Below are 57,438 nucleotides of genomic sequence, written 5' to 3' on the forward strand. Positions count from 1 at the left end.
ACGACGGCTACTACACCCTGTCGGGCACCGACGTTGTACTGACTCAGAAAGGTGCCGATTGGGTTAACGCCGGCCACCAACTGCCGAAAATCGACCTGACCGTTACCGACGCTGATAACGCCAGCTCGACCGCTAATGGCCAGCCGAGCGTGACCCTGGTCGATGACGCCCCGACCGCCACCGACGGTTTCATCCAGAGCAACGAAGACACCTCGGTCGAACTGACCTGGGCGACCTTCGGCGTCAAGGATGAGGACTCCACGGACCCGAAAGTGGTGTTCACCAGCCTCCCTGCCGGTTCCATCGAGTACAACGTCAACGGTACGTGGGTCAAACTGACCGTGGCCGATCTGAAGACCGATACCTCGGCGGGCAAGGCGTTCAGCCAGACTGACTTCGATAGTCACAACGTACGTTACACCCCGGCAGCCAACGAATCAGGCGACAACAGCTTCGGCGGCACCGGTGTGGGTAACATGCAAAGCGATTACACCCAACTGAAGTTCCAGGCAACCGACGGCAACTCCTACAGCGACACCAAAACCATCACGGTGGATATCCACCCGGTGACGGACGTTCCTGTTGTGACGGTCGGTGCATTCAGCGCTGTGCCGACTGGCCTGACCATTCAGACTTGGAGCGGCGGTAACCTGCGCACTGACTTGGGGACCAACGGTAACGGTGTGGTCAACTCCAGCGATCTGATCAAAGTGATCGACGCCAAGACCGCTGCCAGCGCCGTCTCCACGGGTGTGACCAGCGACGTCAGCAACACCAATGTGGCGGACGGCACCGCGACTAAGGTCTCCGGCCTGATCTATCTGGAAGCGGGTAAGAGCTACACCTTCACCGGTACGGCCGACGACAGCCTGGCAATCACCGTGGGCGGCAAGCTGGTCGCGACCGAAACCTGGAGCAAGGGCAGCGCGATCACCGGAACGGCCTACACGCCGAGTGAGTCGGGCTATTACACCCTCGATATCTACCACTACAACCAGGCCGGCGCGGGCAACTACGACGTCAATGTGTCGATCAACAATGGCCCGTCGATGTCGCTGGGCAACAGCGGCGTGCAGACCTACACCAGCGTGGACGCCTTGAAAGCGGCCGGCGCGGTGCTGGGCGACAGCCATGTGGTCAATGGCGAAGGCTATTACACCGGCTATGTCTACAACCATGGGTTGGAAGACACCGCCATCAAGGTGGCACCGATCACTACCACGTTTGTCGACAACGATGGCTCGGAAACCCACAAGGTGGAAATCAGCGGCCTGCCCAAAGGCACCGTGATTACCGACACTAGCACTGGCGCCAGCTATACCTCGACGGGTGCCAGCGCGCTCTATGATGTCAGCACCTGGAACCTGAAGACCCTGACGGTTACGCCGTTCAAGGATTCGACCGCCAGCTTCGATATCACCGTAAAAGCGACGGCCAAAGAGTCGAGCACCGGTGTGGAAGCGGTGACCACCGGCAAAGTGAGCATCGTGGTCACTGCGGTCAACGACGCGCCGACCCTGGACCTCAGCATCGCCGACGGTTCTGTCGCCACGGGCTTCAGCGCCTCGTACACCGAGCGCGGCACCAATGGTGTTGCGATTACCGGCAATGTGGCCATCGGTGACGTCGACAGCAACCAGATGCAAAGCGCGACCATCACCCTGAAAAACGCCAGTTCGGGTGATGTGCTCAGCTCCAACCTGGTGGCGGTGGGCGGTACCTACAAAGGTGTCACCGTGACCAGCGTCGGCACGGACGTCAGCGGCAAGATCGTACTGACCCTGTCGGGCGTGGCTGATGTCGCGACCTACAAGGCGCTGCTTGAGTCGTTCCAGTACTCCAACACCGGCAAATACCCGTCCCTTGGTGATCGCACCATCGACATTTCGGTGATGGACAACGAAGGCAGCAACAGCCTGAGTTCGTCGGTGGCAACGACCACCATCACGGTCAAGCCTCAGGTCTACACCCCGGTCACTGAAGGCGGTGCGGCGGCGGATACCATCGACCTGGGCTCCAGCTCGGCCAACAACATCGTGGTCGGCGACAAGGGCGGCATCACCACGCCGGGCAGCAACTACAACATCGCGTTTATCGTTGACACCTCGGGCAGTATCGGGTCGAGCGCGATGACGTCGATCAAAACCCAGCTTTCCGGCATTTTCGATACCTTGATCGCGAACGCGAAGATGACAGGGTCGGGCGTGGTGAAAGTATTGTTGGTCGACTTCGATACCAAGGTTGAATCGCAGGTATCGGTCAACCTGGCCGACCAGGCTGCCGCCAAGGCCGCCCTGCAGGCGGTGTTGAACAACATGGCGTCCAACCCAAGCGATGTAACCAACTACCAGGATGCCTTTAACGCGGCTACCAACTGGTTCAAGAGCAGCGACGCCACCAGCAACGCTGGTGCAAAAAACCTGACGTATTTCATTACCGACGGTGAGCCGAACGTCTACAACGCGACGTACGACAACATTAGCCTGGGGTATACCAGTTCCTGGTGGGGCTCCAACGTGACCTTCGATAGCAAGGTCAACGGCTCCACCTACACCCTGGGTCAAAGCACTCCGGTCACCGCTACGATCTACGGTCAGACACAGGTCATCGTCGACAAGGACGGTAAGGTGTACTCGTACAACTCGTCCGGCACCAAGACCTTTGAAGGCTATGTCGTGTCCGATGGCCACGGTGGTTTCAACGTGGCGGGGGCTGCCAGCAGTTCGGGCTGGACCGATTATGCGTTGGAATACGCCAAAGACGCTTACACGGCGCTGACGACTTCCGTCGCGGGCGGGGTCGAGGTACAAGCCATTGGTCTGGGCAATAACGTCGATAAAGACATGCTCCAGAAGTACTTCGATACCGACAAGACGGTCAGCACCATCGACACCGCGAAACTGGCGGATACCATTACCGGCCACACGGCCGATACCGGTGCCGACAGCGTTTCCGGCGGTTCGGGCAACGACATCATCTTCGGTGACCTGATCAGCTACAACGGTCAGGAAGGCAGTGCCGCACTCAAGGCCTTCGCCGCCGAGAAGCTGTCCACTACCGTCGACCACATCGATGACCGCACCTTGCATCAGTACATCACTGAGCATGTGCAAGACATCGGTGCCTTGGCCAGCGCGTCGAACATCTACGGTACCAAGGACGGCGGCGACACCCTGATCGGCAATGCCGGCAATGACATCCTGTTCGGCCAGGGCGGCAACGACACCCTCTCCGGCGGTGCCGGTAATGACATCCTGGTGGGCGGCAAGGGTAACGACATCCTCACCGGCGGCGCGGGTGCCGATACCTTCGTCTGGCTCAAAGGCGACACCAACACCAATGGCGGCTTTGATCGCATCACTGACTTCAAGCACAGCGAAGGCGACAAGCTGGACCTGTCCGATTTGCTGCAAGGCAATAACGACAACAACTTGTCCAAGTACTTGCAGCTGACCACCGACTCGTCGGGCAACTCGACGCTGAGCGTCAGCAGCACCGGGGCGTTCACCGCGTCGGGTGGCGGCACGGCAGATGTCACCATCAAGGTCGATGGCGCCAACTGGGGTGCTGGCAGCTCCGCGATCAACAACCTGATCGCCGGTGGCGACCTGACCGTCAAGCACCACGACTGATTACCCGGCAGCGCCAATCTTTCGGGATTGGCGCTGCGTGGGCATCAGCGTCGAGCAAATGTGTGTAATCTCTGCAGAGGCCGTGCGCGGCACCTGCAGGGATTTTTTATTGGGAGAACGTTGATGTTCTACGTGCAACGCGATCAAAACAACGCTTTGATCCGTGTCGAGGCGCAGGCCTATGCCGAGGCCACCGAGACGCTACCGGCCGACCATCATGAGATACAGGCGTGGTTTGCCGACGATGTGGTCGACAACAGCCTCAAGCAGCTCAAGCAAAGTGACTTTGAGATGATTCGGGTGCTGGACGACTTGATCCAGGTTCTGATCACCAAGAACGTCATGAGCATCACGGACTTGCCGCCCGCCGCGCAGGCCAAGTTCCTCGAACGTACCCAGGCCCGAGCAGCATTGGGCGGATTGAGCGAGTTGATCAATGACGATGAAACCGGCTTGATCTGAGCCGCGCACCTCCTTCACGGCGTGGCCGTCAAGGAGGCTTCGACAGTCTATTTCCAGGGCGCTGGTTCGCCTACCAGTTGGCCTTGCACCCCTTCAATCCCCATCTCGCGAATCACCTGTAGCTCACCCTCGGTTTCCACACGTTCGGCAATCAACGGCAAATCGATGCTGTGGGCGGCGCGCTGGATGGCTTCGATAAAAAAGCGCTTGTGGCTTTCCTGGTCGATGGCACGGATGTAGCTGCCGTCGATTTTCAGGTACGCCAGGCCCAGGTTCGCCAGGTTGCCGATCATGCTGAAACGCCCGCCGAAACGCTGCAGGCCAAGGCTGAAGCCCAGGCTGCGCAAGCGTCGGGTCAGGCGCTCCAGCTGCGACTGCTCGGGCACTTGTTCTTCACCGATTTCCAGGGTCAGGCGCGGCCCCAGGGCGGGGTTTTGAGCCAGGCGTTCGAAGACGCGCTCCAGTGCCTGCGGGTCGTTCAGGGTAGCGGCCGACAGGTTCAAGGCCACCGATGGGCTGTGCTGGGCCAGGTGCTTGATCACCAGATCAACCATCAATTGGTCAAGGCGTGCAGTCCAACCGAAGCGCTCCAGCCATGGTAGGAAGTGGCCCGCCGCGATGGTCTGGCCCTGCGGGTCGAGCAAGCGTGACAACACTTTGTAATGCAGGACCTGTTGGGTGTCGCTGCTGCTCACCACCGGCTGGAAAAACAACCGGAAGCGCCCTTGGGTCAGGGCCTCGTCGAGCAAGGTGTGCCAGCTGTGGTGATCGTCGCTGACGGTGCCTTGGGTCTGGTGTTCCAGGCACACCCAAGTCTGGCCTGTACCGGCTTCGGCCTGGGCCAGTGCCTGGTCGGCCAGCATTAGCAGGTCTGCCGAGGCATCGCCCGGTTTGTAAGGTGCCAGCCCGATGTAAGCCACGATCGGCATATCGGTGGCTCCCGTTTCGTAGAGGCTCTGCAGGGTGCTTTCCAGGGCCTGGGCCAGCTGCAGCGCTTCATCGCGCACCAGCCCCGGGGCGAGCACCGCGAACTCGCCGCCGCGGCTGCGGGTGATCAGGTTCTGGGTTTCCGGGTACTTGGCGCAGGTGCGCACCAGTTGCTGGCTGACGGCCTGTAGCAGTTGGTCAGTGCGTTGCCCGCCCAGGCGTTGGTTGAGGCCGCTCAGGTCGTTGACCCGCAACATCAGCAGGTAACCCGAACTGGCTTCCTCAAGGTTGCTGACGCGCGATTGCAGCTGCATTTCAAAATAACGACGGTTGGCCAGGCCCGTGAGGCTGTCCTGGTAGGACTCCACCCGCAGCTTCTCGCTGCGCTCGGTCTGTTCATGGAACAGCGCCTTGAGCTTCTCCACCATCTGATTCATCGCCTGCACCACCCGGCGCAGCTCAGGGGTACGGGGCAGATCGGGCAGGCTCAGGAACTCACGGCGGGCGATGGCATGGGACTGCTCGACCATATAATCCAGCGGCTTCAATTGACGCCGCAGCAACAGGGCGCCCAGTACGGCGCTCACGGCGCCGCAGAGCAGCAGCCAGCCCAGGCTGCCCAATGCGCTCTGCCACAGCTTGGCCAGGGCAAACATTGGATGGCTGACCACCTCGACCCGCGCCGCCTGCTGCCAGCCACGGCTGACGATCGCATCGCCGCCGGCCGGCGCCAGGCCGATCATCTTCACGAACCACGCCGGGACGCTGCTGGCGTCCGGCTCGGCGGCGCGCTCTACCAGCACTTGGTTGGTGCTCAGGTCCACCACGCGGATGCTGGCGTAGTAGCCGCTGTCGAAGATCGAACTGACCATCAGCTCGGTCATCGCCGGGTCATCGATGTTCGGCGTCAGCGACAGCGCCAGCGCGGTGGCCGCGTCCTGAGCGTGGGAGCGCAGTTGGTTGACGTACTGGGTACGCGAGCTTTCCAGGCTGACGAAGAAGCTACCGCTGAACGCGACCACCAGGAACACGCAGATAGCGATCAGCAATTGTTTGAACAGTGACATCGTAGCTCCTGTTAATTATCCGAACCGGTCGGAAACCCTTCAGCGGTCATTTTCTTCAACACATCCTGCCAACGCGACAGACGCTTGGTATCGCCGACTTTTTTGTTGCCCGTCGCGCCGGTCAGCCACAGCCCTTCACCGTTGAAGGCGTAAACCGGCAGCAGGTCCGGCCGTTGGCTGGCCGGCAGAATCGGGTCCATCAGGCTGTCCAGTACCAAGGGCATGGCCTCGGGGCTTGAATAGTAGGTCAGCACCATATGTGCACGATTCTGGCGCAGAGCCTTGACGTAGGTTATGCGCAGCTTCTCGGCCGGTACGCCCAAATGACGCAGGCTGAAGTATTTGGCGATGGCGTAGTCTTCGCAGTCGCCGGCGCCTTTCCACAAGGACTGAATGGGCGTCGCCCAATAGTCCACCTCGTGCCACAGGTCGATATCTTCTTCGTAATGCAGCTGACGATTGAAGAACAAGTTAACCACTTTGAGTTGTTCGCTCTCGCTGACCTGCTTTTGTGTGGCCAGTAGCTGTTGCCAGGCATCAATGCGCTGTCGACCGGGGCCGAGGGGGCCGTAGAGTGCTTCGGCTTTACGGCTGATCTGGCTGAAATCCCAATCGGCAAGTAAATCGCCCAGCAGTCCGCCACCCAGCACCACCGCGATGGCGAGGCCGTAGAGGAACCGAGGGAATTTAAAGCGTATCGCCACTGCGCTTATCCAAAACGTACAGCCTGGAAGTTGCCGCAATGGTGCGGGGATGGCGGGTAAAAAACAATGGCACGATGAAATCACCGCCTATCAAATGACGGTATTTTTCGTCAGTAAATTGGCAGTTTTCCGCTCGTCTGAAAGGGTGGTGGATTTTTGATCAAAATAATGACACTTCATCGGGGCTGACACAGAATGCAGCCAATAAACACGCCAATAAGAACATGTACGGGAAGCCTTGATGGGCCGACCTTTCACGTCTTCCGATGGCGTTGCGAAGGAGCCCGGCCATGAGCCGCACCGATGATCTATTTGCCCTGTTCGGCAACAGCGTTTCCCGCGATCCGAAGGGCAAAAACGCCCGTTTACATTTTTTCGGCAGTATTCCATTTGATGATGGCACTCGGGTAAACCGTGAGGATGGTTCGCTCGTTCATCCTCATGGGGCTCACGGCAATCAAGCCTGCGCGCATGCCGCTCCCGCCTCGCTGCGCGCCACCGTGGTGGCTGTGGTTTCGATCAACGGCGGCGTGGGCCGTAGCACGCTGGTCACGGCATTGAGCAGCGGGTTGCAACGCTTGGGCGAGTCGGTGGTGGCCGTGGATCTGGACCCGCAGAATGCGCTGCGCCAGCACTTCGGCGTCGATCCTCAGCGGCCCGGCGTGGGGCGCAGCAGTTTGCTCAACGCGCCGTGGGCCGGCGCCTTGCAAACGGGGTTCGCCGGTTCCCAGGTGATCCCATTCGGCGACACCGACAGCCGCCAGAAGGAGGGCCTGCAACGCTGGCTTACGCGCGAGCCCACTTGGTTGGCCGAGCACCTGTCGGTCATGGGGCTGAGCGAAGCTCACACGGTGATCATCGATACCCCCGCGGGTAACAACGTTTATCTGCATCAAGCCCTGAACGTGGCCGATATTGTGTTGGTCATCGCTCAACCTAACGCCGCCTGCCTCGGCACCCAGGACCAGTTGGACGCACTGCTGGCGCCCTACCTTGAGCGTGCGCGCCCGCCCCGTTGCCACTTCGTGATCAATCAAGTAGATGACCAATCGGCGTTTAACCGGGAAATGCTGGAAGCCTTTACGCTGCGTCGCCAGGCTGACGCGTTGGCGGTCGTACATGACGACGCGCTGATCAGCCAAGCCCTGGCGTTTGCCACCGACCCGCTGGATAACGTGGCGTCCAGCCAGGCAGGTGCGGATATCAATGAGCTTTGCCGGCTATTGATTGCGCGTAAGCGAACCGCGTAAAGCGCGGTTTAGAGGCTAATCGTCAGAGGCTTATGCACAATCGGATGGATGCGCCATTAAGAAACACTCTTTTTGTGGAGCGGTTCTCATCTGGGCTTAACTGCCTGTTTTACGTGCATTTTATTTTGTGAACAAAAAATGAACAGCTCGGGTTTTGGCCTGCGAGCTAGATGATTAAAGGCTTTGTAAAGAAACCATCAACAGAGTTATCCACAGGCTGCGCTGCGTCAATTTGCCTCTTAATCGCGCTCGGCAAGCACCATCAAGTTGCGCGGCGTCAGTGCGGCGTCGCAGAAGCTGCCCAGTTCAACGCGGTAGCCTTGTTCGGTCAGAAACAGCGCACGATCCAGCACCAGCCATATCTCCAGCGGTCGTCGAAACAGACCACGCACCAGTTCCAGGTTTCTCACCTCGGCCAAGCGAGCCCAGCCATAGGCCTCCAGCGCGGCCCAATCCTGCTCGCCTGTGGATAAACCTTTCAGGTTTGCCAATGCTCGGCAGTAGTCGGCGAAAGGTACGCTCAACCACGCAGTGGGCAGTGAAGGGGTGGGCAGGTACTCGTCGCAACCCCGTAGCTGCCGTTGCAGTTGATCGAAGCCCAGACGGCGGGCCATGGATGTGTCCCGCTGCTGGCGTACGCGTCTGCCGGCAGTGACGGTTTCGCTGAGCGGCAGGCCGAGGTCTTCGATCGATAACTGTAGCGTTGAAGCGCGGCCCACCTCGGACAATGGTTGGTACGCCGGTGCGCTGATGCGGTTGTAACAGCAGGGCGCCAGGGCCAGCTGTTTGCAGCCTTGTGCACTGGCCAGTTGCAGCAGGCGCACATGCAGGTCGCCGCAGGCGTGCAGGGCGACGGGGGTGTGTTCGGCGCAGAGGGTGAGGTCCGCCATGACGTCTTGCAGGCGATGGGCCGCGGCCAAGCCATGGTGGTCGCTCAGGGCCTGGCCTGCGGCGATCAGTGCAGGGTCGTATTCGAGGCAGGTCAGCTGTTGCCCGGTTTGCAGCAGCCGGCGGCCCAGGTGGCCCTTGCCGGCACACCAATCCAGCCAGTGTGTAGGGGCTTGCGCAAACGACAGGGCGGCACCGAAAGCTTCGATTTGCTGCCACTTGCGGCCCGGTACATCGACATTCAAGCGATGGCGCGCGGGCGGCAGGGGCTGCGTCGGCAGCTTATCCACAGCACTGAGTTGGCGCGCCTGTGCGGCAAGTTGTGCAAAAGGCGCGGGCGCCGGGAGATCATAGGGGGCGTTGTGGCTGGCTTCGGCGTCATCCAGCGAGCGCTGGCGCAACCAGTGTGCCAGCTCTGGATGTCGTGATTCCCAGGCCAATTGGCGGTGAGTGAAGGGCCGTGGTTTCCACAGCCCTTGGTGCTCGATCAGAAAGGCATCCAGTGCCTGGAAGTGCGCCTTAACGTCCCTGGCAGGCATCGACGCGCAGCCAGCGTTCCAGCAGTTTGAAGCCACGTACCAGGATGTAGGCCATCAACAGGTAGAACAGGCCGGCGGCGAAGAAGATCTCCACCGGCAGGTAGGTTCGGGCAATGATGGTTCGCGCCATGCCGGTCAGTTCCAGCAGGGTCACCGTACTCGCCAGGGCGCTGGCTTTGAGCATCAGGATCACTTCGTTGCTGTACGCCGGCAAGCCGATGCGCGAGGCGCGGGGCAGGACGATATAGAACAACGTCTTGGGCTTGGACATGCCCAGGGCGCGGGCGGCTTCGATTTCGCCCGGTGGGATGGCCTGGATCGCCCCGCGCAGGATCTCCGCGATATAGGCGGCGGTGTGCAGGGTCATGGTGGCGGTGGCGCACCAGAACGGATCGCGCAGGTATGGCCACATAAAGCTGCTGCGCACCGCGTCGAATTGCGCCAGGCCGTAGTAGACCAGGAACAGCTGCACCAGCAGCGGCGTACCGCGGAAGAAGAAAATATAGGCATAGGGCAGGGCGCTTACGTACCAGCGGCGCGACGAGCGGGCGATGCCCAGCGGGATTGCCAGCAGCAGCCCGGCAATGACCGCAATGGCCACCAGTTCCAGGGTGAGGATGGCGCCCTGGGCCAGTTTGGGCAGCCACTTGATGATCACGGCCCAGTTCAGGCCCAGGTCGAAATGCGCCAGCCAGCTGTAGTCGCCGCTCATTGGGTGCTCCTCGCAAAGCCGCGGGCGGCGCGTTTTTCCAGGAAGTGCATGGTGGTCATCGCCAGGACGGTGAGCCCCAGGTACATGAACGCTGCAACCATAAAGAAGGTGAACGGTTGTTTGGTCACCGTGACGCCGATCTGCGCGTGGCGCATGATTTCTTCCAGGCCGATCACCGACACCAGCGCGGTGTCTTTCATCAGGATCATAAACAGGTTGCCCAGGCCCGGCAGGGCGATGCGCCACATCTGCGGCATGATCAGGCGGGTGAAGATCCGAAACTTTGAAAGCCCCAGTGCCACGCCCGCTTCGCGGTGGCCTTTGGGAATGGCGAGGATCGCGCCGCGGAATACTTCCGTGGCGTAGGCGCCGAAGCACAGGCCCAGGGCAATGACCCCGGCGGCAAAGGCGCTGAGAGACAGGTCGGGGTTACCGAAAAACTCACCCAGGGCACGCATCATGTTGACCGTGCCGAAGTAAATCAGCAGTACCCACAGCAGTTCCGGGATACCACGGACCACGGTGGAGTAAGCACCGCCAAGCCATTGCAGCGGCTTGTACGGGGATGTTTTGGCCAGGGCGCCGGCCAGGCCGAGCAGCAGCCCCAGGCACAGGGCCGTGAGGGCCAGTTTGACGGTCATCAGCGCGCCGGCGGCGAGCGCGGGGCCGAATCCGTAAAGGTCGAAATTCATGGTTTAGTCGTTTCGCAAGGTAAAGCTCAGGACCGACGCGCTCGGGGGAGCGCGCCGGGCAGGCGTTCAGGTCATTCGATGCTGAACGGGAAGTACTTGTCGTTGATTTTCTTGTAGGTGCCGTCAGCCTTGATCTCTGCCAGGGCTTTGTTCAGGCGCTCGCGCAGTGGGTCGCCTTTGCGTACGGCGATACCGATCTTGTCGCTCTCGACAACCGGGTCACCCTTGAACTCGAAGGCCGAACCGTCTTTGCTCTTGAGCCATTCGTACTGCACGTACTTGTCGGCGAGGATCCCGTCGAGGCGGTTGGACGTCAGGTCAAGGTAGGCGTTTTCCTGGGTGTCGTAGAGCTTGGCTTCGGTATCTGGCAGCTTGTCTTCCAGGTAGGTACCGGCCAACGTCGCGCGTTGTGCGCCGATGACCTTACCCTTCAGGTAGCCGGCGTCGGTCTTGAAGTCTGTGGTGGTCTTGGGCGCGATGAACTGCAGCTTGTTGGAGTAGTACGGATCGGTGAAGTCGACGGCCTGCTTGCGTTCGTCGGTGATCGACAGCGAGGACACCAGGAAGTCGAATTTCTTGGCGTTCAGGGCCGGGATGATGCCGTCCCAGTCGGACGTCACCACTTCGCACTCGACTTTCATCTTGGCGCACAGCGCGTCGCCGATGTCTTTGTCGAAGCCGACCACTTGGCCACTGGCGTCTTTATTGTTGAACGGCGGGTAGGCCGCTTCGATCCCCATTTTCAATTTTTCGGCGGCAACGGCCGAGGCGCTGAACGCCATCGTGACGGCGGCGGCCAAAAGGAACTTTTTATAGTTCTGCATGCATGTTGCTCCGTTAGCGGTTGCTGGACATGAATTGTTTGCAGCGCGCCGAAAGCGGGTTTTCAAATACCTGCTGTGGCGATCCTTGCTCCTCGATCAGGCCTTGGTGAAGGAACACCACCTCACTGGACACCTGACGGGCAAAGCCCATTTCGTGGGTGACCAGCAGCATGGTGCGACCTTCTTCGGCCAGCGCGCGGATCACACTAAGTACTTCCTGAACCATTTCCGGGTCAAGGGCGGAAGTGGGCTCGTCGAACAGGATGACTTTGGGCTGCATCGCCAGGGTGCGGGCGATGGCGGCGCGTTGTTGCTGGCCGCCGGACAATTGTGCCGGGTAGGCGTGGCGCTTATCGGCGATGCCGACCTTGGCCAGCAGCGCTTCGGCCACTTCGATGGCTTCGGCCTTGCTCTGGCCGAGCACACGGCGGGGCGCCTCGATGATGTTGTCGAGGATGCTCATGTGCGGCCACAGATTAAAGTTTTGAAACACAAAACCGATTTCGCTGCGCAGGCGGTTGATCTGCTTGCCGTCGGCGGCCATCAGCTCGCCGTTCTTCGCGGCTTTGAGTTTGAGTTCTTCACCCGCCACCAGGATCTGGCCCTGATGAGGGTTCTCCAGCAGGTTGATGCAGCGCAGGAAAGTCGACTTGCCGGAACCGGAGGAACCCAGGATCGAGATCACATCGCCGTCGCGAGCGGTCAGCGAGATACCTTTGAGTACCTCCAGCTCACCATAACGTTTATGCAAGTTGCGGATTTCAAGCGCGGGCGTGGCCTCGGCCATGGGGGGTCCTCATTGTGTTCTGCGTGCCTGCTGTTGGGCCGCCTTCCTGGCGAGGCGCCAAGCTAGCATAGCGTCCGGATGGCAGCCAACAGCGCGGCGGGCGGTAAGCGGGCGGCATGCGGCAGGGTGTCGCATCGGCACAGCGACGTGTCGCGCCGTCAACAACCGAACAAGCGTTTGAACCCGGAAAGCCGCAGGCTTCGCGTCAAAAAGGGCGCGATGGTGCCAGCTTTGGCCAGGTGTTGGAAGGGTTAAACGGGCAAACGGTCGCTATCGGCGCTTTTATGGGGCGTTACTTATTTTGTGTGTGTGTTTTTGGTGCGCGTATCGGCGTGAATAGTGAGTCGCACGGTAACGCTATAGCGGAATGCCATTGTTCTCAATGACTTGCGTGCGCTGTGGAAAAGTCCTACAGCCCGCGTCAATCGCGGCTCTGTAACATTTTGGCGCAAATCTTGCGTAAAAAATAAAGAACGCCCTGTTGGTTTCTTTTCACGAGGAGGATCCCAGGTCGGGCGGACCGTTTTCGCAATTCCTCGCAAAGGTGTGTCAATGAGTAGTACGCAAAGCTCCAATGACCTCGAACAGGGGCTCAAACCGCGTCACGTCACCATGCTGTCGATTGCCGGTGTTATCGGCGCCGGTCTGTTTGTCGGCTCCGGCCACGCGATCGCTGCTGCCGGCCCTGCGGTGCTGCTGGCTTATGCCGCTGCGGGTACGTTGGTGGTGCTGGTGATGCGCATGCTGGCCGAAATGGCTGTGGCTTCACCGGATACCGGTTCGTTCTCCACTTACGCCGACCGTGCGATTGGCCACTGGGCCGGCTTTACCATCGGCTGGCTGTACTGGTGGTTCTGGGTGCTGGTGATTCCATTGGAAGCCAACGCGGCCGCCACTATCCTGCATGCCTGGTTCCCCGATGTGGCGATCTGGGTGTTCACGCTGGTGATCACATTGCTGCTGACCGCCACCAACCTGTTCAGTGTGAAGAACTACGGCGAGTTCGAGTTCTGGTTCGCGCTGATCAAAGTTGTGGCCATCGTTGGGTTTGTGATCCTCGGCCTGGCGGCGATTTTCGGTTTCCTGCCGACCAGTCAGGTCAGCGGCGTTTCGCACCTGTTCGACACCCAAGGCTTTATGCCGAACGGCATGGGCGCAGTGGTGGCTGCGATCCTGACCACCATGTTCTCGTTTATGGGCACCGAAATCGTCACCATCGCCGCGGCCGAGTCGAAGAACCCAGGCCAGCAAATCACCAAGGCCACCAATTCGGTGATCTGGCGTATCGGCTTGTTCTACCTGTTGTCGATTTTCATCGTCGTCTCCCTGGTGCCATGGAATGATCCGACCCTGGCGGCGGTAGGTTCCTACCAGACCGTGCTGGAACGCATGGGCATTCCGAATGCCAAGCTGATCGTCGACCTGGTGGTCCTGGTGGCCGTGACCAGCTGCTTGAACTCGGCGCTGTACACCGCGTCGCGCATGCTGTTTTCCCTCGGGCGTCGCGGCGATGCCCCGGCTGTGTCCAAGCGCACCAACAAAAGCGGCACGCCTTACTGGGCGGTGATGCTGTCCACTGGCGCAGCGTTCCTGGCGGTGTTCGCCAACTACGTGGCCCCGGCGGCAGTGTTCGAATTCCTGCTGGCCAGCTCCGGTGCAATCGCACTGCTGGTGTATCTGGTGATCGCGGTGTCGCAACTGCGCATGCGTCAGAAACGCACAGCGGCGGGCGAGAAGATTGTCTTCAAGATGTGGCTGTTCCCCGGCCTGACCTACGCGGTGATGGTGTTCATCGTGGGCACTTTGACCATCATGCTGTTCCAGGAAGCGCATCGCGTGGAGATCATCGCGACGGGCATCCTGAGCCTGCTGGTAGTGGCGGCGGGGTTGATGGTGTCGAGCCGGCGCAAGGCTCAGAGAGTAGGGGCGGCGGTGCTTAACTGACCGCCATTCCAATGTGGGAGGGGGCAAGCCCCTCCCATTTTTTGTCAGTCTTGCGAGTTGGTAAGGGCTTGGGAGGCGGCAACGTAGTCCGCTTGAAACTGCGGCGATTCGATCCACGCCAATGCGGCGGCTTCATCGTCGCTGTCCGTGGCCCACTGCCGATATTCGATCAGTGCCGCCAGGATAAAGTCGGTAGCCTCTTCTTCGCCTTCCTGCTCAAGTACCAGCGCGAGCAGCGGGTGGGCCAGGAATGCGGCGCACAGCGCTTGCTGACTGATCTCGCCGGCAACGCGCATCTCCACGAACAGCTCTATTAAATCCACCGACTCCAAATCGATACGGCTGTCATCGCCGGCGAACGCATCCGGCTTAGTCGCGACCGCGCGCTGGGTGCGGTTCTGCTTGGCCTTGGCCTTGGCCCGGTGGGCACGTTTTTGTTGCTTGTTCGGCGAGGCCATGGGCTCACGTCCTTGGGGTCAGGATCTGGGTTGGGTATTGAAGCGCAGGTTGGCGCAAATCCCAAGGGGATCGGCCATTAATTGGCTGACATGTTCTCGCCGTTCCAGCCGCTCGCCTAGTAATCACGCCAGTAGATGCTTAGGCTTGCGCTTTTGCGTTCCACCAGGGCGTTTCCATGACCCGCGACACCCTCGAACATCACCAGATCCCTATCTACTTCGTCACCGTCCTCCTGGCTATCGGCTTCGGCCTGCTTGCGCCTTCGTGGGGGCACGGCCTGGCTGTGTGGATCACTCCGGCCATCGCGGTGCTGATGTACGCGATGTTCCTGCAAATTCCGTTTCTGGACCTGCGCGAAGGCTTGAGCCACAAGCGCTTCATGGCGGCCTTGCTGCTGGCTAATTTCATCCTGGTGCCCTTGCTGGTGTGGGGGCTGACCCTTGGCTTGGCGGAGCGTCCGGCGCTGCTGGTGGGGGCGTTGCTGGTGTTGCTGACGCCGTGCATCGATTACGTGGTGGTGTTTACCCATATCGGTAAGGGCGATTCACGCTTGATGCTCGCGGCGACGCCGGTGCTGCTTTTGCTGCAGTTGCTGTTGTTGCCGCTGTACTTGGGGCTGATGCTAGGGGCGCAATCCGGCGTAGTTATTGATGCGCAGCCGTTTGTGCAGGCATTTGTGCTGCTGATTGTGGTGCCGATGGTGGCGGCGGTGGCGACCACGTTTGTGGCGCGCAGGTCGGCAGTCGTCGGCGCTTGGAACGCGGCTTGGGCCTGGCTGCCGGTGCCGGCGATGGCGCTGGTACTGTTTGTGGTGATCGGTTCGCAGATCACGTCGGTGGTGCGCGATTTCAGCCTGTTGCTGCCGGTCATTCCGGCCTATGTAGGTTTCCTGTTGCTGGCGCCGCTGACGGGCGCCTTGGCCGCGCGGCTGTTCGCGTTGCCGAGTGCGCCCGCGCGGGCGGTGACGTTCAGCGCGTCGACGCGCAATTCGCTGGTGGTGCTGCCGCTGGCGTTGGCATTGCCCGAGGAGGTGCGTGGGCTGGCTGCGACGGCGGTCATCCTGCAAACCCTGGTGGAGCTGGTCGGCGAATTGATCTACGTGCGCCTGGTGCCCGCACTGGTATGGCGTGGCGGGCGCTGAAGGGTGAAATATTGAGGGTTGTTCAGGCGCTATTCAGCAGGGCGACCGGCACCATAGGTCGGCGCTTTCTACCTGACAGGTCAAACGATGGACCACCGCAACCGCTTTCGCCTGGAGTCCCTGGGCATTTTTCTGTTCGCCCTGATGCTGTTTACGCTGGGCATCTGGGACCAGCAGCCGCAGGGATTTGACGGGCGCTGGGCGCTGTTCCTGCAAGAAATGTATCGCCATGGAGCCAGTCTTTTTCCTACGACCTACGGCCAGCCCTACGCGGACTATCCCGGCACCGCGACCTTCTTCAGTTACCTGTTTGCCCGTCTGTTCGGCGCGCCCAATCACTTGGCCAACGTACTGCCCACGGCGCTGGCTTCTGCTGGGGTCGTGGCCTTGATCTATCGCTTGCTGGCTCCGTCAAGCCGCCAGTGGGCGCTGCTCAGCGTGCTGCTGACATTGCTCACCACTCAATTGCTCGAAAAGTCCCGTTCGGTATGTCTGGATCAGATGGTGGCGTTGCTGTGTGTAGGTAGTTTCTATCTGCTGCACACGGGAGAGCGCTTGGGTTCACGATTCAGGCAACTGGCGGTCTTCCCGCTATTCGTGCTGGGCTTTGCGATACGCGGGCCGCTGGGGTTGATCGAGGTCTGCGGTGTGGTATGCGTGTATTGGGCGTTGGGCAAGCCGGGTGAGCGGGTCAGGCAGGTGCTTGTCCATGGGGTCATCGGATTGATACTGCTGGCGATGTGCTGGTGGCTGCTGATGAAGCTCGCACGCTTGAGTGGGGGCGATGGGTTTGCCGCCGAGGTATTCAGAATGCAGGTGGGCGGGCGCCTGGATGAAAGCGGCGAGCCGTTCTATTTCTACTTCCAGTTGAGTTTGTACCGCTACTTCCCCGTGGTGCCCCTGGCGCTGGCAACGTTGTTTGCGTTGCGTCATCGCTGGTCTGCGCGCTGGGCGAATGATGATATGCAGCTCGTGGTGCGATTGGGCGCCTGCGGTTTGATGATCCTGCTCGGGTTGTCGGTGCCGCACTTCAAGCGGGCGTATTACATCCTGCCGATGGTACCGATGTTCGCCGCTGTCGCCGCCTTCGGGCTACTCCAGGCGCAAGGCTGGCTGATCGGCGTGCGCCGCTGCTATGAGGTGCTTGTCGCGGCGCTGCCGACCTTGTGTGTGGTTGTGGTGTTTGTGTGTCGACACGCATGGAAGAAGCACGGCTACTGGCCAGACGTCTCATTGCCGTTGCTGATCGGCGCGCTGCTGGTGCTGCAAGTGGCCGCGCTGATCAGTTGGCGTCGGCCGCTGCGCCTGGTGTGGCTCAGTCTGATTGCGTTGCTGGGGCAATGGTTACTGCTGGTGAGCGTGGTGGAGCCGGCTAAAGATCTGCAATTCGATACACGCCATTTTGTCGGCCAGGTCGAGGCGTTGCGTGCCGCGCGTCCGGGGCCGTTGGTGTTCGTCAATCTGGGGCGGGACACCTGGGCGGTGCGCTACATGATGAACCTGGATCACGATGAACAGCCGCTGTTCGTCGGTCGTGATCAAGTACAGCGCCTGGCCACGTTACCGCGTCCAGCCTGGGTGATCGTCGCGCGCAAGGAAACCGCGCTGTTGAAGCAAACACCGTTGGAGCATCTGGCTCCGGCGTTCAATGGGCGGTTGAATGACAATCCGCTGATGGTGTTTTTGCTGGAGTGAGGTGAGTTTTTTGTCTCGCGGGAAAGCCTCGAAGGAGTGGGGCTAATGGAACGGTTCGTTGCTTCGAACGGGCCTGGGGGCGTCAAATCCCAGGCAATAAAAACCCGCACTAGGCGGGTTTCTTATGTGTTTCAGATGATATTTGCACCACCTGAAACTAATGAGTGGTGCCCAGAGACGGAATCGAACCGCCGACACGGGGATTTTCAATCCCCTGCTCTACCGACTGAGCTATCTGGGCAACGGGGCGCATTAAACGGGTTTTTCAGGGGGTCGTCAAGCAAGTTTTCAAAAAATATTTAATTATTACCGTCGCTTACGTTCCGACCCCGGTTTTTGATCAGTTATTGAGCAGGTGGTACGTAGCCTTCGGCCTTGGCGTAATCCTCGCCGGAAAAGAACTTGTCCATTTCGCCTTGCAGGTATTTGCGGTCTTCGGCGTTCATCATGTTCAGGCGTTTTTCGTTGATCAGCAGGGTCTGGTGCTTCTGCCAATCGGCCCAGGCCTTGGCGGAGACGTTTTCGTAGATGTCCTGGCCCTTGGCGCCCGGATACGGAGGGCGTTCCAGGGCGGGCAATTGTTCTTTGTACTTGCGGCACATTACGGTGCGGGTCATGACGACTCTCCTGCGTTCAATACATCGGCCGCGCGTTTGAGCAGTTTTTTCACCGGGGCGGCGAGGCCCAGGCGCGGCGGGGTGGCGAGGTTATACCAGAGCCAGTCGGCCTCGGCCACGTGATGGGCGGATTCCTGCACTTGGACCAGCCAGGGTTCGATGGCCAGTTGGAAGTGGCTGAAGGTGTGGATCAGCCCCGGCAGTTCCTGTTGCGTGCCCAACTCAAGGGCATGCTGGTGGGCGAGGTGTTCCAGGTCTTGCAACTCGTCCAGTTCCGGCAGGCTCCACAGGCCGCCCCACAGGCCGGTGGACGGGCGACGGTAAAGCAGAATCGCGCCCTCGGCATTGGCCAGCATCGGCATCAACGTACGCTTCTGCGGAATGCTCTTGCGCGGTTTCGGGATCGGGTAGCGCGTCTCCAGGCCAAGCATGTGCGCCTCGCAGCTTTTTTCCAGCGGGCACAACAGGCAGCTGGGTTTGCTGCGGGTGCAGAGGGTGGCGCCCATGTCCATCATGGCCTGGGTGTAGGCGTTGACCCGGTCATGGGGCGTGAAGCGTTCGGCGGTGGCCCACAGTTGCTTGGCCACCTTGGGTTCGCCTGGGTAGCCCTCTTGCGCGGTAAACCGTGCCAGCACGCGCTTGACGTTGCCGTCGAGGATCGGTGCACGCAGGCCCATGCTCAGGCTGGCGATCGCGCCGGCGGTGGACAGGCCGATGCCGGGTAGCTCGGTGAGTTTTTCCACGTTACGCGGAAACTCGCCGCCGTACTCGGCGACCACGATTTTCGCGGTTTTTTGCAGGTTGCGTGCGCGGGTGTAGTAACCCAGGCCGGTCCACAGGTGCAGCACCTCGTCTTCCGGCGCGGCGGCCAGGGCTTCGACCGTCGGCAGGGACGTCATGAACCGGTCGAAGTAATTGAGCACGGTGCTCACTTGGGTCTGCTGCAACATGATCTCCGAGACCCACACCCGGTAGGGCGTGATGCCCTGTTGCCAGGGCAGGTCATGGCGACCGTGGCGGTCGTACCAATCCAGCACCGCCGTTGAAAACTGCTCGTCTCTCATCGTTTGAACAGGCCTTTGAGCGCGTCTTTGAGTTGCGGGTTGACCTTATCGAGTTTCTCTTCGAGCTTCTCGTTGAGACGGTTGCCGGCGGCCTTGATAGCGACCTGACCGAGGCCGTCCTTGTCCAGGCGACACGCCTTGGCGCCCAGCTCCAGCGGGCCACGGCAGCGCAGGGGTACTTCGATGCCCTGGAAGTTGGCACCCACCTCGCAGGCCGGGTCCGGCACTTCGCGCTGGTCGCCTTCGACAATGATGCCCACGCGGTAATCCATGCCCAGCACCCGCAGGTCAACATCGCCGTTGCCATTGACCGTCAGGCCCGGGATGCGCACTTTCAGGTCCGGATTGTTGGCCACGCCATTACGGAAGGTCAGGTTGCCTTTGAGTTCCTGGAAAGGCGTGTCCTTGCCGCGTTGTTCGCCGCTCAAGGTTTTGCGATTGAGCAAGGCGATGCCGGTGCACAGTTGCTGTTCAAGGTTGGCGTTGAGCAGCACACCGTTGTTGATCACAAAGCTGGCGGTACCGTTGAGGCTGTCGATCAGGGCTTTCTGGCTGTTGCCGCGACCGGTGAGGTTGCTGTCGAGCGTCACCTGGCCTTTGACCGGCGGCGTTTGCCCCTGGGCTTGCAGGATGCGTTCGACAGGCACTTGCTTGATGCGGCTTTGCAGCGCCAGTACCGGAATGTCCTGGCGTACATCCAGATTGCCGTTGGCCTGGAAGGAGCCGTTATAGAGCCCGCCACTCAAGGTTTCGAGCTTGAGCTGGCCATCGATGCCGGATGCTTTGAGCACTGCATTCTGGATCGGCAGCTTGCTCAGGGTCAGTTGGCCGAAGGCGAGGTCGGCATTGACGTCGAGGGTGCGCAGGCGCGTCAGCGGCAGCAGTTTGTCGGTGCTCCAGGCGCCTTTGGTCGGAGCCTCCGGCAGTGGTGTGGTGCCGCCGGCGGCCATCGCGCCGGCTTCGCTGTTCTGGACTTCGGCCTGGCGTGCGGCGCTGGCGCCTTTGGCGGATTCGGATTTGGCCGGCAGGTAATTGTCGGCGTTGAAGGTGTCGCCCTTGAGTTGGACACGCAGCGACTGCTTGGCGAAGTCGTCCACGGCGACGCGGCCGGTGAAGGTGCTGCCGTCGAGTTTCAGGTTCAGGTCTTCCAAGGCCAGGCTGGTGGGCGTGCCCTTGAGGCGGCTGACCAGTTCGACTTTGCTCAGGCTGCCTTCGGCCATCGGCGGCAGCGGGTTGCCCACGCTGTCGAGGAATTTTGCCAGGTCAAACTGAGCGATCGACAACGCGCCGCTGAGCTGTGGAGTCTTATCTAGGTCGTTGACTTTCAATTCGCCCAGCGCGCGCAGCTGGTTGGCCGACAGTTTCAAATTGGTCCATTCGGCGATGTTGGCCGCTTGATCCACCAGCAGTTGGCCTTGGGTGGAGAAGGTCACGGTCTTGCCTTGCAGCGGTTCGCCGGTGGCTTCGCCGCTGATACGCATGTCTTCGAACTGGTAGCGCTTGAGGGCGCGCTGGATGCGCAGGTTGCCCGTCAGTTCGGTCTTGAGGCGCATCACAGGCTGGTTGCTGCCGAAGAATGCGGTGAGCTTGACCGGGATGCTGGCGCCTTCATGAATGGCACCGGCGCTCAACTGGATGCTTTCGGCGCTGAATTGCTTGCCGGTCTGCTCGTCGTTGTATTCGACCCGGGCGTTGTTGATGGTCAGGCTGTCGATGTCCAGGCGGATGGGTTGGGCCGGTTTTTCCGGTTTGACCTCAGCAGGTGGCTGCGCTGGCGTGGGCGCACTGGCGGTAGCCTCGGCGGGGTCGGGGACGTTCTTGCCGATGTCTTCCCAGTTGCCGTGGCCCTGCTTGTCGCGGTTCAGGCGCAGGTTCAAGCCTTCGACGCGCACGTCGCTCATCTGTACTTCGCGGCGCAGCAGCGGCAGCACGCGCACCGACAGGCCAAGCATCTGCAGGTCGGCGAACGGTTGGGTCGGGTTGGTCAGGGTCGCCACGCTGGCTTCGTGCAGTTCCAGGCCAAGCCAGGGGAACAGGCTCCAGCCGATGTCGCCATTGAGCGTCAGCTCGATGTGGGCCTTGTCGCGGGCAATCTGGCGAATCTCTTCTTTGTAGTCGTTGGGATCGAAGAGGTGGGTCAGGGCAAAGCCGAGAGCCACAATGATCAGCAACAGCCCGAGAAGTACCAGACCCAGGATTTTGCCGAACGCTTTCATGGGCGAGTCCTTGTATGTCGATTTCAAAAATTAGCCGAAGAGTATAACGCCCGACGGCCTGCGTCAGTTCATCGATCGTTACATTGTATCCATGGCCGCAAGAACAGGTTTTTGACGTCAAACAAACCGAAATTCCTTAAAAAGGTGATGGCATTTTGGTTTTTCTCGCGCTTTTAGATGCTAATCTCTGCGCGTTCGTCTGCCTTCTGCGACGTATCGTCGCGCCAAAATGGAGTTTCACTCAATAAAACGGCCACGCTTTGCGTGCAAGGCCGATGGGGGAAGCGCGCCTGACGGACGCATACCAATAACTGGGGGAAACACTAATGAGCACTCGCACTGCGGCCGCTTCTACAGCCGCACAGCCCGCGTTCCTGTCCAAGGAGCGCATTATCGCCAAGCCCGGGTTCAACCGCTGGCTGGTTCCGCCGGCCGCCCTGGCCATTCACCTGTGCATCGGCATGGCCTACGGTTTCTCGGTGTTCTGGTTGCCGCTGTCCAAGGCGCTGGGTATCACCGCACCGGTTGCCTGCGCGCCGGACATGAGCTTCATCGCCCAAGTCTTCTCGTCCCAATGCGACTGGCCTATCTCGATGCTGGGCTGGATCTACACCCTGTTCTTTATCTTCCTGGGCTGCTCGGCAGCGATCTGGGGCGGCTGGCTTGAGCACGCCGGACCGCGCAAGGCTGGTGTGGTATCGGCGCTGTGCTGGTGCGGCGGCCTGCTGATCTCGGCGTTGGGGATTTATACCCACCAGATCTGGTTGATGTGGATCGGTTCCGGCGTCATCGGCGGTATCGGCCTGGGCCTGGGGTATATTTCGCCCGTCTCGACCTTGATCAAGTGGTTCCCGGACAAGCGCGGCATGGCCACCGGCATGGCGATCATGGGCTTCGGCGGTGGCGCGATGGTCGGTGCGCCGCTGGCTGCGGCACTGATGGGCCATTTCGCTTCGCCCACCAGCGTGGGCGTATGGCAGAGTTTCCTGGTGATGGCTGCGATCTATTTCGTGTTCATGATCGGTGGCGCGCTGTCCTACCGCGTTCCGCCGACCGGTTGGAAGCCTGAGGGCTGGACCGCGCCGGCGAAAAAAGCCAGCAACGCGATGATCACCCACCGTCACGTACACGTGAACGTGGCGTGGAAAACCCCGCAATTCCGTTTGGTGTGGCTGGTGCTGTGCCTGAACGTTTCGGCGGGTATCGGCATCCTCGGCATGGCATCGCCGCTGCTGCAGGAAGTGTTCGGCGGCAAGCTGCTGGGCGTGGATGCGCCCTTCGGTCAGCTAGATGCCGGGCAACTGGCTTCCATCGCGGCCATCGCTGCGGGCTTCACTGGTCTGTTGAGCCTGTTCAACATTGGTGGCCGGTTCTTCTGGGCGTCGTTTTCCGACTACCTGGGCCGTAAAAACACCTACTTCGTGTTCTTCGCTCTGGGTTTCGCCCTGTACGCGCTGATCCCGAACCTGGGGCATCTGGGCAACGTATCGCTGTTCGTGGCGGCGTTCTGCATCATCCTATCGATGTACGGCGGTGGTTTTGCCACCGTGCCGGCATACCTCGCCGACTTGTTCGGCACCCAAATGGTCGGCGCGATCCACGGTCGTCTGCTGACCGCCTGGGCGGCGGCCGGTGTGCTCGGCCCGGTGCTGGTGAACTACCTGCGTGAATATCAACTGAGCATCGGCGTCGAGCGCGCCGCGGCCTATGACATCACCTTGTACATTCTCGCCGGCCTGCTGGTACTGGGCTTTATCTGCAACCTGCTGGTGCGCCCTGTGGCCGACAAGTACTTCATGACCGACGCCGAACTGGCCGCCGAACAGGCGCTGGGCCATGACAAAGGTGCTGATGCCAGTACTGTGCTGGAGTGGAAAGCGTCTGCCGGTAGCAAGCCATTGGCTATCGCTGCGTGGCTGGTGGTAGGTATTCCGCTGGCGTGGGGTGTGTGGGTGACCCTGCAGAAGACCGCAGTACTGTTCCACTGACACCTTTATGAGGGAGCTCGGTTCCTGTGGGAGCCGGGCTCGCCCGCGATGGCATCGCTGCGGTCAGTTGAATGACCCCAGAGTAGTTGCATTGCGGGCAGCCAGATCCCACATTCTCATCAGAAGACATCCCTTCAGCGCCCCATTCTGGGGCGCCCGCTTGTCTGCACATGTCTAACACAGACACTCCATCAGTCTTATCCCCTTCGATGTTTCTGTTTAGCGCCCGCGCCCCTATAATGGCTGCCTTTTTCGCCCAATGATTTTGCGGAGCTGGTGATGGCCGAACGTATGGCGTCCGTCGAGCGCGACACTCTGGAAACCCAGATCAAAGCCTCGATCAACCTGGATGGCACCGGAAAGGCCCGATTTGATATCGGTGTACCTTTTCTTGAGCACATGCTGGACCAGATCGCCCGTCACGGGCTGATCGACCTGGATATCGTCTGCAAGGGCGACCTGCACATCGACGACCACCACACCGTGGAAGACGTCGGCATCACCCTCGGCCAGGCGTTTGCCAAGGCCATCGGCGATAAGAAAGGTATCCGTCGCTACGGCCATGCCTATGTGCCGCTGGACGAAGCGCTGTCGCGCGTGGTCATCGACTTCTCCGGCCGCCCGGGCCTGCAGATGCACGTGCCCTACACCCGCGCCACCGTAGGTGGCTTCGACGTCGACCTGTTCCAGGAATTCTTCCAGGGTTTCGTCAACCACGCCCTGGTCAGCCTGCACATCGACAACCTGCGCGGCACCAACACCCACCACCAGATCGAAACCGTGTTCAAGGCCTTCGGCCGCGCCCTGCGCATGGCCGTGGAGCTGGACGAGCGCATGGCTGGGCAAATGCCATCGACCAAGGGCGTTCTGTAATGCAGACGGTCGCGGTTATCGATTACGGCATGGGTAACCTGCACTCGGTGGCCAAGGCCCTCGAACATGTAGGGGCCGGCAAGGTGCTGATCACCAGCGATGCCAAAGTTATTCGCGAGGCCGACCGGGTGGTGTTCCCCGGCGTCGGTGCGATTCGCGATTGCATGGCCGAGATCCGCCGCCTGGGCTTTGACAGCCTGGTGCGCGAAGTCAGCCAGGACCGGCCGTTCCTCGGCATCTGTGTGGGCATGCAAGCCTTGCTCGAACGCAGCGAAGAGAACGACGGCGTCGACTGCATCGGTCTGTTTCCTGGCCAGGTGAAGTTCTTCGGCAAAGACCTGCACGAAGACGGTGCCCATCTCAAGGTCCCGCACATGGGCTGGAACCAAGTCAGCCAGACCGTGGACCATCCGCTGTGGCACGACATCCCCGACATGGCGCGCTTTTACTTCGTGCATAGCTACTACATTGCCGCCGGTAACCCGCGTCAGGTAGTGGGTGGCGGGCACTACGGCGTCGACTTCGCCGCGGCGCTGGCCGAAGGCTCGCGTTTTGCCGTGCAGTTCCACCCGGAGAAAAGCCATACCCATGGCCTGCAATTGCTGCAGAACTTCGCCGCCTGGGATGGACGCTGGTAAATGGCCAGGAAGCCGAAGCCGCCGATCTTGACCCTCACTCCCGAGCAGGAGAGTGAGGCTACCGTCAAGATCAAGCGCTTCATGGAGGATCGCTTCGAGCTCAAGTTGGGCTCGTTCGAGGTCGCCGAGATCCTTGAGTTGTTCACTAACGAAGTGGCACCGCACTATTACAACAGGGCGATTTTCGATACGCAGACGCTCCTTAAAGAAAGGTTCGAAAGCATCGAAAGCGACCTGTGGTCGCTTGAAAAGAGCAGCTGAAAGCTTCAAGCCCAGGCTGCAAGAATTGATACGCGTGCTTGCTTGCAGCTTATAGCTTGCAGCTTGCAGCTCTTTGACGAAGGAAAAGCATGCTAATTATCCCCGCTATCGATCTCAAGGACGGCGCCTGCGTACGTCTGCGTCAAGGCCGTATGGAAGACTCCACCGTGTTCTCCGATGACCCGGTCAGCATGGCTGCCAAATGGGTGGAAGGGGGCTGCCGTCGTCTGCATCTGGTGGACCTGAATGGCGCCTTCGAGGGCCAGCCGGTCAATGGTGAAGTGGTTACCGCGATCGCCAAGCGCTACCCGAACCTGCCGATCCAGATCGGCGGCGGCATCCGCTCCCTGGAAACCATCGAGCATTACGTCAAAGCTGGCGTGAGCTACGTGATCATCGGCACCAAGGCCGTGAAAGACCCGGCCTTCGTTGCCGAAGCCTGCCGCGCGTTTCCCGGCAAAGTGATCGTGGGCCTGGATGCGAAGGACGGTTTCGTCGCCACCGACGGCTGGGCGGAAATCAGCACCGTGCAGGTGATCGACCTGGCCAAGCAGTTTGAAGCCGACGGCGTGTCCGCCATCGTCTACACCGACATCGCCAAAGACGGCATGATGCAGGGCTGCAATGTGCCGTTCACCGCCGCATTGGCTGCGGCCACGCGCATCCCGGTGATCGCTTCGGGCGGCATTCACAACCTGGGCGATATCAAGTCGCTGCTGGACGCCAAGGCCCCCGGCATCATCGGCGCGATCACCGGCCGTGCGATCTATGAGGGCACGCTGGACGTGGCTGAAGCTCAGGCTTTTTGTGATAGCTACGCGGCCAGCTCCAAGTCGTAAGCTGCAAGCTGCAAGTAAAAGCAGATCTGCTTCTACTTGCAGCTTATAGCTCAAAGCTTGCAACTCTTATCGGAGATAAGCCCATGGCTTTAGCCAAGCGCATCATCCCTTGCCTGGACGTCGACAACGGTCGCGTGGTCAAGGGCGTCAAGTTCGAGAACATCCGTGACGCCGGCGACCCGGTGGAAATCGCCCGTCGCTACGATGAGCAAGGTGCCGACGAGATTACTTTTCTCGATATCACCGCCAGCGTCGACGGCCGCGATACTACCCTGCATACCGTCGAACGCATGGCCAGCCAGGTGTTTATCCCGCTCACCGTGGGCGGCGGCGTGCGCACCGTGCAAGACATCCGCAACCTGCTCAATGCCGGCGCGGACAAGGTGTCGATCAACACCGCGGCGGTGTTCAACCCGGAATTCGTCGGCGAAGCCGCGCAGCACTTCGGCTCGCAATGCATCGTGGTGGCCATCGACGCCAAGAAGGTCTCCGGCCCCGGCGAAACCCCGCGCTGGGAGATCTTCACCCACGGCGGCCGCAAGCCCACCGGGCTCGACGCGGTGGAGTGGGCGATGAAAATGGAAGGCCTGGGCGCCGGTGAAATCCTGTTGACCAGCATGGATCAGGACGGCATGAAAAACGGCTTCGACCTGGGCGTGACCCGTGCCATCAGTGACGCGCTGGGCATTCCGGTGATCGCCTCCGGCGGTGTCGGCAACCTGCAACACCTGGCCGATGGCGTCATCGAAGGCCACGCCAGCGCGGTGCTGGCGGCGAGTATTTTCCACTTCGGCGAATACACTGTCCCTGAGGCCAAAGCCTACATGGCGGCACGCGGTATCGTCGTCCGCTAAACGTTGCTGGACACCATGGCAGGCGCGCGGCACTCTCTGCGCTTGCCATGGATTTCGGTAACCTTCATGTTCAAACACCTGCTGCTCACCCTCGCCAGTACTTGCGCCCTGTTGGTCGGTCCGGCCTACGCCGAAGAGGCGCCTGGCACCTCTCTGGTGCTGCTCACGGAAAATTTCCCGCCTTACAACATGGCGAAAAACGGCAAGAACTTCGCCAAGGACGAGAACATCGAAGGTATCGCCGTGGACATCGTGCGCGAGACCTTCAAGCGCGCGGGCATTTCCTACAACCTCACCCTGCGTTTTCCTTGGGAGCGGATCTATAAACTCGCCCTGGAAAATCCTGGTTACGGTGTGTTCGTGATGGCGCGTCTGCCGGACCGCGAAGCGCTGTTCAAATGGGTCGGCCCCATCGGCCCGGATGATTGGGTGCTACTGGCAAAGGCAGACAGCAAGATTCAGCTCGATGAACTGGGGCAGGCTCGGCGCTACAAGATCGGTGCCTACAAAGGCGATGCCATTGCCGAGACCCTGGAGAAGCAAGGTCTCAACCCCGTAGTGGTGCTACGGGATCAAGACAATGCGCAAAAACTGCTGGAGGGCCAGATCGACCTGTGGGCCACCGGTGATCCGGCCGGGCGCTACCTGGCGCGTCAGGTGGGGGTGACAGGGCTCAAGACAGTGCTGCGTTTCAACAGTGCTCAGCTGTACCTGGCCTTGAATAAAAACGTGCCCGATGACGTCGTCGCCAAGCTGCAAGCTGCACTGGATCAGTTGCGCAAAGACGGCGTGGTCAGCGAGATCATGGGGCGTTACCTCTAGCTACACCTGCCTGCGGTGTTGGCCTTTGTTGTTCCACTTGGAGATTGCCTTACCCGTTTTGTGGTTGGGTGATTAGCGCGGCTTGAGCAGGTCCACGCGCAGGGTCGACGGCTGATCCGCCTGGTCAAACGCATAGGTGCAGATCTTGTACGGCGTGCTCCAGGCATTGATGAGCTGAGCGTACTTTTCCTGAGAACCATCGGAAGCGTCATTGGGGGCGTAGAACAGATCGATGATGTCATCGTCTTCAGCCGGAACGGGTTCAGGGATGTTGTGGTAATCAACAGGCCGCAGACAATCGGTGGTGGCGGCCGGACCATATTTGTAGGTGTAGCGACTCATAAAGGGAGGGGCCAGGTTCCAGATAACCGTGTAGGCCGCCGAACCTTGTTTATCCAAGCTAATTGTCAGGTTGGGTGTGCGTGCCGGTCCAGGTTCGGCTAGTTCTACCGCCAGGGTCAGGGCGTTTCTCATCATGCCATGGGTGGTCCGCTGATCGGCGGAACTCACACCGACGATACACAACATGTGCATGCCGGTTTGCGGTCCGATGGGATCCTTCACAAAGGCGTCTACCGCGCTGATGGGCGCGCTGTAGGACACCGGATTTTCGCAATCAATCGCGCGGCGAGTGGTTTTGTATCGATAGAACGGTGTGTTGACGGTGAACGCCAGGTTCCACCGCGGCACGATGTTCTGCTGTCGGCTGCCGGTTCTTTTCAGGAAGTATTGCTGGATAGGCTCAGGGTTCCTGAACGTAATGGACGTGGTCGGGTATAGCTCGCAGTGTTCGTCGTCGGCCTTGAGCATGCCATCGACGAAACACGCACTCAGAAAGGTCACCGGGCTGCCGTAGTTGGTATCCGGGTGCCAGAGGGGCATGCCATTCTGGATTTCACAGGGGGCGTCGCGTTGGCATTTGCGCTCCTCGGGCTGGCCGGCGGTGCTGGTGCTGAGGACGCCGAACAGGGTATTGGTGGCGCGGTCGAGCAAGGGCCCGCCGAAACCGCCGAGGCCGATGTTCTTGCATTGGTTCTTCATGGTGACGCGCCATACGAACGGTTGCTCCACCAATTCCTGTGAGACCTGTTGACTGCAAGCGGATAGATGCAAGGTGTCCCATTCCGGCGCAGCCAAGGCGAGAATGTCATCCCCCGTAGCCGGGACTTGGCTGGCCAGCTTCAGCGGGGTGATGCCGGCTTTAATTAAATCGGCCAGTGACGCCTGCAACTCAATGATCGCCAAGTCCACACCTTGGCTGCTGCCCCATTTCAAGGTTTTGAGGGGGAAGGTCTTGATGGTTTCGAGGGTGTCGTCAAAGTAATTGAAGCTGATACTGCCCTTGATCGGCAGATCCCGCTGCACGGCGCCGTTGAGGCGATGCAGGCAGTGGCTGCTGGTCAGCACATAGGCCGGCCCGGATATGCCTTCGGCGCTGCGAGTGTCCAGTAGGCTGGCGGTGCAGAGGGTTTGGTTTTCGTTTCTGATGCGACCCACGCCGCTCCAATGATCGTGCTGATGCTGTGCATTGCTCAGCAAGCGGGCTGAGTGGTGGTTGACCAAGCCTTCGCCGAAATCCTTGGGTGCGGCATACAGCAAGCCGCTGAGGCTACCGAGCAGCAGCCCCGAAATAACCACGCTGATGGTGTTCATGAAATGCCCTTGAAGAGTGAACGGAGGGTTCACTATTCAGGACCGGGAAGCGCGACGAGCTGTAGTTATCTAGGGGCCGGCCGGTAAGTGCCGTCTCGACCGTGGCCTGCCATCGCACGGTTGCTACGCACGCTGATCATCGACTTGATATCGATCCACTCGACGCCCTGAGCCTTGAGCTTGGGCAGCTCACGTTCCAGCACCGCCAGGGTCTGTGGATAAGGGTGGCCGATCATCACCGCTGAGCCCTGTTTGTGGGCGAGCTTGATCGCGGTTTGCAACTGCGTGGTGATGGCCGCTTCGGTGCGTTCGTCGTCGAGAAACACATCCCGCGAGACACTGGCCAGGCCGATTTTCTGTGCTTCGGCGGCGGCCACGGTTTGTGCGCTGGTGCGACTGTCGACGAAGAACTTGTGGCGCCGTTGCAATTCACCCATCAACCAGGCCATGGCCTGCGGTTGGGCGGTCATGCGGCTGCCCATGTGGTTATTGATGCCAGCGGTAAACGGCACAGCGTCGAACGCAGCCTCCAAGCGTTTGCCGAGTTCTTCGATCGGTAGCTCCGGGTGCCAGGCGAACGGGCCCGTGGCCGGGTCCATGGGCATGTGCAGGATCACGATCTTGCCGGCCTTGTGCGCTTCGCGGGCAAATTCGGCGGCGTGGGGCGTGTCGGGCATGATCGCGGTGGTTACCGGGCCGGGTAGGGCCAGCACGCGACGATCCCTGGGCAGGTTTTGCCCGAGGTCGTCGATGATGAGGGTCAGGTAGGCTTTGTGTGTCTCGCTGGCAGGCGTCGCATGGGCGACGCCTGCCAGGCTGCACAGCACGGCGATGATCAGGGCAAAACGCATATCAACGGCTGCGCGTGATGCTCAAGCCCTTGAGCAGGCTCAGCGCCTGGGCCAGTTGGTAATCATCGTCCTGGGGCATCGGCTTGGCTTTGGCGCCGCTGCCGGTCGGCTGATCGGCGCCGCCGTTGCCATTGCCCAGGTGACCTTGCAGGTCGGCCTCTTTGTAGTACTCGCTGTCGATCTCGTTGGTGATCTTGGCTTTGCGCACTTCGATGTCCGGCACGATGCCCTGGGCCTGGATCGAACGGCCGTTCGGCGTGTAGTACAGCGCGGTGGTGATCTTCAGGGCGCGCTCATTGTTCAGCGGCAGCACGGTCTGTACCGAGCCTTTGCCGAAGCTGGTGGTGCCCATCAGCACGCCGCGCTTCTGGTCTTGCAGAGCGCCGGCGACGATCTCCGAGGCCGAGGCACTGCCGCCGTTGATCAGTACGGCCAATGGCACGTTCTCGCTGAGGTCGTTACCGGTGGCCGAGAAGCGCAGCTCGGAGTTGGCGATACGGCCCTTGGTGTACACGATCAACCCTTTGGTGATGAAGTGGTCCACCACTTCCACCGCCGACTGCAAGACGCCGCCTGGGTTATTGCGCAGGTCGAGCACAATGCCGTTGAGTTTCTTGCCATTGTCCTTGCGCAGCTTGGCCAGGGCCTTGGCTACTTCGTCGCCGGTCTTGACCTGGAACTGGGTGATGCGGATGTAGCCGTAGCCCGACTCCAGCAACTGGCTCTTCACGCTCTTGACCGTGATGGTCGCGCGGGTCAGCGTCACGTCGAACGGGTTACCGCCGTCGCGCACCAGGGTCAGGGTGATTTTCTGGCCGATCTTGCCGCGCATCTTGTCGACGGCTTCGGTCATGCTCTGGCCGCGGGTCGGCTGACCGTTGATCTTGACGATAAAGTCGCCAGCCTGGATGCCGGCCTTGGAAGCAGGGGTGTCGTCGATCGGCGAGACCACTTTGATATTGCCGTCTTCGGAGCCGACCTCGATGCCCAGGCCACCGAATTCACCGCTGGTGCTCTCCTGCAGCTCGGCGAAATCTTCCGGGCCCAGGTAGGCGGAATGTGGGTCGAGGTTGCTGAGCATGCCCTTGATGGCATTTTCCAGCAGGGTCTTGTCGTCCACGGGTTCGACATAGGCTGCCTTGATCCGGTCCATGACCTCGGCGAACGTGCGCAGCTCATCCAGCGGCAACGGCGCCTTGGTGGTCGCGGCGGTGGCGGCGGGTGCAGCCGGAGCGGCCTGGTCGGCCAAAGCCAGAGGCGCGCCGATCACCAGAGCGATCGTCAGGGCCAGCGAAGTGAGGCGGGACAAATGCAGCATGTCGAACGAACTCCTAATGTAGATGCGACCCTTATCCTTGGGTTCTGCACCATTGTGCGGGATCGCTCGGGCGACCCTGCTGACGAATAGCGAAGTACAGCGCCGGGGTGTCCTGGCCGCCACTGTTACCGACAGTGGAGATGGACTCACCGGCTTTTACAACATCACCTGCCGACTTGAGTAATGTCTGATTGTGGCCGTAAAGGCTCAAATAGCCATTGCCGTGGTCGAGAATCACCAACAAACCGGCGCCGCGCAACCAATCGGCAAACACCACGCGCCCGCCGTGTACGGCGTGGACCGGGCTGCCGGCGGCGGCGCTGATCATCACCCCGTCCCATTTGGCGCGGGTGTCATCGCCACGGGTTTCCCCAAAGCGTGCCAATAGTCGACCATCAACTGGCCATGGAAGTTTGCCGCGCGCCGAAGCAAAGGGGCCGCCGAAGGACTCGCCGGCGCTGGAAACCAGTGGCCCCGGCGCTGTATGTGCCGGTTTGCGCGGTGCCGGAGCGTCGGTGGTGGCCGCCAGTTCAGCTTCGCGCTGACGCTTTTTTTCCGCTTCCTGCTGGGCGATCAGCGCTTTTTGCCGCGCTTCTTCGGCCTCGCGCGCCTGGCGGGCCAGGGTCTCTTCGATGGTCTTTAGTACTTTGGCCAGGTCGGCCTGGTCCTGCTCGCGGGCCTGCAACTTGGCATCGCGGGCTTTTACGTCGTCGTTGAGCTTGGCCAGCGCCAGTTGGCGTTCCTTGCGAACCTTGTCCAGTTCGTCGCGCTGGGCATTGAGGCTGCTTTTCTGGTCCTCCAGCTGAGACTGCTGGTTGGCGATTTCCTGCTCCACGTTCACCAACTGGCGCAGGGTCTCGTTGAAGCTCTTCAATTGCTCCAGACGGGCCTTGCTCAGGTAATCGTAATAGGTAAGGGTGCGCGCGAATTTTTCCGGGTTTTGCTGGTTGAGCAGCAGCTTGAGGTACTCCTGGCGGCCGCTCTGGTAAGCGGCGCGGGCCTGGATCGCGATCAGGCGTTGCTGTTCAACGCGTGCGCTCTGGAGTTTTTTTTTCTCAGCGTCGAGTCGCTCCAGTTCCGACTCGCTCTTCTTTAGTTCTTTTTGCAACTCCTGGACTTGCTTCTCCAGCTTGCCCATTTCGGTTTCTGTACCGCGCAGGTCCTTTTGCACTCCGGATTTTTCTTCCTGGAGTTTGCCAAGCAGCTTCTTCAGCTCGGCAATGTCCTGACGCGTAGCGTCCAACTGTTGTTGGGTTTGTGCGCGCTCGTCGGCAAACGCCGGTTGGAGCAGGCAGACAAGAGCAAGGGTAATCAAGGCGCGGAGCATAGAGGCGGGCGACACCAGGGGAAAGGGACGGCCTAGTATGCCCGCCAAGCGCTGCAAAAAAAACGCCCAATTCGGGCAAGCGGACAAGATAGGCGCCGAGTGGCGGTGGTATGGCAAAAAGATATCTTCCAAACATTAAAAGCCAGTGTGGGAGGGGCAAGCCCTCTCACACTGTTGTTTGGATCAGACCAGGATTGAGGTGCCAGTCATCTCTTTGGGCTTCTCCAGCCCCATCAGCATCAGCATGGTCGGTGCCACATCCGCCAGCACGCCGCCTTTACGCACTTTGAAATCGCGCTTGCCGACGTAGATGAACGGCACGGGCTCGGTGGTGTGGGCGGTGTGAGCCTGGCCGGTGGATTCGTCGGACATCTGCTCGCAGTTGCCGTGGTCCGCCGTGATCAGCGCTTCGCCGCCGACTTTTTCCAGGGCGTCGACGATGCGGCCGACGCAGGTATCCAGGCATTCCACCGCCTTGGTTGCGGCTTCCAGGTTGCCGCTATGGCCGACCATGTCCCCGTTGGCGTAGTTGACCACGATCACGTCGTAACGCTGGTGGTCGATGGCGTCGACGATTTTGTCGGTGACTTCCGGTGCGCTCATTTCCGGCTGCAGGTCGTAGGTGGCGACTTTCGGCGATGGAATCAGGATGCGCTCTTCGCCTGGGAACGGTTCTTCACGACCGCCGGAGAAGAAGAAGGTCACGTGAGCGTATTTCTCGGTTTCAGCGATACGCAGTTGGGTCTTGCCGTTTTTCGCCAGGTAGTCGCCCAGCACGTTGTCCAGGCTGCCCGGCGCGAAAGCTGCGGGGGCGGGAATGCTGGCGGCGTATTGGGTCAGGCCGACGTATTGCACTTTCGGCTGGCGGGCCCGTTCGAATTCCTTGAAGTCGTCTTCAACGAATACGCGGCTCAGCTCGCGGGCACGGTCGGCACGGAAGTTCATGAACACCACGGCATCGCCGTCTTCGACTTTGACCGGATCGCCGATGGTGGTGGCCTTGACGAACTCATCGCTCTCGCCGCGGGCGTAGGCGGCTTCGAGACCTTCCTGGGCAGTGGCGGCGTTGAACTCGGCCTGGCCGTCGACGATCAGGTTGTAGGCTTGGGAGACGCGGTCCCAGCGATTGTCGCGGTCCATGGCGAAATAACGGCCGATCAGGCTGGCGATGCGGCCCTTGCCCAGAGCGGTGAAGGTGGCATCCAGCAGTTCGATGGACGATTGCGCGCTTTTAGGCGGTGTGTCGCGACCGTCGAGGAAGGCGTGCAGGTAAATCTTTTCGGCGCCGCGCTTGAAGGCCAGTTCGGCCATGGCCACCAAATGGTCCTGATGGCTGTGCACGCCGCCGTCGGACAGCAGGCCCATGAAGTGCACGGCCTTGCCGGCCGCGACTGCTTCATCCACCGCCGCGCAGATGGTCGGGTTCTCGAAGAACTCGCCATCGCGGATCGCTTTGGTCACGCGAGTGAAGTCCTGATAGACCACTCGTCCGGCGCCGAGATTCATGTGGCCGACTTCCGAGTTGCCCATCTGGCCGTCCGGCAGGCCCACGTCCATGCCCGAACCGGAGATCAGGCCGTTGGGTACGGTGGCCGTGAGGCGGTCGAGGACGGGCTTGTTAGCCGCGTATACGGCGTTGTCGTGGTGGCTTTCACTGTGTCCGAAGCCATCGAGAATTATCAGGACCAAAGGTTTAGGCGTGGTAGTCATAGATCCTCTCGCGGCGTTAATAAAGGAAGGCAATTGAAAAGGGAGTGGCAGTTTAAAGCGAAGTTCCGAGCACGTCACCGCTTTACGGGGGTTGGCCCCCCCTGGCGGCTGTGTATACTTACCGCCATTTTAACGCCCTGGAACCTCCTTGATGGTTGATCACCTGATTGCATTTGCCACTGCCCATTATCTGCTCGTGGGTGCCTTTGTCATTCTGCTGGCGCTGCTGATCGCTCATGAAATGAGCCGTGGTGGCCGCAGCCTGAGCACGTCGGAACTGACCGCACTGGTCAACAAGGATGAGGCCGTTGTGGTGGATATCCGCCCGGCCAAGGATTTCGCCACCGGCCATATCGTCGGCGCATTGAACATCCCCCAGGACAAGCTGATCGCCCGCCTGGCCGAGCTGGAAAAGCACAAGGCCAAGACCATCATCCTGGTCGACGCCCAGGGCCAGCACGCCGGTACCCATGCCCGCGAGATGCTCAAGAGCGGCTTCACCGCCGCCAAGCTCTCCGGTGGCATCAGCAGCTGGCGCGCCGATAACCTGCCGCTGGTGAAGTGATATGAGCCAGGTCGTCGTATATTCCAGCGATTGGTGCCCGTACTGCATGCGGGCCAAGGCCCTGCTTGAGAAGAAGGGCGTTGCGTTCGAAGAGATCAAGGTCGACGGCAAGCCCCAGGTGCGTGCCGAAATGGCCCAGAAAGCGGGGCGTACGTCCGTGCCGCAGATCTGGATCGGCACCCGGCACGTCGGTGGTTGCGATGACCTGTTTGCTTTGGAGCGCGCCGGTAAACTCGATGCGCTGCTGTCCGCCTGACTCCCAAACCCTTAAAGACCCCAAGATAGAGAAGGATCTGCGATGACTGATCAACAGAACACTGAAGCAGCAGAAGCCCAAGGCCCGCAATTCTCGCTGCAACGGATCTATGTGCGTGACCTGTCCTTCGAAGCGCCGAAAAGCCCGGCCATCTTCCGTCAGGAGTGGACCCCAAGCGTTGCCCTGGACCTGAACACCCGTCAGAAAGCCCTGGAAGGCGATTTCCACGAAGTGGTGCTGACCCTGTCGGTCACCGTCAAGAACGGCGAAGAAGTGGCCTTTATCGCTGAAGTGCAACAGGCCGGTATCTTCCTGATACAGGGCCTGGACGAAGCTTCCATGAGCCACACGTTGGGTGCGTTCTGCCCGAACATCCTGTTCCCGTACGCTCGCGAGACCCTGGACAGCCTGGTGACCCGTGGTTCGTTCCCCGCATTGATGCTGGCGCCGGTGAACTTCGATGCCCTGTACGCGCAAGAGCTGCAGCGTATGCAGCAGGAAGGCGCGCCGACGGTTCAGTAATCTGCAACCGACGCAGCACCCAATGTGGGAGGGGGCTTGCCCCCGATTGCGGTGGATCAGTCACACATAAGTTGACTGACACTTCGCCATCGGGGGGCAAGCCCCCTCTCACATTTGTTTTGTGTATTACTTGAAACCGAGTTGGCGCCAGCCTTCATAGACCGCCACGGCGACGGTATTGGACAGGTTCAGGCTGCGGCAGCCCTCGCGCATCGGCAGGCGCAGGCGATGGCCGTCGGGCAGGGCGTCGAGCACATCGGCGGGCAAGCCACGGCTTTCCGGGCCGAACAGAAACGCGTCGCCTTCGGCAAAACGGGCATCATGAAATGGTCGCGAGCCTTTGGTGGTAAACGCGAACAGCCGTGGATGGCCGAGGCTTTCCAGGCAACTGGCCAAATCGGCATGGCGCTTGAGGGTGGCGTACTCGTGGTAGTCCAGTCCCGCGCGGCGCAGACGCTTGTCGTCCATGTCAAAGCCCAGGGGCTCGATCAAATGCAGGTGGCAGCCACTGTTGGCGCACAGCCTGATAACGTTGCCGGTATTCGGCGGAATTTCTGGTTGAAAAAGGATGACGTGAAACATGCACGGCTCCGAAGGCAAAGATGCGCTGCATTCTACCCCCGAAGAGGATCCAAGGCCGAAGCTATTGCCGAGGGTTATGGGGTCATTGGCGATTGTCGGCTTGATGGTGGGCCTGATGATCGGCCGCCTGACCATTCCCGACCCGGTTGAGTTGCAGCAGGTCGAAACGGCGCCGGACGGTGTGGTGGTGTGGTTCAACAGTGAACCCCAACTGCACGGCGAACACATCGACGGCACCGTGGCGCTGTTGTTCGACGCCCAGGGCAAGGCTGCCACTGGGCAGCTCAAGGTCAACGATAAGGACGTGAATTGGCGCATTCGCAAGACCGATGGTGGCTTGCTGCTGAACCTGGTGGCGGCGCGGCCGTTGCGCGGAGAGTGGAAAGGCGCTGAGGTCGACGGCCGCTGGCGGCTGGAGATCCATCTCCAAGGGCAATAAAAGAGGGAGTTCCCGGCCTGCCTGTACCAGGGCTCCCAAAACGGGGTGAAGCCGTGAAAGCTTCGGTGTTAAAGAGGGGATTCTCGGCCTGCCTGTACCAAGGTCCCCGAAACTGGGTAGTGCCAGGGTTATTGCAGGGCGCGTGCCAGAGTTTGCAATTTTCGCCAAAAAATCATGCCGAAAAGCGCAAAGCCCCGGAATTCGGGGCTTTGGCGGTTTAAACTCAGCAGCGTTGCTTAGCGGTGGTGGTGTTCAGGCGCTCGTATCGGTGCCCGATGCCGGTTCATGGTGCATTGAATCGGTGCACGACCGTGAAGCTCTGTGACGGTCAAAATGTGAGAGGGGGCTTGCCCCCGATGGCGGTGTATCAGGCACAGAGGTTGTGACTGATCTACTGCTATCGGGGGCAAGCCCCCTGCACATTAGACCTCGGTAGATTGGAGATCAGGCGTCGTCGCCCTCGTCATCGTCACCGCCATCCACCTTCATGCCCAGTTCCTTGATCTTGCGCGTCAAGGTATTGCGCCCCCAACCCAGCAATACAGCGGCATCGCGGCGGCGACCGGCGGTGTGCTTGAGGGCGGTTTCGATCATGATCCGCTCGAAGGCCGGTACGGCGCTGTCCAGCAGGTTCGACTGGCCGCGTGCCAGGGCCTGGTCGGCCCACTGGCGCAAGGCCTGTTCCCAGTTGGTCACCGGCGCGGAGTCCTGCGGCAGGCTCAGCAGCTCCGGGGGCAAGTCGCTGATGTGCACTTCGCGCCCGGACGCCATCACCGTGATCCAACGGCAGGTGTTCTCCAATTGGCGCACGTTGCCGGGCCACGGCAGGTTCTTCAGGTATTCCTCGGTTTCGCTCTTGAGCAGCTTCGGCTCGACGGCCAGCTCCTGGGCGGCACGGCTGAGGAAGTGGCGGGCGAGGGTCGGGATGTCTTCGCGACGATCCGACATGCGTGGGATATGGATGCGGATCACATTGAGGCGGTGGAACAAGTCCTCACGGAATTTGCCCGCGTGCACAAGGGTTTCCAGGTTCTGGTGGGTGGCGGCGATGATTCGCACATCGACCTTCACCGGGGTATGCCCGCCGACGCGGTAAAACTCGCCATCGGCCAGCACGCGCAGTAAGCGGGTCTGGGTGTCGGCGGGCATGTCGCCGATCTCGTCGAGGAACAGGGTGCCGCCGTCGGCCTGTTCGAAGCGACCGCGACGCAGGTTGGCCGCGCCGGTGAAGGCGCCTTTTTCGTGGCCGAACAGTTCCGACTCCATCAAATCCTTGGGGATTGCCGCCATGTTCAAGGCGATAAACGGCGAGGCCGCCCGTGGGCTGTGACGATGCAGGGCGTGAGCCACCAGCTCTTTACCGGTACCCGATTCGCCGTTGATCAACACGGTGATGTTGGAATGACTCAAGCGCCCGATAGCGCGAAACACTTCTTGCATCGCCGGCGCTTCGCCGATGATTTCCGGGGTGCGCGTCAGTGTCGGCGGCGCTTCCTGGTTCTGCTGTTCCTGGGCGTGCTGGTTGGCGCGCTTGACCAGCGCCACGGCCTCGTCCACATCGAAAGGCTTGGGCAGGTATTCAAACGCGCCGCCCTGATAAGACGCCACGGCGCTGTCCAGGTCGGAGTGGGCGGTCATGATGATCACCGGCAGGCGCGGGTGCTGCTCGCGAATCCGCGCCAACAGGTCGAGGCCGCTGGCGCCGGGCATGCGGATGTCGGAGATGATCACATCGGGTTGCTGGCGCGCCAGGCGGCTCATCACGCCGTCGGCGCTGTCAAAGCTCTGGGTGGTCATGCCTTCCTGTTGCAAGGCTTTCTCCAGGACCCAGCGGATAGAACGGTCGTCATCGACGATCCACACAGTTTCACTACGGCTCATGTCGATGGGGCTCCTTGTTCCAGTGGCAGAAAGATCGAGAACGTGGTGTGGCCGGGATGGCTCTCACATTCGATCAGGCCCTGGTGCTGGCTGATGATGTTCTGGGTGATGGACAGGCCCAGCCCGGTACCGTCCGGGCGGCCGCTGACCATGGGAAAGAAAATGGTTTCCTGCAGTTCCGCAGGAATGCCCGGGCCGTTGTCGATGATTTCGACTTTAGTCACCAGGCGATGGCGCACGTGGCCAATAGTGAACTGACGCAGGGCGCGGGTACGCAGGCAGATGCGGCCCAGGCGCAGTTCGTTCTGACTGCTGATGGCCTGCATGGCGTTGCGCACAATATTGAGCACTGCCTGGATCATCTGCTCGCGGTCGATCAACACGTCGGGGATGCTTGGGTCGTAGTCGCGCACCAAGGTGATGCAGCCCTGGCTTTCGGCTTCGACCAGTTGGCAGACGCGCTCCAGCACTTCGTGCACGTTGGTCAGCGCCAGCGACGGCAACTTGTTGGAGCCGAGCATGCGATCCACCAGATTACGCAGGCGGTCGGCTTCTTCGATGATGACGTTGGTGTAGTCCTTGAGGTTCTCGTCCGGCAGCTCGCGGGCCAGTAACTGCGCCGCGCCACGGATTCCGCCGAGTGGGTTCTTGATCTCGTGGGCCAGGCCGCGCACCAGCATCTTGCTGGTCTCCTGCTTGGACAGCTGCGCTTCCTCTTTGGTAATGCGCAGCAGGCGATCGCGGGGGTGTACTTCAAGCAGCAGCAGGGTGGCGCCGTTGCTCAGGATCGGGGTTACGGCGTAGTCGACGGTGAGGGTCTGGCCGGTAAGGGCGGTGAGCATCGCTTCGCGCTTGGTGAAGGGATGCGCCTGTTCAACTGCCTGGCGCAACGAACTCAAGGCCTCGGCCGACTCGGTGAACAATTCGCTGATGAACTGCCCATGGCTGCGCTGGCCGCTGATGGCCAGGAGCATTTCCGCCGCCGGGTTCATGTACTCAAGACGTAGATCGTCATTGAGCAGGATGGTCGCGGTGGTCAGGTTGTCGAGTAGCAAACGGTGCAGTGCATCGCTGATGGTCATCAGGACCTCTTTTGGAGCAAGGCGCGGGCTTGAGGCACACGCTGATACCAAGAGAATGCAAAAACCAAACCAAGGCTCCGAAAAGAAGCGCGCAGGCCCTGAAATAAGGGTTTTTGGCGCGAAACTGTGGCGTTCTGCCAGCTTTATCGTGAAGTTTCGAACCAAAATGGGTTGGCGGGTTGGGTAGGGTGCAACTTGCCGCACCAATATAGTGCGAAATGGTTGTGTTTGTTCAGCAAGTGCGAAGGCAGGATCGTTTGGGGCAAACGATCCTGCGTTGCGTAAGGCGGTCAGTGGGTTTGCGAAAGCGGTATACCGGGGCTACCGGCATAGAACACCAGCAGTTCGACCGGCGTGTCGCCCGTACTGCCGCGATGCTCGATGCCCACCATTTCGGCCAGCGTATCGCCTTGGCGCAATGTGCGGGTGGCACCGCTCTCACGGGCTTCGACCAGCAGTTCGCCGGAAAGGATATACGCCGTATTGGGAATGGGATGGGAGTGCCACGGCAATTGGGTATTGGCAGGGATGTTGAGACGTATCAGGGTCAACTGTGGAGCGCCCGAAGGGTAAGCCGTGTAAGGCGTGCCGTCCCATGACTCGCTGCTTTGCAGCAGTAACTCGGTTTTGATGGGGGCCGTATTCGGTTGTGGGGTGGTGCAGCCGAGCGCGGACAAGCACGCGGCTGCAGCGATCAAGCCGTGGAGGGAGTTCATGGGGCCATCCTGTGTGGTCAATGACCCGTCAGGCTAGGGTGAGCCCCCAATCGGAAGATGCCGGAAAGTGCCTAGCATGAGGTAGTCCACGTATTTATTTGCTGGCGTGTGCCTGGAGGCATAGCTCGCCAGTGGCGCGGGCTCTTGCTATCTGCATCAAGGGCTCGTGCAGCGGCTCGTGAATCGCCCTGGCCACCCATTGAGGGCATTGCGGGTTGTTGCGCTGTGGGGCGAAGTCGGCTAATTGCTGCAAGAGGCGTTTTTGCAACTGATCCAACTGCGGGCGGATTTTACCCACCAAGTCCGGGCGTGGCAGATCCGGGGCCTTGCCCATGAACTGCCAGTCGGACAAGCGCGTGTATTGCACGAGTTTGTTGGCCTCGATCTGCGCGGCGAAAAACTGCTCGGCAACAGCGGGGTCGAGTTTGTAGTTGGGCGCCTGGGCGGCGACGCTGGCGAGCACTTCCTGTTCGCGCTGTTTATCTTCTACCGGCTTTTTGCTGTCCCATTTACTCAGCGCGACCTGGTCGGCGATGGCTAGGCGTTCGGTGATGCTGTTGAGTAAAGGTTCCAGGCTGGGCGGCGCAGCGCTGGCGCTGGCGCTGGCCAATAACAAAGCGAACACAAGTCGACGTTTCAAGGCTGTTCTCCTTGTGGGAGGGGCTACACCCGATGGCAGAGTGTCAGCCAGCACCTGTATCAGCTGATCCACCGCTATCGGGAGCAAGCTCCCTCCCACCTTTTTGATTGGGTTTGCTGATACGGAGCTATGTAATGTCCGGGCAAAAAAAAAGACCTCCCGAAGGAGGCCTTTTTCATCGCGCTACGTCAAGCAGCGCAACCGGATCAGCAGCTGTAGTACAGCTCGTATTCCAGTGGGTGTACGAAGGTGCGTACTTTGATTTCTTCTTCGCTTTTCAGGGCGATGTAGGCATCGATAAAGTCGTCGCTGAACACGCCGCCTTTGGTCAGGAACGCACGGCCCTTGTCCAGCTCTTCCAGGGCTTCTTTCAGGCTGCCGCACACTTGTGGGATCTCTTTGGCCTCTTCAGGCGGCAGGTCGTACAAGTTTTTGTCGGCGGCGTCGCCAGGGTGGATCTTGTTCTGGATGCCGTCCAGGCCAGCCATCAGCAGGGCGGCAAAGCCCAGGTATGGGTTGGCTGCCGGATCCGGGAAGCGAGCTTCGATACGGCGAGCGCGAGGGCTGGACACGTAAGGAATACGGATCGAAGCCGAACGGTTGCGAGCCGAGTAGGCCAGCATTACCGGTGCTTCGAAACCTGGGACCAGACGCTTGTAGGAGTTGGTCGAAGGGTTGGTGAAGCCGTTCAGGGCCTTACCGTGCTTGATGATGCCGCCGATGAAGTACAGGGCGGTGTCGGACAGGCCGGCATAACCTTCGCCAGCGAAGGTGTTCTTGCCTTCTTTGGCGATGGACAGGTGAACGTGCATACCCGAACCGTTATCGCCGTACAGAGGCTTAGGCATGAAGGTTGCGGTACGGCCGTAAGCTACGGCAGTGTTGTGCACGCAGTATTTCAGGGTCTGAACTTCGTCAGCCTTGGCTACCAGGGTGTTGAACTTCACACCGATTTCGTTCTGGCCGGCAGTGGCCACTTCGTGGTGGTGCACTTCGATGACCAGGCCCATGTCTTCCATGGCGTTGCACATGGAGGTACGGATTTCGTGGTCGTGGTCGAATGGCGGAACTGGGAAGTAGCCACCTTTGATACCTGGACGGTGGCCATGGTTGCCGCCTTCCACGTCCTGGTCGGACATCCACGAACCTTGTTCGGAGTAGATTTTGAACATGGAGCCGGAGATGTCGGATTTGAACTTCACTTCGTCGAAGATGAAGAACTCTGGCTCCGGGCCTACGAATACGGTGTCACCGATACCGGTGGACTTGAGGTATTCCTCGGCACGCTTGGCGATCGCACGTGGGTCGCGGTCGTAGCCTTGCATGGTCGAAGGCTCGATTACGTCGCACACCAGGATCAGGGTCGGTTCTTCGGTGAATGGGTCCAGCACGGCAGTGCTGTCGTCCGGCATCAGGATCATGTCGGAGGCTTCGATGCCTTTCCAGCCAGCAATGGAGGAACCGTCGAACATTTTGCCTTCTTCGAAGAAAGCTTCATCCAGCGCGTCGCGAGCCGGCATGGTCACGTGGTGCTGAGTGCCTTTGGTGTCCGTGAAGCGCAGATCAATCCATTTAACGTCATGATCTTTGATGAGTTGAACCGACTTCGACATAGTGTCCTCCGGGTGGCTTCGGGCTGGGGTAGTGGAGTTAGCCCTTAGAATGTGGGTGATGCCGGCGCGGATACTCCGCCATGGCAACCTGCCTCACAAGAGAGCAAATTGCATGCCAGTGCGCCAACATGGGTTTTCTGTTCCAAAAACGCCCCTATAAAGGTGCATTGCGACAAAAGCGCGAAAACAGCGCACCGCAATGTGGCACAGCTCGCATTAAACGCACTGCTTTAGTGCGTGGCGGTTGAAGTGCATATTAACTGGTTAAACCTTGAGCGATTTCCGCTATAATCCGCGCCCCCCTTTTTCGGCAGGCCCTGCGCGCGCTGTTTCCATGAAATTAATCGTTAAAGTCTTCCCCGAGATCACCATCAAAAGCCGACCGGTACGGACGCGTTTCATCCGTCAGTTGGCCAAGAACATCCGTGCCGTGCTCCGCGATCTGGACCCGGCTGTGGTGGTGAACGGCGTGTGGGACAACCTCGAACTGGAAACCCGTGTTACCGACCCCAAAGCCTTGAAGGATATGACCGAGCGCCTGAGCTGCATGCCGGGTATCGCGCATTTTCTGCAGGTGGACGAATACCCGCTCGGCGACTTCGACGACGTCACCGAGAAGTGCAAACGGCACTACGGCAGCTCGCTGGAAGGCAAGATTTTTTCCGTGCGCTGCAAGCGTGCCGGCAAGCATCCCTTCAGCTCGATGGACGTCGAGAAATACGTCGGCAGCAAGCTGCGTCGCGAGTGCGGCGCCGCCGGAATCTCCCTGAAAGCGCCGCAAATTGAAGTGCGCATGGAAATTCGCGACCAACGGTTGTTTGTGATCCACAGCCAGCACAACAGCATCGGCGGCTACCCGCTGGGCGCCCTGGAACAGACCCTGGTATTGATGTCCGGCGGTTTCGATTCCACGGTGGCGGCCTACCAGATCATGCGCCGCGGCCTGATGAGCCACTTCTGCTTCTTTAACCTGGGCGGGCGTGCACATGAATTGGGCGTGATGGAAGTCGCGCACTATATCTGGAAGAAATACGGCAGCTCCCAGCGTGTGCTATTTGTGAGCGTGCCATTCGAGGAAGTGCTGGGAGAAATTCTCGGCAAAGTCGATAACAGTCATATGGGCGTAGTATTGAAGCGTATGATGTTGCGCGCTGCGTCCCGAATTGCCGATCAATTGCAGATCGACGCGTTGGTGACCGGTGAAGCGATTTCCCAGGTGTCCAGCCAGACGCTGCCCAACCTGTCGATCATCGACTGCGTCACCGAGAAACTGGTGTTGCGTCCGCTGATCGCCAGTCACAAGCAGGACATCATCGACCTGGCAGAGCAAATCGGCACCGCCGACTTTGCCAAACATATGCCGGAGTACTGCGGGGTCATTTCGGTGAACCCCAAGACCCACGCCAAGCGTCACCGCGTGGAGCATGAAGAGAAAGAATTCGACATGGCGATTCTGGAGCGTGCGCTCGAGAACGCCAAACTGGTCCCGATCGATCGCGTGATCGACGAGTTGGGCCAGGATGTGCAGATCGAAGAAGTCAGCGAAGCCCTGGCCGGCCAGATCGTCATCGACATCCGTCACCCGGATGCCGCCGAGGACGAGCCGCTGGAGATTCCTGGCATCGACGTACAAACGCTGCCGTTCTATGCATTGAACGCGCGTTTCAAGGAACTGGATAACAGCCGTCAGTACCTGTTGTATTGCGACAAAGGCGTCATGAGTCGCCTGCATGCTCACCATTTGCTCAGTGAGGGGCATGCCAATGTGCGCGTTTATCGACCGAGCTAAGAGCCCGGGGCTGTTTGCCTGTGGCCTGCGTCACCGGCCCCCCGACTCTGCCGTCAAGCTGTAACGGCAAGGCCTGACTCTACTGTTAATCGCTGCCACGACCTGACAGCACACCGAATCCTCTGATCGAGATACACAAGTGATCGAAAATCTACGTAACATCGCCATCATTGCTCACGTTGACCATGGTAAGACCACCCTGGTAGACAAACTCCTGCGTCAATCCGGCACCCTGGAGCGCAACGAGCTCAACGACGAGCGCGTGATGGACTCCAACGACCAGGAAAAAGAGCGCGGTATTACCATCCTGGCGAAAAACACCGCCATCAACTGGAACGGCTACCACATCAACATCGTGGACACCCCGGGCCACGCCGACTTCGGCGGCGAAGTAGAACGCGTAATGTCGATGGTCGACTCCGTGCTGCTGCTGGTTGACGCTCAAGACGGCCCTATGCCGCAAACCCGTTTCGTGACCAAGAAGGCGTTCGAAGCCGGCCTGCGTCCGATCGTGTGCATCAACAAGGTTGACCGTCCAGGCGCGCGTCCGGACTGGGTTCTGGACCAGATCTTCGACCTGTTCGACAACCTGGGTGCCACCGAAGAACAGCTGGACTTCAAAGTCGTCTACGCCTCGGCCCTGAACGGTATTGCCGGTCTGGACCACAACGACATGGCCGAAGACATGACCCCGCTGTACCAGTCGATCGTCGACAACGTACCAGCTCCGGCTGTTGACCGTGACGGCGCGTTCCAGATGCAGATCTCCGCACTGGACTACAACAGCTTCCTGGGTGTTATCGGCGTTGGCCGTATCGCTCGTGGTCGCGTCAAGCCGAACACCCCGGTTGTGGCTATCGGCGCCGACGGCAAGAAGCGCAACGGTCGTATCCTGAAGCTGATGGGTCACCACGGCCTGCACCGCATCGACGTCGAAGAAGCTGCAGCCGGCGACATCGTGTGCATCAGCGGTATGGACTCGCTGTTCATCTCCGACACCCTGTGCCACCCGGACACCGTAGAAGCGATGAAGCCGTTGACCGTCGACGAGCCAACCGTTTCCATGACCTTCCAGGTAAACGACTCGCCGTTCTGCGGTAAAGAAGGCAAGTTCGTGACCTCCCGTAACATCAAGGAGCGTCTGGACAAAGAGCTGCTGTACAACGTTGCACTGCGCGTTGAAGAAGGCGACTCGGCCGACAAGTTCAAGGTCTCCGGCCGTGGTGAGCTGCACCTCTCGGTACTGATCGAAACCATGCGTCGCGAAGGTTTCGAAATGGGTGTTGGTCGTCCGGAAGTGATCATCCGTCAGGTTGACGGCGTGAAGCAGGAACCGTTCGAAAACGTCACCATCGACACCCCTGAAGAATCCCAGGGCAAGGTCATGGAAGAGATGGGCCTGCGTAAGGGCGACCTGACCAACATGGTGCCGGATGGCAAAGGCCGTGTTCGTCTGGAGTACAACATCCCTGCTCGCGGTCTGATCGGTTTCCGTAACCAGTTCCTTACCCTGACCAACGGTGCTGGCATCCTGACCTCGATCTTCGATCGCTACGACACCATGAAGTCCGGCGACATGTCCGGCCGTCAGAACGGTGTTCTGGTTTCGGTTGAAACCGGCAAGGCGCTGACCTACTCCCTGGAAACCCTCCAGGCACGCGGCAAGCTGTTCGTTGAACACGGTCAAGAGATCTACAACGGTCAGATCGTTGGTCTGAACAGCCGTGACAACGACATGGGCGTCAACCCAACCAAAGGTAAGAAGCTCGACAACATGCGTGCTTCGGGTAAAGACGAAACCATCGCCCTGGTTCCACCTGTTCGCTTCACCCTGGAACAGGCCCTGGAATTCATCCAGGACGACGAGCTGTGCGAAGTCACGCCGAAGTCGATCCGCCTGCGTAAGAAGATCCTGGACGAAGGCGAGCGTACCCGCGCTGCCAAGAAAGCCAAGAACTGAGTTAACTCAGGCTGAATGAAAAACGCCCCCGGTCGAAAAGCCGGGGGCGTTTTTTTATGCCTGCAGATTTTGGGGTGGCTGTTCTAGCCTCATCGGGGGCAAGCCCCCTCCCACATTTTGATCTGTGAACACATTCAAAGGTGGGAGGGGGCTTGCCCCCGATAGGGCCCTCAAGCCCCCCACAAAACCCGGATCAGAACTTATCGAGGGTCTTGAAGTTAGTCTCGCGCACCACTTCCTTGGGCTTATACGCGCAATACCCCGGCCGCGGCCCGATCTTCGGGTGGTTGCGGCAAGTGTCCGGGCGTTTGTCATAAATAGTGCAGAAGCGGGTTTTACGATCCAGGTACAGGCAGTCGTTGTTGCTCATGCGCTGCAGGGTAAAAATCTCGGATTTATTGTTGTAGCGCTCGACGATGCCTTCCTTCTGCAACCGCTTGGCGATGTTCTTCGGCGGGTCGCCGCGTTCGAACTCATCGACGATACCAATGCGGATCAGGTCCTTGATCTTCACCTCAACCGGCAGCGTGCAGCAGCTGGACACGCAGCCGCCGCACATATGGCTGGAGTATTTCTGCCAGGTTTCGAGACGGTCGAGTTCCGCGGCGGCGATCAGTTGAGGCTTCATCAGGGTTCCAGGGTGGGGCGGTATCAGGGCGCGCGATCATACCGGGATTGGTGCTTTTTTGAACAATATTTTGCGGTTTTCGGCTAAAAGGCGGCGCGGCGCAGGATCGGGCACGGCCCCTGCATCTAATTCCGGTAACGGTGAATGAGTTAAAAAACTGCCGAACCAGAGCCTCTGCCGTCTGTCAGACCGACTAGGCTCTAGCAACTCCTTCAATCTCGCCCGAGGTCACACCGATGTCTCAGGAACCGCTTGCACGAGAAGCAGAGGTAGCCGCGTTTCGCGATGCTGTCTTGACCAAACTCACCTATGCGGTGGGCAAGGACCCCGATCATGCCTTCGACCACGACTGGTTCGAAGCCATTGCTCTGGCCGCCCGCGACCAAATGGTCGACCACTGGATGGATCACACCCGACGCATCTACCGTAAAGGCCAGAAGCGGGTGTACTACCTCTCCCTTGAATTCCTTATTGGCCGCCTGCTCTACGACAGCCTGAGCAACCTGGGCGTGCTGGAAATCGCCCGCGATGCGCTGGCCGAGCTGGGCGTCGACCTGGAGCGCATTCGTCTGCTGGAGCCCGACGCGGCCCTCGGCAACGGGGGCCTCGGCCGTCTGGCGGCGTGTTTTATGGAAAGCATGTCGACCTTGGGCATTGCCGGCCACGGTTATGGCATCCGCTATGAACACGGCCTGTTCCGCCAGGCCGTTGTCGACGGCTGGCAGCAAGAGCAGACCGAACGCTGGCTGGATTTCGGCAACCCCTGGGAATTCGAACGGGCTGAAGTGATTTACCCGATCGGTTTTGGCGGCAGCGTCGAAACATTGGCGGATGCCTCCGGCAAGATGATCCAGGTCTGGTCGCCCAACGAAACCGTACGCGCCGTGGCCTATGACACGCCGGTGGTCGGCTGGCGCGGCGCCAGCGTCAACACCCTGCGCCTGTGGCGTGCCCGCGCGGTGGAAGACTTGCACTTGGAGCGCTTCAACGCCGGTGACCACTTGGGTGCGGTGGCTGAAGTGGCCCGTGCCGAGAGCATCTCCCGCGTGCTGTACCCGGCCGACAGCACCGAAGCGGGGCAGGAACTGCGCCTGCGTCAGGAGTACTTCTTTGTTTCGGCCTCGCTGCAAGACCTGCTGCGTCGCCACAAGAACATGCACGGTTCGGTCTTGAGCCTGGGCGAACACGCCGCCATCCAGCTCAACGACACCCACCCGTCCATCGCCGTGGCGGAGTTGATGCGTCAGTTGGTCGACCTGCACGATATTCCGTGGGAAGCCGCGTGGGACGTGACCGTCGAAACCCTGTCCTACACCAACCACACATTGCTGCCCGAGGCCCTGGAAACCTGGCCTGTAGGCTTGATGGAACGCATGCTGCCCCGGCATATGCAGATCATCTACCTGATCAACGCCCAGCATATCGACTCGCTGCGCGCCAAGGGCATCCACGATTTCGACGTGTTGCGCGCCGTATCGTTGATCGAAGAAGACAACGGCCGCCGCGTGCGCATGGGCAACCTGGCGTTCCTCGGGTCCCATAGCGTCAACGGCGTGTCCGGCCTGCACACCCAACTGATGCGCAGCACGGTGTTCTCCGAACTGCACAAGCTGTACCCGGAACGTATCAACAATAAAACCAACGGCATCACCTTCCGCCGCTGGCTGTATCAGGCCAACCCCCAGCTCACCCAGATGCTGGTGGACGCGTTGGGTCCTGACATCCTCGACAACATGGAGACGCGCCTGGGCGAGCTGGAAACCTTCGCCGAGAAACAGGCGTTCCGCAAATCCTTCGCCGAGCAGCGTCTGCACAGCAAGCGTGCCCTGGCCGAGATCATCCACGAGCGCCTGGGCATTTCGGTAAACCCGGCGGCGATGTTCGACGTGCAGGTCAAGCGCATCCACGAATACAAACGCCAGTTGCTTAACCTGCTGCACACCGTGGCGCTGTACCAGGCGATCCGTGCCGAGCCGGAAACCGACTGGGTGCCGCGCGTGAAGATCTTCGCCGGCAAGGCTGCGGCGAGTTATCACCAGGCCAAGTTGATCATCAAGTTGACCAACGACATCGCCCGCACCGTCAACAACGACCCGACCGTGCGCGGCCTGCTCAAAGTGGTGTTTTTGCCCAACTACAACGTCAGCCTGGCCGAGAGCATCATCCCGGCGGCGGATTTGTCGGAGCAGATCTCCACGGCAGGCTTCGAAGCCTCGGGCACCAGCAACATGAAGTTCGGTCTCAACGGCGCGTTGACCATCGGCACCATGGACGGCGCCAACGTGGAAATGCACGAGCGCGTGGGCGCCGACCACATGTTTATCTTCGGCCTCAGCGCCCAGCAGGTGGAAGCACGCAAACACGCCGGTGAATTCCACGCCGGGCCGGACATCGCCGCGTCCCATCGCCTCAACGATGTGCTGCAAGCGATCCGAGGCGGGGTGTTCTCGCCTGACGATCCGGGCCGCTATGTGGGCTTGATCGACGGACTGATCGATTACGACCGCTTCCTGGTGTGCGCCGACTTCGATTCTTATTGGGAGGCCCAGGCCCGGGTCGAAGCGCATTGGCACGATTCCAAGGCATGGTGGCGTTCGGCGGTGCTCAATACCGCACGAATGGGGTGGTTCTCGTCGGACCGGACCATCCGCGAATACGCCACCGAGATCTGGAAAGCGCTCGACTAAACAGCGCAATTTGAAAGTGTGGGAGGGGGCTTACCCCCGATGGCAGTGTGTCAGTTTGCAGATCTGTGGACTGGTACACCGCTATTGGGGGTAAGCCCCCTGCCACATTGGTTGCGCGTCGATATACTGAGCGCCGGTTTGCTTAGGGAATATCGTTCATGCAATGGATTTTCATGCTGATAGGGCTGGTGCTCGGCTGGACGCTCGATGAGTCGTTCTATGATGCGGGCATCGGTGCGCTGTTGGGGTTGGGCATTGGCCAGGCGATCCGCCTGTCGATGCTGTCGTCCCAGGCGGACCAACAGGCTCGTCAGCTGGAGGCCGCGCAAAAAGCCCTGAGCGCCGTCGAGCAGCGTCTGGCGCAGTTGGAAAGACCCGCGCGACAACCTGATCCCACACCTGCGCCGCCGGTATTTGTCGAAACGCCTGTGGCCGAAGCTCCCCAAGCCGCACCGCCACCCAAGGCAGTCGAACTGGTTTGGGAATTACCGCCTGAACTGGCCCCGGTGGCCGTCACCAAGCAAGCCAGCCAGCCGTTGCCCGCCGACGTGTGGGCACCGGCCCCTACACCTGCGCCTGCACCGCTCCCCAAAGAACCGGTCGTACCCCGTGGCCCCACCCTGATCGAGCGCGCCCTCGGCGGCGCGCGGAATTGGCTGTTTGGCGGCAATACCGTGCTGCGCGTCGGGGTGGTGCTGTTGTTTCTCGGCCTGGCGTTTCTGCTGCGCTATGCCACCGAAGGCATGGTGGTGCCGATCGAAGTGCGTTACGCCGGTGTGGCGGCGGCGGCCATCGGCCTGCTGGGTTTGGGCTGGTGGTTGCGACTGCGCAACAGCAACTATGGGTTGATGCTGCAAGGCACCGGGATTGCGGTGCTGTACCTCACGGTGTTCGCCGCGATGCGCCTGCATCCGCTGATCGATCCGAGTGCGGCGCTGGGTCTGTTGGTGGCGGTGACGGTGTTCTCGGCGATCCTGGCGATTACCCAGGACGCGCTGGGGTTGGCCTGCGCAGCGGCGCTTGGCGGGTTCGCCGCGCCGATTCTGACCTCTACCGGTTCAGGCAACCATGTGGCGTTGTTCAGTTATTTTGCCTTGCTCAACACTGGCATCCTCGCCATCGCCTGGTTCAAGGCCTGGCGCTTGCTCAACCTGATCGGTTTTGTCGGCACCTTCGGCATTGGCTTTGCCTGGGGCTTGCGTTCCTACACCCCGGAATTGCTGTGGAGCACCGAACCGTTTCTGGTGTTGTTCTTCCTGATGTACCTGGCCATCGGCCTGTTGTTTGCGCGCCGCAAATTGCTGCAGATGCGCGACGCGCCGCAAGACGATAGCCGTGGCGCACTGTTGCGCTGGTCGGCGGCCAAAGGTGATTACGTCGATGGCAGTATGCTGTTCGGCCCGCCGCTGGTGGGCTTTGGCTTGCAATTCGCGTTGGTGCAGCACTTGGAATTCGCGGCGGCGTTCAGCGCGTTGGGCCTGGGCATCATCTATATGGGCTTGGCCCGAGTGCTCAGCGGCGGGCGCGCCTTGCTGCTGGCGGAAACCTGTCTGGCCCTCGGTGTGATTTTCGCCAGCCTGGCTATTCCACTGGGGCTGGACGCACGCTGGACCGCTGCCGCCTGGGCCGTGGAAGGCGCCGGGATCTTCTGGCTGGGCTTGCGCCAGCAGCGGCCATTGGCGCGAGCATTTGGCCTACTGCTGCAATTGGGTTCGGCGCTGGCGTTCCTCAGCGAATTGCAGCTGGGCGAGCGTACCTTGCTGCAAGGCGCGCCACTGGGCGCACTGCTGCTGGGCGTGGCGTTGCTGTTCAGCTTCGACCAATTGCGCAAAGCCTCGGCCGAGCAGGCCGCAGAATGGGAGCGCAAGGGCCTGCCGCTACTGGCGAGCCTCGGTTTGAGCTGTGTGTACCTGCTGGCACCGTTGTTGTTGCTGACCCAGGGCACCGCGATCAGTTGGGCCATTGCCGGCCTGGCGACCCTGTTTATCGGCCTGCGCATCGGCTCGCGGACTTTCCTGTTTACTGCGTTCGCCGTGCAATTGCTGGGCGGCGCACTGTTCCTGCTGCGCCTGCGAAGCGGTGAAGGCGCTGCGGTGTTCGACGCCGGTTGGAGCGGTTTGCTGACCGCATCATTGATCGGCCTGGCCTTGATCGGCGGCATGTTGCTGGCGGTACGTGACGATACGGTGCGCGGCGATGTGCGGTTGTTGCGTGGGTTGTCGGTGGTGCTGCTCGCCGGCCTGGTATTGATCAACCTCGCGGTGCTGTTTGTGCTGCCTTGGGCCAGCGCCAGCGGCGTGTGGGCGGTCAGTGGTCTGTTGATCATCTGGCTGAGCCTGTACCTGCAACAACGCGTGAGTTTTGTGTTTGGGTTGTTGCTGCAACTGATCGGTGGCGGTTCGTTCCTGCTGTCGGTGCCGGCGCTGCTCGGGCCGTTGTCCGGTGAAGATCTGCGGCCCTTGGCCCACAGCGGCTTCTGGACCCCGATGGTGCTGGGCCTGGCCGCGCTGGTCGGCGCTTGGCGGCTGCAACGTCAACCCCATGCGCCGTTGTTTGCTGCGCTGAAGCTGCAACGTCTGTCCGACCTGTTGCTGGTGTGGGGCGCGGCCTGGTGGACCCTGGCGGTGAGCGGCGAGGTGCTGCGGTTTATTCCCGACGAACTGCAGGGCGCATTCTGGCTGGGAATCGCGGCGCTCAGCGTGGCGATCTGGAGTGTCTGTGCAACGCGCCTGCGCTGGGCTTCCCTGGGCATGCTATGCACCCTGCTGATGCCGGCGGCGGGCATGGTGCTGCTGGTGTCCGCCCATACCTATTACCACCCAGCGGCGCATTACGGCTGGCTGGCTTGGCTGGCGGTGTTTGCCGTGCATTTCCTCTCGCTGCGGCGGTTGGCGCCAGTGGTGCCGGGCAAGGTGCTGAGCGTCGCCCATGTGCTGGGCTGCTGGATGCTGATCGGCGTGCTGGCCTTGGAGCTGCGTTACGGCCTGTTGAGTCTATCCAGCGAATACAACGCCTGGCGTTGGCTGGGTTGGGCGATTCTGCCGAGCCTGTACCTGGTGCTGGCCGCCACGCCGCGCCAATGGCCCTGGCCGGTGGCGGCGTATCCACGGGAATATCGTGTGCTGGCCGCGCTGCCGTTGGCGGTGCTGATGCTCGGTTGGTTCTGGCTGGCCAACACGTTCAGCGACGGCACGGCCGAGCCGCTGCCCTATATACCGTTGCTCAACCCGTTGGACTTGGGCCTGCTGTTCGCCTTGTTGGGTGTGTACCTGTTGTCGCGTAGTGTGGCGCCCCAGCGTGGGCCGCGGGCGCAGTTGATCGCACAGGGTGTGGCGGGGCTGTCGCTGTTTGCGTTCTTCACCGCGCTGGTGATGCGCACTGCACACCATTGGGGCGGCGTGCCGTTTCATCTGGATGCGCTGCTGGCGTCGATGCTGGTGCAGGCCAGCCTGTCGATCGTGTGGACGCTGATCGCCCTCGGCCTGATGATCGGCGGCCATCTGCGTCACCGTCGCGACGTGTGGCTGATCGGCGCGGCGCTGATTGCAGTGGTGGTCGCCAAGCTGTTCTTTGTCGAATTGAGCAACCGTGGCGGCCTGGCGCGGATCGTGTCGTTTATCGGTGTGGGCGGGTTGTTGCTGGTGGTGGGTTATTTCGCGCCGCTGCCGCCCAAGCGTGCCGAACCTGTGTTGGAAACGGAAGGAGCAAGCTCTTGATCGGTAAGTTGAGTGTGGCCTTGGCCGGCGTGTGTGTGGCTCTGTGTGTGGGGGCCCAGGAGGGCCCGGCTGATTTCACTACGCAGGTGCCGCTGGCCGTCAGCGGCAACGGCCCCTGGTATCGCCTGGAATTGCCCTTGGCCGTGCAACTGAACGCGCGCCAGGCCGATCTTAGCGACGTGCGCGTGTTCAACGCCGCTGGTGAGCCCCAGGCGTATGCGTTGTCGCGCCAGGCCGCCTCAAGCACGGAAAGCCGCTCGGTTACCGACGTGAAGTGGTTCCCGCTGTACGCGGCCGACACCCGCGAAACCTTGCCCGGCGTGGTGATGAAAACCACCACCGAAGGCACCCTGGTGGAAATCAAACCGTCCTCGGTCGCCAAGCCCGGTACGCAGGTGTTGCGTGGCTGGGTGCTGGATGCCAGTGCGATCAAGGCGCCGTTGCAGCAGTTGAACCTCGACTGGAGCCGTGAGCAGGAAGGCTTCCAGCGCTTCACTATCGAAGCCAGCGATGATTTGCAGCACTGGGAATCCTGGGGCGATGGGCAAGTGGCGCGATTGTCGTTCGCCGACGAGCGGGTCGAGCAGCATGATGTCAGCCTGCCCGGGCAATCGGCGCGTTACCTGCGCCTGCTGTGGCAGGGCCAGGCCGCGCCACTGCTGACTTCGGCCAAGCTGGTGAGCGCCACCCGCAGCAGCCTGCCGCAGCCGTTGGTGTGGTCGCCGCCGCTGGCGGGCACGCGGCTGGGGGCCGGTGAATACAGTTGGCAACTGCCCACGGGCCTGAGTGCCGAGCGTGTGCGCATCGAATTGTCGCAGCCCAACACCCTGGCGCCGGTGAGTGTGTCGGGGCGCCGTGACAACAAGCAGACCTGGCAACCACTGAGTTCGGGCCTGCTGTACCGCCTGACCCAGAATGGCCAGGACGTGGTGCAGGATGAGTTGGCATTGCCGGGCCAGGTGCTGAACCAGATCCGCTTGCAGGTCGACGAACGCGGCGGCGGCCTGGGCGCCGAAGCGCCGGCCTTGCGCTTTGCGGTGCGCGCCACGCAAGTGGTGTTCCTGGCGCGGGGCGAACCGCCGTTCACCCTGGCGTTGGGCAATGCCACGGTAAAGGCGGCGAACTTGCCGTTGTCCACGCTGATTCCTGACTACAGCGCCGAGCGTCTCAAGTCCCTGGGGCAAGCCAAGGTGGTGGGGGCGGCAGTGGTCAAGACGCCCGCCGTCACCGTGGCGCCAGAGGAGGGCCGCGACTGGAAGAAACTCGGTTTGTGGGCCGTGCTGCTGCTGGGCGTGGCGGCGCTGGGGGCCATGGCCTACAGTTTGTTGCGCAAACCGCAGGGCCAGCCGTGAACTCTATTGGGGTTAAATCCTCTGATGAGAGGAAATTAGCCCCGACTCGCGCTAAACTGCGCGGGTTTTTAAGCCCCCCCATTCATCGGAGCCTTCCATGTCCCGCGTTACCTTGAGTCGCTATTTGATCGAGCAGACCCGCAGCAACAACACGCCTGCCGATCTGCGCTTCCTTATCGAAGTGGTGGCGCGTGCTTGCAAGGAAATCAGCCACGCCGTGTCCAAAGGCGCACTGGGCGGTGTCCTGGGCAGCATGGGCACCGAAAACGTGCAGGGCGAAGTGCAGAAGAAACTCGACGTGCTGTCCAACGAGATTCTGCTTGAAGCCAACGAATGGGGCGGTCACCTGGCCGGCATGGCGTCCGAAGAAATGGACAATGCCTACCAGATTCCCGGCAAATACCCGAAAGGCGCCTACCTGCTGGTGTTCGACCCTCTGGACGGCTCGTCCAACATCGACATCAACGCGCCGGTTGGCACCATCTTCTCGGTGCTGCGTTGCCCGAACGAATACCTGAGCCAGAACGAAGCGCTGAACGAAAAAGCCTTCCTGCAGCCAGGCACCGAGCAGGTTGCCGCCGGTTACGCGATCTACGGCCCCCAGACCATGCTGGTACTGACCCTGGGCGATGGCGTCAAAGGCTTCACCCTGGACCGCGAAATGGGCAGCTTCGTGTTGACCCACGAGGACATCTCGATCCCTGCGTCCACCCAGGAATTTGCGATCAACATGTCCAACCAGCGCCACTGGGAAGCCCCGGTACAGCGCTACGTCAGCGAGTTGATGGAAGGCGAAGAAGGCCCGTTGAAGAAGAACTTCAACATGCGCTGGGTCGCGGCGATGGTGGCCGACGTGCACCGTATCCTCACCCGTGGCGGTCTGTTCATGTACCCACGCGACAGCCGCGAGCCGTCCAAGCCGGGCAAACTGCGCCTGATGTACGAAGCCAACCCGATGTCGTTCCTGGTCGAGCAGGCGGGCGGTGCGTCTACCGACGGCCACCAGCGCATTCTCGACATCCAACCCGAGGGCCTGCACCAGCGTGTGGCGGTGTTCCTGGGTTCGAAGGAAGAGGTTGAGCGCGTAACGGCCTACCACAAGCAGTAACCTGCTGCGACCGGTAACCGGTGTGGTTGTGAGCCGGTTCACCCTTAAAGAAGCCCCGAAACGTTTCAGCGTTTTCGGGGCTTTTTTTGTTTTCGTCCGTCGGGAACCAGACACCTCTTTTCCCTTCTAAGCTTCTGGCAGATACCCAAGCCGCTTCGCCCCTCCAGGAGTTTCCCCATGTCGTTACGCCGTCTCGCCCTGCTGACTTTTTGTGTTGTGTTGGCCGCTTGCAGCAAGGTCAACCAAGAGAACTACGCAAAGCTGTCGGCCGGGATGCCAAAGGCCGAGGTGGAGTCGCTATTGGGTAAGCCAACGGATTGTTCCGGCGCACTGGGCATGTCCAGCTGCACCTGGGGCGATAAAAACAGCTTTATCAGCGTTCAATATGCCGGTGACAAGGTTCTGATGTTTTCCGGGCAAGGCCTGAAGTAAACCGGGGCGAGAGCCTACGGGAGAAGAAGAATGATGCGTTTTGTTTTGTTTCTTTGTGCCAGCCTGTTTTTGGCGGGCTGCGCCAGTCATTCTGGCGATGATCTGCAACCCAAGACCGCGAGCAGCGTCAACCTGCATCGCTACCAGGGCACCTGGTATGAGCTGGCTCGCTTGCCGATGTACTTCCAGCGCAACTGCGCACAATCCGAAGCCCGCTACACCTTGCTGCCTGATGGCGACATGTCGGTGTTCAACCGTTGCCTGACCAACGATTGGAAGTGGGAAGAAGCCCGAGGCACGGCCACGCCGCAAGTGCCGGGCAAGACCGATAAGCTTTGGGTCGAATTCAATAACTGGTTCACCGCGCTATTACCGGGCGTCGCCAAGGGCGATTACTGGGTGTTGTACGTCAGCGATGACTACAAGACCGCCATCGTCGGCAGCCCAAGCCGTCGCTATATGTGGATTCTCTCGCGCACGCCGACGGTGAATGCCGACACCCGCGAAGACCTGCTGAGCAGGGCGCGTCAGCAAGGGTATGACACCACCCGATTGATCTGGCGTACGCCGGACAAGCAGATGGCCAAGAGTTCGCAGTAACCCTGGATCGCTACAAAATGTGGGAGGGGTAAGCCCTCTCCCACATTGGTTATGGGCTACCGGTTAGCCCAACAAATCCTTCAGGACTTGCGTGAATGCACGGCGGCTATCTTCCT

49 protein-coding genes and 1 tRNA gene (1 of these 50 only partly in view) are annotated in these 57,438 nt (G+C 60.6%); 25 read left to right on the forward strand and 25 right to left on the reverse strand.

The window, feature by feature from the left end:
• Together QRN41_RS20795 and QRN41_RS20800 are read left to right on the forward strand one after the other, a co-directional pair.
• The coding region (locus QRN41_RS20795; RefSeq protein ID WP_285422081.1) for a beta strand repeat-containing protein at positions 1-3,632 on the forward strand (3,632 nt) is incomplete at its 5' end.
• Between the two features lie 123 nt (positions 3,633-3,755).
• Positions 3,756-4,094, forward strand: a complete 339-nt coding sequence (locus QRN41_RS20800) for a hypothetical protein (RefSeq protein ID WP_034095418.1) — start codon at positions 3,756-3,758, stop codon at positions 4,092-4,094.
• Positions 4,095-4,141: 47 nt separating this feature from the next.
• On the opposite strand, the gene lapD is transcribed toward QRN41_RS20800, so the two are convergent.
• Together lapD and lapG are read right to left on the reverse strand one after the other, a co-directional pair.
• The gene (gene lapD / locus QRN41_RS20805) at positions 4,142-6,088 is read right to left on the reverse strand and encodes a cyclic di-GMP receptor LapD (protein ID WP_285422082.1); all 1,947 of its coding nucleotides are present in this window, start codon (positions 6,086-6,088) and stop codon (positions 4,142-4,144) included.
• Positions 6,089-6,099: 11 nt separating this feature from the next.
• On the reverse strand, positions 6,100-6,792 hold the full coding sequence (lapG, locus tag QRN41_RS20810) for a cysteine protease LapG (RefSeq protein ID WP_034095420.1): 693 nt from the start codon (positions 6,790-6,792) through the stop codon (positions 6,100-6,102).
• A 290-nt stretch (positions 6,793-7,082) separates the two neighbouring features.
• Between lapG and bcsQ the strand changes: the two genes are divergently transcribed.
• Positions 7,083-8,042, forward strand: coding sequence for a cellulose biosynthesis protein BcsQ (bcsQ, locus tag QRN41_RS20815; protein ID WP_285422083.1), 960 nt, complete (start codon positions 7,083-7,085; stop codon positions 8,040-8,042).
• A gap of 239 nt (positions 8,043-8,281) precedes the next feature.
• Here the strand turns inward: bcsQ and QRN41_RS20820 are convergent, their stop codons facing one another.
• The 5 genes from QRN41_RS20820 to QRN41_RS20840 all read right to left on the reverse strand — a co-directional run bounded on the left by QRN41_RS20820 (position 8,282) and on the right by QRN41_RS20840 (position 12,484).
• Positions 8,282-9,469: a methyltransferase gene (locus QRN41_RS20820; RefSeq protein ID WP_285422084.1), complete on the reverse strand. Its 1,188-nt coding sequence runs from the start codon at positions 9,467-9,469 to the stop codon at positions 8,282-8,284.
• Positions 9,450-10,139, reverse strand: coding sequence for an ABC transporter permease (locus tag QRN41_RS20825; RefSeq protein WP_034095706.1), 690 nt, complete (start codon positions 10,137-10,139; stop codon positions 9,450-9,452). The genes QRN41_RS20820 and QRN41_RS20825 overlap by 20 nt, the downstream gene beginning before the upstream one ends.
• Positions 10,140-10,177: 38 nt before the next feature.
• Entirely contained in the window at positions 10,178-10,873 is a 696-nt protein-coding gene (locus tag QRN41_RS20830; RefSeq protein WP_213632866.1) for an ABC transporter permease, read from the reverse strand.
• Between the two features lie 71 nt (positions 10,874-10,944).
• A complete protein-coding gene (locus tag QRN41_RS20835) occupies positions 10,945-11,697 on the reverse strand; it encodes an ABC transporter substrate-binding protein (protein ID WP_167416719.1) in 753 nt (250 codons plus the stop codon).
• Between the two features lie 13 nt (positions 11,698-11,710).
• Positions 11,711-12,484 carry an ABC transporter ATP-binding protein gene (locus QRN41_RS20840; protein WP_034095425.1) on the reverse strand — a complete coding sequence of 258 codons (774 nt, stop codon included), beginning with the start codon at positions 12,482-12,484 and terminating at the stop codon, positions 11,711-11,713.
• 552 nt (positions 12,485-13,036) lie between these two features.
• Between QRN41_RS20840 and gabP the strand changes: the two genes are divergently transcribed.
• The gene (gabP, locus tag QRN41_RS20845) at positions 13,037-14,428 is read left to right on the forward strand and encodes a GABA permease (protein WP_285422085.1); all 1,392 of its coding nucleotides are present in this window, start codon (positions 13,037-13,039) and stop codon (positions 14,426-14,428) included.
• 44 nt (positions 14,429-14,472) lie between these two features.
• Here the strand turns inward: gabP and QRN41_RS20850 are convergent, their stop codons facing one another.
• Entirely contained in the window at positions 14,473-14,886 is a 414-nt protein-coding gene (locus QRN41_RS20850) for a hypothetical protein (protein WP_285422086.1), read from the reverse strand.
• Positions 14,887-15,062: 176 nt separating this feature from the next.
• Between QRN41_RS20850 and QRN41_RS20855 the strand changes: the two genes are divergently transcribed.
• Positions 15,063-16,028 (forward strand): arsenic resistance protein, encoded by a 966-nt coding sequence (locus QRN41_RS20855; protein ID WP_285422087.1) that lies wholly within the window; start codon positions 15,063-15,065, stop codon positions 16,026-16,028.
• Positions 16,029-16,115: 87 nt separating this feature from the next.
• A complete protein-coding gene (locus QRN41_RS20860) occupies positions 16,116-17,723 on the forward strand; it encodes an ArnT family glycosyltransferase (RefSeq protein WP_285422088.1) in 1,608 nt (535 codons plus the stop codon).
• 165 nt (positions 17,724-17,888) lie between these two features.
• Here the strand turns inward: QRN41_RS20860 and QRN41_RS20865 are convergent.
• From QRN41_RS20865 to QRN41_RS20880, 4 genes are all read right to left on the reverse strand, one after another.
• Positions 17,889-17,964 (reverse strand) — tRNA-Phe (locus QRN41_RS20865).
• 103 nt (positions 17,965-18,067) lie between these two features.
• Positions 18,068-18,340 (reverse strand): oxidative damage protection protein, encoded by a 273-nt coding sequence (locus tag QRN41_RS20870; RefSeq protein WP_034095430.1) that lies wholly within the window; start codon positions 18,338-18,340, stop codon positions 18,068-18,070.
• Positions 18,337-19,404, reverse strand: a complete 1,068-nt coding sequence (gene mutY / locus QRN41_RS20875; RefSeq protein ID WP_285422089.1) for an A/G-specific adenine glycosylase — start codon at positions 19,402-19,404, stop codon at positions 18,337-18,339. Before mutY ends, QRN41_RS20870 begins: the two co-directional genes overlap by 4 nt.
• Positions 19,401-21,620 carry an AsmA family protein gene (locus tag QRN41_RS20880; protein ID WP_034111378.1) on the reverse strand — a complete coding sequence of 740 codons (2,220 nt, stop codon included), beginning with the start codon at positions 21,618-21,620 and terminating at the stop codon, positions 19,401-19,403. The genes mutY and QRN41_RS20880 overlap by 4 nt, the downstream gene beginning before the upstream one ends.
• Before the next feature lie 326 nt (positions 21,621-21,946).
• Here QRN41_RS20880 and QRN41_RS20885 point away from each other — a divergent pair, with 326 nt between their 5' ends.
• The 7 genes from QRN41_RS20885 to QRN41_RS20915 all read left to right on the forward strand — a co-directional run bounded on the left by QRN41_RS20885 (position 21,947) and on the right by QRN41_RS20915 (position 27,895).
• Positions 21,947-23,608, forward strand: a complete 1,662-nt coding sequence (locus tag QRN41_RS20885) for an OFA family MFS transporter (protein ID WP_285422090.1) — start codon at positions 21,947-21,949, stop codon at positions 23,606-23,608.
• 279 nt (positions 23,609-23,887) lie between these two features.
• Entirely contained in the window at positions 23,888-24,481 is a 594-nt protein-coding gene (gene hisB / locus QRN41_RS20890; protein WP_034095434.1) for an imidazoleglycerol-phosphate dehydratase HisB, read from the forward strand.
• On the forward strand, positions 24,481-25,119 hold the full coding sequence (gene hisH / locus QRN41_RS20895; protein ID WP_034095435.1) for an imidazole glycerol phosphate synthase subunit HisH: 639 nt from the start codon (positions 24,481-24,483) through the stop codon (positions 25,117-25,119). The genes hisB and hisH overlap by 1 nt, the downstream gene beginning before the upstream one ends.
• On the forward strand, positions 25,120-25,380 hold the full coding sequence (locus QRN41_RS20900) for a DUF2164 domain-containing protein (RefSeq protein ID WP_034136530.1): 261 nt from the start codon (positions 25,120-25,122) through the stop codon (positions 25,378-25,380).
• Between the two features lie 89 nt (positions 25,381-25,469).
• Positions 25,470-26,219 (forward strand): 1-(5-phosphoribosyl)-5-[(5-phosphoribosylamino)methylideneamino]imidazole-4-carboxamide isomerase, encoded by a 750-nt coding sequence (gene hisA / locus QRN41_RS20905; protein ID WP_034095437.1) that lies wholly within the window; start codon positions 25,470-25,472, stop codon positions 26,217-26,219.
• An 83-nt stretch (positions 26,220-26,302) separates the two neighbouring features.
• Positions 26,303-27,073, forward strand: a complete 771-nt coding sequence (hisF, locus tag QRN41_RS20910) for an imidazole glycerol phosphate synthase subunit HisF (RefSeq protein ID WP_003171107.1) — start codon at positions 26,303-26,305, stop codon at positions 27,071-27,073.
• A 66-nt stretch (positions 27,074-27,139) separates the two neighbouring features.
• Positions 27,140-27,895: a substrate-binding periplasmic protein gene (locus QRN41_RS20915; protein WP_167416723.1), complete on the forward strand. Its 756-nt coding sequence runs from the start codon at positions 27,140-27,142 to the stop codon at positions 27,893-27,895.
• Positions 27,896-27,967: 72 nt separating this feature from the next.
• Here QRN41_RS20915 and QRN41_RS20920 read toward each other — a convergent pair whose 3' ends face one another.
• The 5 genes from QRN41_RS20920 to gpmI form a co-directional block, all read right to left on the reverse strand.
• Positions 27,968-29,548, reverse strand: coding sequence for a trypsin-like peptidase domain-containing protein (locus QRN41_RS20920; protein WP_285422091.1), 1,581 nt, complete (start codon positions 29,546-29,548; stop codon positions 27,968-27,970).
• Between the two features lie 65 nt (positions 29,549-29,613).
• Positions 29,614-30,399 (reverse strand): divergent polysaccharide deacetylase family protein, encoded by a 786-nt coding sequence (locus QRN41_RS20925; protein ID WP_034136534.1) that lies wholly within the window; start codon positions 30,397-30,399, stop codon positions 29,614-29,616.
• Position 30,400: 1 nt separating this feature from the next.
• Positions 30,401-31,717 carry a S41 family peptidase gene (locus QRN41_RS20930; protein ID WP_034095441.1) on the reverse strand — a complete coding sequence of 439 codons (1,317 nt, stop codon included), beginning with the start codon at positions 31,715-31,717 and terminating at the stop codon, positions 30,401-30,403.
• Between the two features lie 31 nt (positions 31,718-31,748).
• A complete protein-coding gene (locus tag QRN41_RS20935) occupies positions 31,749-33,044 on the reverse strand; it encodes a murein hydrolase activator EnvC family protein (RefSeq protein WP_034136535.1) in 1,296 nt (431 codons plus the stop codon).
• Positions 33,045-33,227: 183 nt separating this feature from the next.
• On the reverse strand, positions 33,228-34,754 hold the full coding sequence (gene gpmI / locus QRN41_RS20940) for a 2,3-bisphosphoglycerate-independent phosphoglycerate mutase (RefSeq protein WP_285422092.1): 1,527 nt from the start codon (positions 34,752-34,754) through the stop codon (positions 33,228-33,230).
• 151 nt (positions 34,755-34,905) lie between these two features.
• Between gpmI and QRN41_RS20945 the strand changes: the two genes are divergently transcribed.
• From QRN41_RS20945 to secB, 3 genes are read left to right on the forward strand one after another with little or no spacing between them, the layout of a single operon-like run.
• A complete protein-coding gene (locus tag QRN41_RS20945) occupies positions 34,906-35,319 on the forward strand; it encodes a rhodanese-like domain-containing protein (RefSeq protein WP_034095444.1) in 414 nt (137 codons plus the stop codon).
• Position 35,320: 1 nt separating this feature from the next.
• Positions 35,321-35,575, forward strand: coding sequence for a glutaredoxin 3 (grxC, locus tag QRN41_RS20950; RefSeq protein ID WP_094065191.1), 255 nt, complete (start codon positions 35,321-35,323; stop codon positions 35,573-35,575).
• Positions 35,576-35,617: 42 nt separating this feature from the next.
• Entirely contained in the window at positions 35,618-36,097 is a 480-nt protein-coding gene (secB, locus tag QRN41_RS20955; RefSeq protein ID WP_014716520.1) for a protein-export chaperone SecB, read from the forward strand.
• A 126-nt stretch (positions 36,098-36,223) separates the two neighbouring features.
• Here the strand turns inward: secB and QRN41_RS20960 are convergent, their stop codons facing one another.
• A complete protein-coding gene (locus tag QRN41_RS20960; RefSeq protein WP_167416725.1) occupies positions 36,224-36,679 on the reverse strand; it encodes a tRNA (cytidine(34)-2'-O)-methyltransferase in 456 nt (151 codons plus the stop codon).
• On the opposite strand from QRN41_RS20960, the gene QRN41_RS20965 reads away from it, so the two are divergent.
• Positions 36,678-37,118, forward strand: coding sequence for a hypothetical protein (locus tag QRN41_RS20965; RefSeq protein WP_278406096.1), 441 nt, complete (start codon positions 36,678-36,680; stop codon positions 37,116-37,118). The genes QRN41_RS20960 and QRN41_RS20965 overlap by 2 nt on opposite strands.
• A 444-nt stretch (positions 37,119-37,562) precedes the next feature.
• On the opposite strand, the gene ntrC is transcribed toward QRN41_RS20965, so the two are convergent.
• The 5 genes from ntrC to glnA all read right to left on the reverse strand — a co-directional run bounded on the left by ntrC (position 37,563) and on the right by glnA (position 43,050).
• The gene (gene ntrC / locus QRN41_RS20970; RefSeq protein ID WP_034095448.1) at positions 37,563-38,999 is read right to left on the reverse strand and encodes a nitrogen regulation protein NR(I); all 1,437 of its coding nucleotides are present in this window, start codon (positions 38,997-38,999) and stop codon (positions 37,563-37,565) included.
• Positions 38,996-40,081 (reverse strand): nitrogen regulation protein NR(II), encoded by a 1,086-nt coding sequence (gene glnL / locus QRN41_RS20975; RefSeq protein ID WP_034095449.1) that lies wholly within the window; start codon positions 40,079-40,081, stop codon positions 38,996-38,998. Before glnL ends, ntrC begins: the two co-directional genes overlap by 4 nt.
• Before the next feature lie 290 nt (positions 40,082-40,371).
• Positions 40,372-40,797 (reverse strand): cupin domain-containing protein, encoded by a 426-nt coding sequence (locus QRN41_RS20980; protein WP_285422093.1) that lies wholly within the window; start codon positions 40,795-40,797, stop codon positions 40,372-40,374.
• 94 nt (positions 40,798-40,891) lie between these two features.
• Complete coding sequence (locus QRN41_RS20985; RefSeq protein ID WP_285422094.1) at positions 40,892-41,437, reverse strand: chorismate mutase; 546 nt, start codon at positions 41,435-41,437, stop codon at positions 40,892-40,894.
• Positions 41,438-41,643: 206 nt separating this feature from the next.
• Positions 41,644-43,050, reverse strand: a complete 1,407-nt coding sequence (gene glnA, locus QRN41_RS20990) for a type I glutamate--ammonia ligase (protein ID WP_040265726.1) — start codon at positions 43,048-43,050, stop codon at positions 41,644-41,646.
• 334 nt (positions 43,051-43,384) lie between these two features.
• Here glnA and thiI point away from each other — a divergent pair, with 334 nt between their 5' ends.
• Entirely contained in the window at positions 43,385-44,839 is a 1,455-nt protein-coding gene (gene thiI / locus QRN41_RS20995) for a tRNA uracil 4-sulfurtransferase ThiI (protein ID WP_034136543.1), read from the forward strand.
• Positions 44,840-44,978: 139 nt separating this feature from the next.
• Positions 44,979-46,799, forward strand: a complete 1,821-nt coding sequence (gene typA, locus QRN41_RS21000; protein WP_016972267.1) for a translational GTPase TypA — start codon at positions 44,979-44,981, stop codon at positions 46,797-46,799.
• Between the two features lie 193 nt (positions 46,800-46,992).
• Here typA and QRN41_RS21005 read toward each other — a convergent pair whose 3' ends face one another.
• Positions 46,993-47,427: a YkgJ family cysteine cluster protein gene (locus QRN41_RS21005; protein ID WP_034095454.1), complete on the reverse strand. Its 435-nt coding sequence runs from the start codon at positions 47,425-47,427 to the stop codon at positions 46,993-46,995.
• A gap of 236 nt (positions 47,428-47,663) precedes the next feature.
• On the opposite strand from QRN41_RS21005, the gene QRN41_RS21010 reads away from it, so the two are divergent.
• The 6 genes from QRN41_RS21010 to QRN41_RS21035 all read left to right on the forward strand — a co-directional run bounded on the left by QRN41_RS21010 (position 47,664) and on the right by QRN41_RS21035 (position 57,322).
• Positions 47,664-50,114, forward strand: a complete 2,451-nt coding sequence (locus QRN41_RS21010; RefSeq protein WP_034095455.1) for a glycogen/starch/alpha-glucan phosphorylase — start codon at positions 47,664-47,666, stop codon at positions 50,112-50,114.
• 158 nt (positions 50,115-50,272) lie between these two features.
• The gene (locus QRN41_RS21015; protein WP_285422095.1) at positions 50,273-53,830 is read left to right on the forward strand and encodes a DUF2339 domain-containing protein; all 3,558 of its coding nucleotides are present in this window, start codon (positions 50,273-50,275) and stop codon (positions 53,828-53,830) included.
• Entirely contained in the window at positions 53,830-55,182 is a 1,353-nt protein-coding gene (locus QRN41_RS21020) for a DUF3999 domain-containing protein (RefSeq protein WP_285422109.1), read from the forward strand. The genes QRN41_RS21015 and QRN41_RS21020 overlap by 1 nt, the downstream gene beginning before the upstream one ends.
• A gap of 97 nt (positions 55,183-55,279) precedes the next feature.
• On the forward strand, positions 55,280-56,290 hold the full coding sequence (locus tag QRN41_RS21025; protein WP_034095457.1) for a class 1 fructose-bisphosphatase: 1,011 nt from the start codon (positions 55,280-55,282) through the stop codon (positions 56,288-56,290).
• A 177-nt stretch (positions 56,291-56,467) separates the two neighbouring features.
• A complete protein-coding gene (locus tag QRN41_RS21030) occupies positions 56,468-56,722 on the forward strand; it encodes a lipoprotein (protein ID WP_034095458.1) in 255 nt (84 codons plus the stop codon).
• Positions 56,723-56,752: 30 nt separating this feature from the next.
• Positions 56,753-57,322, forward strand: coding sequence for a lipocalin family protein (locus QRN41_RS21035; protein WP_285422096.1), 570 nt, complete (start codon positions 56,753-56,755; stop codon positions 57,320-57,322).
• Between the two features lie 63 nt (positions 57,323-57,385).
• On the opposite strand, the gene QRN41_RS21040 is transcribed toward QRN41_RS21035, so the two are convergent.
• Positions 57,386-57,438, reverse strand: the 3' portion of a protein-coding gene (locus QRN41_RS21040) for a formimidoylglutamate deiminase (protein WP_285422097.1). The gene runs 1,312 nt beyond the window's last position; only the last 53 of its 1,365 coding nucleotides appear in the window; its start codon lies off the right edge, out of view; its stop codon occupies positions 57,386-57,388.

The organism is Pseudomonas sp. efr-133-TYG-23 (assembly GCF_030209215.1).
Classification (GTDB): Bacteria; Pseudomonadota; Gammaproteobacteria; order Pseudomonadales; family Pseudomonadaceae; genus Aquipseudomonas; species Aquipseudomonas rhodesiae.

What these genes read in the sequence shown, in the direction of transcription:
- QRN41_RS20800 (WP_034095418.1), top strand. Translation starts at nt 3,756, where the DNA reads ATGTTCTACGTGCAACGCGATCAAAACAACGCTTTGATCCGTGTCGAG.
- lapD (WP_285422082.1), bottom strand. Translation starts at nt 6,088, where the DNA reads ATGTCACTGTTCAAACAATTGCTGATCGCTATCTGCGTGTTCCTGGTG.
- bcsQ (WP_285422083.1), top strand. Translation starts at nt 7,083, where the DNA reads ATGAGCCGCACCGATGATCTATTTGCCCTGTTCGGCAACAGCGTTTCC.
- QRN41_RS20820 (WP_285422084.1), bottom strand. Translation starts at nt 9,469, where the DNA reads ATGCCTGCCAGGGACGTTAAGGCGCACTTCCAGGCACTGGATGCCTTT.
- QRN41_RS20830 (WP_213632866.1), bottom strand. Translation starts at nt 10,873, where the DNA reads ATGAATTTCGACCTTTACGGATTCGGCCCCGCGCTCGCCGCCGGCGCG.
- QRN41_RS20835 (WP_167416719.1), bottom strand. Translation starts at nt 11,697, where the DNA reads ATGCAGAACTATAAAAAGTTCCTTTTGGCCGCCGCCGTCACGATGGCG.
- QRN41_RS20840 (WP_034095425.1), bottom strand. Translation starts at nt 12,484, where the DNA reads ATGGCCGAGGCCACGCCCGCGCTTGAAATCCGCAACTTGCATAAACGT.
- gabP (WP_285422085.1), top strand. Translation starts at nt 13,037, where the DNA reads ATGAGTAGTACGCAAAGCTCCAATGACCTCGAACAGGGGCTCAAACCG.
- QRN41_RS20850 (WP_285422086.1), bottom strand. Translation starts at nt 14,886, where the DNA reads ATGGCCTCGCCGAACAAGCAACAAAAACGTGCCCACCGGGCCAAGGCC.
- QRN41_RS20855 (WP_285422087.1), top strand. Translation starts at nt 15,063, where the DNA reads ATGACCCGCGACACCCTCGAACATCACCAGATCCCTATCTACTTCGTC.
- QRN41_RS20860 (WP_285422088.1), top strand. Translation starts at nt 16,116, where the DNA reads ATGGACCACCGCAACCGCTTTCGCCTGGAGTCCCTGGGCATTTTTCTG.
- QRN41_RS20870 (WP_034095430.1), bottom strand. Translation starts at nt 18,340, where the DNA reads ATGACCCGCACCGTAATGTGCCGCAAGTACAAAGAACAATTGCCCGCC.
- mutY (WP_285422089.1), bottom strand. Translation starts at nt 19,404, where the DNA reads ATGAGAGACGAGCAGTTTTCAACGGCGGTGCTGGATTGGTACGACCGC.
- QRN41_RS20880 (WP_034111378.1), bottom strand. Translation starts at nt 21,620, where the DNA reads ATGAAAGCGTTCGGCAAAATCCTGGGTCTGGTACTTCTCGGGCTGTTG.
- QRN41_RS20885 (WP_285422090.1), top strand. Translation starts at nt 21,947, where the DNA reads ATGAGCACTCGCACTGCGGCCGCTTCTACAGCCGCACAGCCCGCGTTC.
- hisB (WP_034095434.1), top strand. Translation starts at nt 23,888, where the DNA reads ATGGCCGAACGTATGGCGTCCGTCGAGCGCGACACTCTGGAAACCCAG.
- hisH (WP_034095435.1), top strand. Translation starts at nt 24,481, where the DNA reads ATGCAGACGGTCGCGGTTATCGATTACGGCATGGGTAACCTGCACTCG.
- QRN41_RS20900 (WP_034136530.1), top strand. Translation starts at nt 25,120, where the DNA reads ATGGCCAGGAAGCCGAAGCCGCCGATCTTGACCCTCACTCCCGAGCAG.
- hisA (WP_034095437.1), top strand. Translation starts at nt 25,470, where the DNA reads ATGCTAATTATCCCCGCTATCGATCTCAAGGACGGCGCCTGCGTACGT.
- hisF (WP_003171107.1), top strand. Translation starts at nt 26,303, where the DNA reads ATGGCTTTAGCCAAGCGCATCATCCCTTGCCTGGACGTCGACAACGGT.
- QRN41_RS20915 (WP_167416723.1), top strand. Translation starts at nt 27,140, where the DNA reads ATGTTCAAACACCTGCTGCTCACCCTCGCCAGTACTTGCGCCCTGTTG.
- QRN41_RS20920 (WP_285422091.1), bottom strand. Translation starts at nt 29,548, where the DNA reads ATGAACACCATCAGCGTGGTTATTTCGGGGCTGCTGCTCGGTAGCCTC.
- QRN41_RS20925 (WP_034136534.1), bottom strand. Translation starts at nt 30,399, where the DNA reads ATGCGTTTTGCCCTGATCATCGCCGTGCTGTGCAGCCTGGCAGGCGTC.
- QRN41_RS20930 (WP_034095441.1), bottom strand. Translation starts at nt 31,717, where the DNA reads ATGCTGCATTTGTCCCGCCTCACTTCGCTGGCCCTGACGATCGCTCTG.
- QRN41_RS20935 (WP_034136535.1), bottom strand. Translation starts at nt 33,044, where the DNA reads ATGCTCCGCGCCTTGATTACCCTTGCTCTTGTCTGCCTGCTCCAACCG.
- gpmI (WP_285422092.1), bottom strand. Translation starts at nt 34,754, where the DNA reads ATGACTACCACGCCTAAACCTTTGGTCCTGATAATTCTCGATGGCTTC.
- QRN41_RS20945 (WP_034095444.1), top strand. Translation starts at nt 34,906, where the DNA reads ATGGTTGATCACCTGATTGCATTTGCCACTGCCCATTATCTGCTCGTG.
- grxC (WP_094065191.1), top strand. Translation starts at nt 35,321, where the DNA reads ATGAGCCAGGTCGTCGTATATTCCAGCGATTGGTGCCCGTACTGCATG.
- secB (WP_014716520.1), top strand. Translation starts at nt 35,618, where the DNA reads ATGACTGATCAACAGAACACTGAAGCAGCAGAAGCCCAAGGCCCGCAA.
- QRN41_RS20965 (WP_278406096.1), top strand. Translation starts at nt 36,678, where the DNA reads ATGCACGGCTCCGAAGGCAAAGATGCGCTGCATTCTACCCCCGAAGAG.
- QRN41_RS20960 (WP_167416725.1), bottom strand. Translation starts at nt 36,679, where the DNA reads ATGTTTCACGTCATCCTTTTTCAACCAGAAATTCCGCCGAATACCGGC.
- ntrC (WP_034095448.1), bottom strand. Translation starts at nt 38,999, where the DNA reads ATGAGCCGTAGTGAAACTGTGTGGATCGTCGATGACGACCGTTCTATC.
- glnL (WP_034095449.1), bottom strand. Translation starts at nt 40,081, where the DNA reads ATGACCATCAGCGATGCACTGCACCGTTTGCTACTCGACAACCTGACC.
- QRN41_RS20980 (WP_285422093.1), bottom strand. Translation starts at nt 40,797, where the DNA reads ATGAACTCCCTCCACGGCTTGATCGCTGCAGCCGCGTGCTTGTCCGCG.
- glnA (WP_040265726.1), bottom strand. Translation starts at nt 43,050, where the DNA reads ATGTCGAAGTCGGTTCAACTCATCAAAGATCATGACGTTAAATGGATT.
- thiI (WP_034136543.1), top strand. Translation starts at nt 43,385, where the DNA reads ATGAAATTAATCGTTAAAGTCTTCCCCGAGATCACCATCAAAAGCCGA.
- QRN41_RS21005 (WP_034095454.1), bottom strand. Translation starts at nt 47,427, where the DNA reads ATGAAGCCTCAACTGATCGCCGCCGCGGAACTCGACCGTCTCGAAACC.
- QRN41_RS21010 (WP_034095455.1), top strand. Translation starts at nt 47,664, where the DNA reads ATGTCTCAGGAACCGCTTGCACGAGAAGCAGAGGTAGCCGCGTTTCGC.
- QRN41_RS21015 (WP_285422095.1), top strand. Translation starts at nt 50,273, where the DNA reads ATGCAATGGATTTTCATGCTGATAGGGCTGGTGCTCGGCTGGACGCTC.
- QRN41_RS21025 (WP_034095457.1), top strand. Translation starts at nt 55,280, where the DNA reads ATGTCCCGCGTTACCTTGAGTCGCTATTTGATCGAGCAGACCCGCAGC.
- QRN41_RS21030 (WP_034095458.1), top strand. Translation starts at nt 56,468, where the DNA reads ATGTCGTTACGCCGTCTCGCCCTGCTGACTTTTTGTGTTGTGTTGGCC.
- QRN41_RS21035 (WP_285422096.1), top strand. Translation starts at nt 56,753, where the DNA reads ATGATGCGTTTTGTTTTGTTTCTTTGTGCCAGCCTGTTTTTGGCGGGC.